Here is a 43346-nt window from a genome sequence, read left to right as displayed (position 1 = left end):
TGTTAACTTCTTCGTCCATCACTTACTTATGAATTTTACCGATGATTTTACAAGGAAATAAATTTATGAGAGATATTTATTAAAGCGAAAAACTCAGCTATTCGAATTATACGCAAAGGTGAATCTGTAAGGGAAAGGTTCTTAACCCTCCTATTCTTCTTCCGATAGGTGGTGAAGACGCTGTGCCAAGGTTCAAGACCACTGCGGAGGTATTGAAGATCATCGGTATAAAGGATCAGATACGGAACTTTGGGATTATCGCTCACGTAGATCACGGAAACTGATCAGAAATTTCTGATCAGCCGTATAAACTACGATGAGCGATAGTCTCTTAGCAGCGTGTGGTATGCTCAGCCCTTCGGTAGCTGGCCAAGCGTTAGCTTTAGACTTTATGGAGTTGGAGCAACAAAGGCAGATGACAATCAAAGCGGCTAATGTTACACTGTACTATGAATATGAAGGAAAACCTTATGTGATGAATATGATCGATACCCCTGGACATATCGACTTTACTGGTAAGGTTACACGAAGTTTGAGGGCTATAGATGGTGCTGTAGTAGTTGTCGATGCCGTTGAGGGTGTAATGACTCAGACCGAGACCGTTACTCGACAGGCCTTGGAAGAAAGGGTTCGACCGGTGTTATTCATTAACAAGATCGATCGATTGGTGAAAGAATTGAGACTTACGCCTGATAAGATGCAAACATGGCTAGCGAATATCATCAATGACTTTAACCGTCTGATCAAGATTTACGCCGAACCGGAATATCGTGATAAATGGTTAGTGAGTATACAGGGAAGTAGCGTAGCCTTTGGCTCTGCGAAGGATAGATGGGGATTCAACTTCGAAATGGCGCAGAAGATCGGTATTCGCTTTAGTGATATATACGATGCGTATTCGAAAGGAAAGGTTGCAGATTTGGTTGAAAGGGCTCCCTTACATGAAGCAGTTCTAAGCATGGTGATCAAACACCTCCCACCACCTCATGTCGCTCAAAAGTACCGTATACCAAAGATTTGGAAGGGTGATTTGAACTCTGAAATAGGGAAGGCTCTACTGGATTGTGATGAAAATAAACCGATAGTGATGATGGTTACAAATGTCGTCGTAGACCCTCAAGCTGGTGTTGTAGCAACGGGCAGGCTCTTCTCAGGTACGGTTAGAGATGGTGATGTAGTTTACCTAATCGGTGCAAAGAGGGAGGAGAGGGTTCAGTCTGTTACTATGTTCATGGGGCCGTATCGAGAAATCGTAGGTGTTCTGACCGCGGGTAATATTCCGGCACTCCTTGGCCTCGAGCATGCGAGGGCTGGTGAGACTGTATCATCTATAAAAGATGTAGTACCCTTCGAATCTATCAAGTACGTTTCTGAACCTGTGGTTACGGAAGCTATAGAGCCAAAGAATCCTAGAGATCTGCCCAAACTTGTAGAAGCGTTAAGAAGAATGAGTATTGAGGATCCCAATCTTGTGGTGAAGATCAACGAAGAGACTGGTGAAACATTGATGTCGGGAATGGGTGTCCTTCATCTAGAAATCGTTACCACTTTACTCAATCAACAGGGCTTAGAAATCATCACTTCCAAACCATTGATCAACTACCGTGAAACTATTCGAAGTAGGGCTGGGCCTGTAATGGCAAAGTCTCCAAATAGACATAATAAAGTATACATGGTTGTAGAGCCTCTAGGAGAGGATATCATCGAGCTCATTAGAACCAATCAGATTCATGAAGCCATGGATAGAAAGGCGATCGCAAAGATCTTAAGAGAGCATGGTTGGGATGCGGAAGAAGCCCGCAACGTAGTAGCCATAGATGAACGAGGAAATATATTGGTAGATGCTACAAAGGGTGTCCAATTCCTTCAAGAATCACTAGATTCGATCAGAGCAGGTTTCATAGACATTATGATCAATGGTCCATTAGCCTACGAATATTGTAGAGGGATCAAAGCAATACTATACCACTTCGTTCCCCATGAAGACCCTGCACATAGAACCTATGCTCAATTGGTACCTGCAACACGAAGGGCCCTATTGGGCGCGTTACTTTCTGCCGAACCGATCCTATTGGAACCCATACTGGGGATCGAAGTTAGATGCCCATCAGAGTTGATAGGCGCTGTTGCTGGTGTAATTTCATCTAAAAGAGGAAAGTTATTAAATATAGAACAGAAGGGTCTACTTGCTATCATTCAGGGTGAGATTCCAGCGTCAGAAACCTTCGACTTGAGCGAAGTGATGAGGGGGGCAACAGCAGGAAAGGCTTTATGGAATACGTACTTTAAGTCATGGTCACCCGTACCCGCATCTTTAATGCCACAACTGATTACAGAGATTAGAAAGAGGAAAGGTTTAAGCCCAGAACCTCCAAGGGCAGAAGAGTTCATCGATAAAGAGTGAGCATAGCGTAAAGCATATCCACATCCTTACTTCACATTAATTTAAATAAAATAAAGCTTTTATCGAAAAATTATCGATATCATATAGGCGATCAGAGTGAATAATCTACAAGCTGAGCTCGAACGAATGGCGAAAGAGCTCGGGGTCGATTTGATCGGTTTTGCCGATTTAACGACCGTGCAGGACTTCATATGTAAACAGGGTGGAGAATACTTAAGGAAGTTTCCAAGGGGTGTATCGATAGGCATTCGATTATTGGATGCGATCGTTGATGAATTATATAGACATGAAGACCGGAGCGTCATCTTCACGTATAAGGCACTCTATAATACGATCAATTCACGCTTAGACCATATCACTCTTTTATTAGCAAAGAAGATTCAAGAGAACGGTTATCACGCCTATCCGATACCAGCTTCACAAAGAATCGACCATAGTAAACTTATCGGAGTGATTTCTCATAAACTTGTGGCGAATCTATCCGGCCTTGGTTGGATAGGGAAGAGTTGCCTTTTGGTCACACCTTGGTATGGCCCAAGGGTTAGGCTCGCAACAATACTTACAGATGCACCATTTAAAACTGGCTCACCGATTAATGGCAGGTGTGGTAATTGTGAAGAATGTGTGAAGATCTGCCCGGTTAAGGCATTTACAGGCGTCCCATTCGATCCATCAGAACCTGTAGAAGTGAGGTTCAACGTACATTTATGTGATGAGTATATGAGAGAAAGGGAGAGAAGATTAGGAGAGAGGTTGTGCGGATTGTGTGTATACATATGTCCATACGGTAGATCGAGTAAGAAGCTAACTTGATATTTAAAAAGCAAATAAGGTCTGATAAAATCATTAAAAATAAATTCAATCGATCACTCTCGATCAGTAGAGTATTATAAACGTGGTCCCTATAACGATGAAAAGAGCACCAATCACAAGCGCGATAGAAACTCTCTCTAACTTCCTAAGGAATAGATGAATGAAGAGTATTACGAATAGTGGTTCGGTATTCACCAATGGTGCAACGATCGTGACATCGCCGACTCTAAGTGCATAAAATGTAGAGACCCAGCCTATACCAAAAAGTACACCCGCTTTCCAAAATCTCTGAAGTGCTTTCCCGTTTACCATTGCAGAACTTCTCATACGTGATGATAAGGTGAATAAAAGAGTATAAACAAGTAAAGAGGCCATGTAAGAAAAGGTAGCACCCGCAATCGGTTCATTGCACATATTTAGGCCCGTCTTTCTTAAAATATATCCGAATCCCAGCACTATGGCAGCCGATAGAGGGAAGAGTGCATCGATTTTATTAAACCTCTTTGAACCTCCATTGTTATGCATAACCTTCTCAAGTATTATTCCACCACAAATTATACAGAATATTCCGAGCCAAATCCCGTAACTGGGCTGTTCATTTAAAAGGATGAATGCGAGTATCGCGCTAAAGAGAGGATGTGTGGCAAAGATCGGTGCATTTATAGCCGCACCGAGCTTTTCGATACCTTTAAAGTAGAAGAGTCTTGTAAGGCCTGGAGTAAATATACCCGAAAGTAGAAAAAGCACGATACCTCCCATATTAATACGATTTAATGGTACCAGTAAAATCATGAGTGGCAAATAGATAATAAAACCGATGAGTGTGACTACTATAGATGCTGAGAAGAAATTGAGCTCTTCTAAGCCTTTCCGGACGAAGATCGTACCATAAGCGAATAGGATCGCACTTAAAATAGCGAACCCGATGGCTTCTATCATAATTTAATTCACACTTATTTCAATACCATCGATCAAGATAACGGTGATGGTTTAACTTTTACAAGTAGGGTCTTTAAAAAGGGGTCTTTTATTTGCCTCTCTGCAGATGTGAAGAACTCCATCAATTTATCCCAATCGTAACCTTCATTAAAATATTCACAGGCTTGTAAAGCCATCTCGAACTTATCCAGCTCCCAAACCAACCTTGACTCTTCCGATTTACAGTTTACCAGATCATTCCATAACTCCAAGTAAGATCTGTGGATGCTGTTCGGAAGATGAGAGAAGATCTTGAATATGGCCTCGCTCTCTCTTCGATCTTTACCTTCCATTTCGTTAGGAACCCTATCCCCTATCAACGCTTCACCTATATCGTGTATTAATGCCATCTTCACCATTTTAAAGGTATCAAGATTTCTCATATCACCTATGATCATCGAGAGAAGTGCTGTAAAGCACACATGATCTGCGACCGATTCTGGATTCTTAACACCAGCTTTAATCAACCAACCTTTTCTTACTTCTTTCTTTAATCTGTAGATTATCTTGAAAAAATCTAATAGATCTTGATCCTGATCCCGATCCATTGCGTATATGGTGATCAAGGTATTTATTTAAATGTTTAATATTCAGGATAGCCGTTTGCACCTATCAATGGAACGAATATACATTCACATACGTGCTTCTCATCGAAGCTACCATCTTCACGCTTCATGAGCTTCAATAGACTCTGCGCCCACAGATCGCCTACTGGTATTAAAAGTATGCCCCCTTTCTTCAGCTGCTTCTTTAACATCTTAGGTACCTTAGGTGATGATGCCGTTACCATAATTCGGTCATAAAGCTCCTCTTCGCAACCCTCTGGATAGCCTAACGAACCATCTGCAAGATAGACTTCGACACGATCATCATACCCAGTTCTTTTAAGATTCATTTTAGCAAATTCTACCAATTCCTTCACTCGATCTACAGTTATCACCTTGCCCGATCCTCTACTACCCTTAGGGTTGACGATTTCGGCCATCAGGGCTGCGTTGTACCCGCTACCCGCACCTATTTCCAATACTCTCATACCTCTACCTAATTCGCACTCTTCCAACATAATCGCTACCATATGAGGGGCAGAGATCGTCTGGCCCGTTGTGCCCAAAGGGAGTGGGGTATCCCAATACGCTTTATCCTTACAATCTGGCCAAACGAACTCCTCCCTTGGAACTGTAAGCATCGCCCTTTTGACTTCATCAGACCTTATGATACCCTCTCTTACTAAATTCTCCACCATCCTCCTCCTTAACTCAGCAAAATCGATATGCTCAACCATCGAACCAACGCTCCAAACTTTCAGACCTCTTCCTCTGAGCCTCTTTCAACTTCTCTAGAGCGTTCATAACTCTAGTTTTGGAGAAGTCTCTTTCATCACAGAGGAAGTGAATCAGACCATCGGTATCTATAGATCTCCACTCTAACTTTGAAGGTTTCACCACACTCGGCTTTAAAAAGATCTGCCTGATCGCCTCATAATCGATCTTACTCAACGCATCTTGTATTTCAGGAATATTCTCCAATCTACCGTAATGTTTGATTAACTTTAGGGCCTTCACAGGCCCGATCCCTTTGAAGCCATCGGGGTTGTAATCTGTGCCCACAAGGATACCGATATCGACCAGCTGCTCTCTTGTTATCCCCAACTCTCTAATCAATCGATCGAGTTCGATCTTCTCAGGCTCGATATCCACATACTCCTTCTTCCCGGGGAGCTTCCTCCTACCACTTATCGTAAGATTTCTTATGAGCTGTGTAGCACCGAAGAGTAGGCTATCGAAGTCTTGGCTCGCCGTAGCCGATGCCAAACCTACTTGAGTAAGGTAAGCAGCGGTAGCCTCACCTTCAGAAGGTGCCTCTATCCAAGGTATGCCCATCAAATCGAGAATACGTTTTGTATCCTCTACCATGTAATCCTTGATGATCGATGTAGCTTGAGCATACTTCTTCGCAGCTTCATAATCTTTCCTCGATAAGGCCTCAAGATACTTTATTACGGCCTGTTGTTTTACAGCCTTCCTTCTCTCGATCTCCATGAACTTTAACGTAGGTGGTTGGCCATCAAGGATGTAGACCGGTTTTATACCTATCATTAAGAAGTTTATATTTCTGTAGAATAGGCCACTTAGGTGGCTCGTCACTCTACCTTCGTGATCTCTTAAATGCTCTCCCACTTCACCCCTTATAATCGCGAGGAATTGGTAGAGGGCATTATAGGCATCTATAGCGATCGCCATCCCCGATAGTTGCTCCAGTGTGACTCTCGTAGCTTTGACTATATCTCTAATATCTACACCCATTCTAAAGCTAAGCCCCTTTATTATTAAGCATAGACCCACTTTTATCTTTGCTTATAAGACTGTATAAAAATGAGGTTGTCAAGATGGATTAGCTTTAGCCCTAAGCTATAAATCTATAAACATAGGGGCTTCATAGGGCTTTTACGATAACATCCTCGATCTGCTCATGTCTCGATCTTAACCATGTGATTGTATCAAAATACCACATCCAGACTCACGAGTTTTTATTCTTATAGCATATAGGACGAAATAGGATGCCATCCTGGCGATTTATTAGCATAATAAAAGGCAGTGTCAGATTTGGTGCCAAATTTAGTGCCAAATGTGCAAGAAAAAAATTATTTTTTCTCTAACCGTTGACACCAAATCTAACACCAATAAGCATGAGATGGTTTTAACCATCGAAGCATGTGATAAGGATCGAGAGTTCGATAGATTTTTGAGGTTCGGCTCTTTACGAATAGATCTTCGAAGCTCATCTTTCTAAATTTTATATGCCTTGGCCCTTGCATTCAATCCAATAGATCGAACCTCCATTCATCTCTCTCTACAGCGATCCTTCTTAAGACGGCTATAGCTTTATCTTCAGGCAAGATTAGCATAACCTTCCCAATATGTTTGCAAAACTCCTTCTTCACAAGCCGATGCTCCCAATCACCACAGTTGTGCAAAATTCTCTTCGATCTTAAATCTATTAAAACCTCATAATCGCGCACCTTCGCTTCTATCACATCATCCTCGATCCTCAATTTAGAAACCTCTCGATCATCGATTTCATATATACGTGCCAATCTGCTATCATTCATGAAGATAAGGAGGAGATCCTTCAATCCGGCCGATTCTATATTTAAGGTGATTGGTAAAGATATCGCTACACGATCAAGGTAATCTAATACACGCTTCTTTAAATCGATCTGCCTATCGGAGAGCTTACCCAGCATCTCCAACATCTGGAGGCAGTTGGCTACAGCGTAACCGTGAAAGTGGTTATTAAAATAACCGTAGACTTCCTTCACCCGATCGATCAAACCTTTAACCTTCGGGACCCAAGGGCCCAGCTCCTCCACTTTGTAACGATAGTTGTACCAAGGCCTCTTCCCTCTACCATGCCATCTTATAAAAGCGAATTCGGCCGTAACGATCGGGTCAGAGGGGAGGTGAGGACCATCTAAGATAACATTCGCAACACCGTACTCCTCAAGCAACCTCCACGTCTCATCGACCCACCAGGACCGATGGCGAAATTCACAGGCGAATTTGAACTCAGATGGGAGTATGCGTAAGAAGGCTTCTAACTTCTCAGAATTCTTTTCAAACTTGGGTGGAAGTTGAATCAAGATGGGGCCGAGCTTTCCAGCCATATGTAAAGGCTTCATCAGATCCAAAAACTGGTATAGGTCCGATTCTACATTCTCATCAAGATTCAACATCTTCTTATGGGTAATTAACTTTGGTAACTTTACAGAGAAGATAAAGCCTTGCTTCGTAGCCCTTGACCAACCATAGACCAGACCCTTCGATGGATAGGAATAAAAGGTAGAGTCTATTTCAACGGTGTCGAAGAATTGTGAGTAATAAGATAGCCTTACATCTTCTTCGGAAGGGTAGAAGACACCTATCCAATCCTTATACGACCATCCCGATGTGCCAAGATAGATCTTCGTCAATTCTGAAGGTGATATTGCCAATGTAGCTAATAATCATTGAGGTTCGAAAGAGGTGGGCTTGGGCTGTATCTCCAGATTCTCGTAATGTGCCTAGTGGTGCGGGGGGTGGGATTTGAACCCACGAACGCCTCAGCGAGCAGATCTTGAGTCTAGGCTACTTCTGCCCCCTCTTGTCGCCCAGCTCAAGCTTTGACCTGGCTCGGGTTGGGGATGGTATTTAACCATTAACCCCCGCATTCGACCCCCGCACCATTTAGCTTTTACAAGCTAAAGATATCTCATATTCGTATCCTTAAATCTTTTTACCTATCTGTGTGAATAGTGAATATAAATTGGTTGCATCGCTCTTCATAGAAAGGATGAACCAGATGATCAACTATTAGGCTCATCAACTATGAGTTTATAAATTCAGGTGTAGTAAAGGATAGGGAAATCATGGGTATCGATTCTAAGGTCTTTGATATTATCGTAATCGGTGGAGGGCCGGCTGGTTATTCAGCGGCTGTAAGGGCGGGAAGGTTGGGTGGGAGTGTGGCGTTGGTCGAAAGGAGGGCGCTCGGTGGGGTGTGTTTGAATGAAGGCTGCATACCGACGAAGTTTCTCTTGAATGTAGTCGATATTCTTTCATTAAAACAGAGGGCTGCAAGAATGGGAATAGAGATAAGTGGTGTGAAGCTCGATCTTCAAGAGGTCATGAAGAGTAAAGAGCTGATCATAAAGAGATTGAGGAGGGGTATAGAGTTGATGATGGAGGCGAATAGGGTTAGAGTATTCAAGGGCACGGGTACGTTGATCGATAGAGAAGAAGTAATGGTATCACAAGATAATGGCGAAAGGTGTGTATTGAAGGCAAAGAATGTAATCGTCGCTACGGGCTCTCGCCCTTTTAAGCCTCCGATACCCGGAATCGATGGTAAGAATGTGATCACCAATGAAGAAGCATTGGCTTTACAGAGAGTTCCTAGTAAGGTAGTGATAATCGGTGGAGGGTCCATGGGTGTAGAATTTGCAACTATCTTGAGAAGCTTCGGCGCCCAAGTATCGATCGTTGAGATGCTCCCTCGCATACTTCCACTCGAAGACTCTGAAATCTCTATGGAGCTTCATAGGAATCTAACGAGGTTAGGAGTATCTATCTATACGAATGCGAAGGTTGTTGAGATTAAGGATGAAGGTGAGGAGAAGGTTGTCAGATATACCTCTAACAATACTGTAGGTGAAGTTAAAGGGGATCTTGTTTTACTCGCTTCTGGGAGAAGGCCGAATGTGGAGGGTTTGGGTTTAGAGAAGTTGGGCGTAATCTTCTCAAAGGATGGTATAGTGGTGAATGAGCATATGGAGACGAATGTAAGAGGGATATACGCTGCTGGAGATGTGGTTGGCAAATACCTTCTCGCATACACCGCCTTTGAAGAAGGTATAGTCGCTGCCGAAAATGCGATGGGTAATGATGTCTCTATAGATTATACAGCTATTCCACGATGCACCTTTAGTAGACCGGAGGTCGGGGCTGTCGGCCTTACCGAGGATGAGGCAAGGAGAAAAGGCTATGATATAGCTATAGGGAAGTTTCCATTTCGGGCATGTGGTAGGGCCGTGGTTGAAGGCGAAATGGAGGGATTTGTGAAGATCATCACAGATAGGAAGGATGGCCGAATTTTAGGTGTACATATCATCGGCCACGGTGCGACCGAGCTGATCCATGAAGCTGTACTGGCCTTAAAGATGAACGCTACCGTTGCGCAACTTTCATCGACCTACCATGCCCATCCCACATTCTCTGAAGCCATAAAGGAAGCGGCCTTAGATACCTATGGCAGAGCGATTCATAAAGTGTAGTGATACGATGATGAAGATGATATTAATTCATTAGAAGTGTACGATAGAAGTGGTGCGTAACCTATGATCTAAGAGATGAGTATATGGGTTATAATAGAATTTATTAGAGAGATGGGTTAAAATATATCCGTTAACGCTTAAATCTTAGCACGTATAAATGAAAGAGAAATTTCTTGTCTATGTGACGATCGAGGGTAAGCCCATGGCAAGGGACCCAGAAGGCGAGACCATACATCGAGTACTCTTAACAAAAGGTCATTATAGTATGGTAAAGTCGGTCCGTGTAGCTAAATTACTGAAGATGGTTGTGGAGGCTGAAAGTGAAGCGGAAGCGGAGAGGATCGTTACCGAACTCTGTGACAATCTTAGATTATATAATCCGGCTGCGCACAGATGCTCAGTAAAGGTCAGTGGTAGAGTCAAATGAAGGTAGCGGTGATACGCTTTCCGGGTAGTAACTGTGATCTCGATACGATCGAAGTACTATCGAGTATGCCAAAGGTCGAGCCACATCTGGTGTGGCATGAAGATCACGATATTCGTACCTACGATGCGATCATTCTACCCGGTGGCTTCAGTTATGGGGATTATCTAAGGGCAGGTATTATAGCTGCCCATAGCCCGATCATGAATCATGTGAAATATTTGGCTGAGAGAGGTGTACCCATACTCGGTATCTGTAATGGATTTCAAATCCTGGTAGAAGCAAATCTACTTCCCGGTGCGCTCTTAAGGAATAGCTCTTTAAAATTCATATGTAAATGGGTGAAAATAAAGGTGGAAACGAATAGAACACCATTCACATGCAAGCTAAGTAAAGGAGAGATTCTTCGAATACCCATCGCACATAATGAGGGTAGATACTTTATACCACGAAAAGGCTTTAAAGAGTTACACAGATACGATCAGATCGTCTTCCGTTACGTCGATGAATCGGGTAAAGTGAGTGAGGAAGCGAATCCGAATGGTTCGATCGCTAATATCGCTGGTATCTGCAACCGTGAAGGCAATGTCGTGGGTATGATGCCCCATCCCGAGAGGGCTTCTCAAACTATCCTTAGCCCTTACCGCACTGAAGATGGTAGGAAGATATTCGAATCCTTGATCGATTACGTGATGAGGTGATAGCGATATTTTGACGATTGTGGAAAATCTTCAATTGAATTTAACGGATGAAGAAATAAAGCTAGTGAGAAGGATGTTGGGCAGAGAGCCCAATTCGTTGGAGTGGGCCATGATCGATACAGAGTGGTCTGAACATACAAGTTATAAGTCATCGAGGAAGGTTTTGAAACTCCTACCTACAAAGGGTAAGCATGTGGTGATAGGGCCCGGTTACGATTCGGGTGTTGTAGATGTAGGTGGTGGTTACATCGTTACACTTCACATCGAAAGCCATAACCATCCTTCTGCCATCGATCCCTACGGCGGTGCTGCAACGGGTATAGGTGGTGTCTTAAGGGATATTTTGTGTATGGGTACTCGCCCGATCGCTCTGATCGATCCATTAAGGTTCGGAATGATCGATCGAAGTGAGCATTCACGATGGCTATTCATAAATGTAGTAAAAGGTATTGCGGATTACGGTAACTGCGTCGGTGTTCCGACGGTAGCTGGTGAAGTGGAGTTCGATGAATCCTTTGAAAGAAATTGTCTTGTGGATGTAGCCTGTATAGGTGTGGGCTTAAGGAAGCATCTAATCTTAGCCGAGGCCCGCCATCCCAATGACCTCTTAATCCTCGCTGGAGGTAGCACTGGTCGTGATGGTATACATGGTGTAACATTCGCATCGAAGGTTTTGAGCGAGAGGTCTGAGGAAGAGAGGTCAGCAGTTCAAGTACCAGATCCATTCATGAAGAAATTGATCATAGATGCGACGTTAGAGGTTGTCGAGAGTGGTTATGTGAGTGGTTTAAAGGATCTAGGTGGCGGAGGTCTGACATGCGCTCTGTCTGAAGTCGCAGCGAAGGGTGGTTGTGGTGTTGAAGTATATCTGGATAAAGTTCATCTACGTGAACCTGATATGGATCCTGTAGAGATAATGCTATCTGAATCTCAAGAGAGAATGTTATTTATTGTGAAGGAAGAGGGTGTAGAGAAGGTGTGTAAAATCTTTGAAAAGTATGGTGTGCCATACTCGATCATCGGCAAAGTAACGAGTGATAAGTATTTAACTGTGAAGATGAAGGGGAAGGTCCTGGCCCGCCTTCCCGCTGAAATGGTAGCAAGGGCACCCCTTATGCCTCGAAAGAGTATGAAGCCTGAATATATTGAATTATGCAAAGGTATCGAGCCTCCACAGGAGCCAAAAGATCTGGATGAAATCTTCTTAAAACTTCTTTCATCACCAAATATCTGTAGCAGGGAGTGGATCTATCGCCAGTACGATCATGAAGTCGGTATCAGAACGGTCATCAAACCTGGACAGGCGGATGCTGCAGTCCTTAAATTGCCGAATGGGAAGTTTTTGGCTGTAACGAGTGATGGCAATAGTAAACATTGCTATCTCGATCCCTACCATGGTGCGGCCGGATGTATGGCCGAATCTTGCAGAAATATCATTGCGGTAGGAGGTAAGCCTATAGCTATGGTCGATCATTGCCAATTCGGCGACCCGGGTAAGGCTGACGTGTATTGGACCTTCGTCGAATCTGTACGTGGTATGGCGGATTACTGTAAAGCCCTTCACATACCGTGTGTTGGAGGGAAGGTGAGTTTCTACAATGAGGATATGGTGACACGCTCCGCGATCAAACCTTCACCAGTCGTAATGGTTATTGGATTGATCGACGATGCAAAACATATTATAGATATGGGCTTAAAGATGGTTGATGATGTGATAGTGATGCTGGGCTTGACCAAGCCAGAAATGGGCGGCTCCGAATATTATGAGTATATCCATAATTTGGTGGGTGGTGAAGTCCCGAAGGTCGACTTTCGACTTGAGAAGAGGCTCCATCGATTGATGGGTAGAATCATCAGGAGAGGGTTGGCCAAAGCTATTCATGATTGTTCAAAAGGAGGGTTTGCTATAGCGTTAGCGGAGATGTGCTTTCCGAACGGTTTGGGTGTCGAAGTAGACTGTTCAAAAGTACCTGCGCTTAATTGTAGACTCGATGAATTACTATTCTCTGAGACCCATGGTAGATTTTTGATAGAAGTGGATAGTAGAGATGTAGGAGAAGTTATACAGTTAGCTTCAAATATGAATATAGAGTGCGGTGTGATAGGCAGGGTTAATGGGAGCAGGTTAAGGTTAAAGATGAACGATCGTGAAGTCCTTGACTTTTCGGTCAAAGAATTGAAAAATATCTGGTCTCAGGCGCTCCCTAGGTATCTGGGTGAGGTTGATTGAGAGAGAAATGTGGAGTGATCGGCATATATTCATCTTCTGGAAGTAATGTCACACCTTTGATTCTCTCCAGTTTAGAGGCATTACAACACCGCGGACAGGAATCGTGGGGCATCGCGATTGAAGGCCATAAGCCTTATCGAAGATTGGGTTTGATACCCGAGAAACTTACAACCAAGAGGAGGATCGTTGGTAAGGCTGGAATCGGGCATGTGCGATACTCCACTGTAGGGAGTACAACATTAGAGAATGCCCAACCTATTCAAATCGGTAATAAATTCTCCATCGCTCAAAATGGTACTATCGTGAATTTTGAAATCCTTCAAAATATGCTAAAATCGAGCTACGATGTTCACAGTCACGATAGTGACACAAAGTTGATCGGTTTAAGACTTCATCAACTTCTAAAAGAAAATGAATGGTTGGAGTCCTTCGTTCAAATGGGGAAGGATCTGTTAGGTTCATACTGCTTAGCCATTTTGAATAATCGTAGTGAAGTGTATGGGATTAGAGATCCAAGAGGTTTCAGACCTCTATGCATCGGTTGGCATGAACCTTCATCTTCATATATAATATCTTCAGAGAGTTGTGCATTGATAGCCGTCGGTGCGGAGTTTATTCGTGATGTGGAGCCGGGTGAGGTTGTAAAGTTGAGTAAAGACGGTCTTCAATCATTTAGGTTTGCGGAGCACGTAAGGCACTACCACTGTGCTTTTGAATATACGTACTTCGCCCATCCATCTTCATGTATCGATGGTGCTTATGTATATAGAGCGCGGAAGAATATCGGTCGTATCTTAGCGAAGAAGTATGGTGGTTGGGGCGATATAGTAATCCCCGTACCCGATTCTGCCCGACCGGCAGCTCTAGGCTACTCAGAAGTGAGTGGTATACCATTCGAAGAGGGGTTGATGAAGGATCGTTATAGAAAGAGAGGTATGATGAGAAGCTTCATCGAACCTACCCAAACGAGTAGAGAGGAAATCGTAAAGAAGATCATCCCTATTACCCATGTTGTGGAAGGTAAGGATATCGTTATGGTAGATGACAGTATCGTACGTGGTACAAGCTCTAAGATAATCATCAAACTGTTAAAGCGGGCGGGTGCGCGTAGAGTAAGGATGGTTGTGACATTCCCTCCGATTCGTTACCCTTGCTACATGGGAATAGACTTCCCAACCCAAGATGAATTGCTAGCCTACAAGTTATGTGGTGAAGAGAGTGACATCGATAGAATAAATGAAATTGTTGGTGCAGGGATCGGTGTCGATCAGTTAGGGTACAATGATATAGATGGTTTGGTAGAGGGGATCGGTCTGCCTAAAGATGAATTATGTCTGGCCTGTGTTACTGGTGATTATAGCTGTATAGGTGGGAGGCCAAAGTTCCGGAGTAGAGAGGAGTTGAAGAAGTAAGATGGTAGTCAATATCGGAATTTTGGTTTCCGGTAGAGGTTCGAATATGGAGGCGATTTTAAAGGCTGTAAAGGAAGGGAGGATTAAGAATTGTGAGGTAAAGGTTGTGATCAGCAGTAGGAAGGATGCCAGAGCTCTTGAAATTGCAAAGGCTTATGGTGTGAAAGCTTTAGCTATAGAAGAAGTCGGTTTTAAAGATAGGGTAGAGTATGACCGTGAAATCATTAAGCATCTTATTGAGCACGGTGTAACTCCTGAAAATGGCCTAGTACTCTTAGCAGGTTATATGAAGATACTGAGCCAAGAATTCGTCAATAAATTCAGATGGAGGATCATGAATATTCATCCCTCTCTACTCCCTTCATTCCCTGGCCTACATGCGCAGAAGCAAGCTCTAGAGTATGGGGTTAAGGTATCTGGCTGTACGGTGCACTTTGTGGATGAAAATCTGGATGCAGGCCCGATAATTCTACAGGCGTCTGTACCAGTAAAGGAGGACGATACTGTAGAGAGCTTATCGAATAGAATCTTGGAGTTGGAACATAGATTATACCCTGAAGCGGTGAGGTTGTTCGTCGAAGGTAAGTTAAGGATTGAAGGTAGAAGGGTGAGGATTCTGGAATGACCGGAATAATTATGGATGGTAAAGCACTGGCTGAGGAGGTCAAGGCGAGGGTAAGAATTGAAGTTAACAGATCGATCAAAGATGGTATTAGGCCGACACTCGCAACTATACTCGTAGGTGATGATCCTGCCTCAATATCTTACGTTAAAGCGAAGCATAAAAGTTGTGAAGATGTGGGAATTCGTTCTCAAAATTACCACCTTCCTAAGGAGAGTAGTGAGGATGATATCTTAAGGCTTATAGAGAGTTTGAATAAAGCGAAGGATATCCATGGCATATTGGTTCAATTGCCTTTACCTTCACATATCGATCCATACAAAGTCATTGAGAAGATAGATCCAGTAAAGGATGTTGATGGTCTGCACCCTGAGAATTTAGGGAAGCTATTCCATAAGAAGGGTGATTTAATACCTTGTACACCCAAAGGTATAATGGCCCTGCTCAAGAAGTATAATATAGAAGTAAGAGGGAAGAATGCGGTCATCGTAAATAGGAGTAATCTGGTCGGTAAGCCTCTCTACCATCTTCTTGTAAATGATGATGCTACAGTTACCATATGCCATACGAAGACACGGAATATTGTGGAGCATATGAGAAATGCAGATATTTTGGTAACCGCTGTAGGTCGTAGACCCGAATTCGTAGTTACTAGTGATATGGTAAAAGAGGGTGCGATAGTGATAGATGTGGGTATGAATCGTATCGAAGGTAAATTGTGTGGTGATGTAGATTTTAACTCCGTCATTGAGAAGGTTTCGTACATCACCCCAGTCCCCGGAGGAGTAGGGCCTATGACCGTTGCTATGCTTCTCGAAAATACTTTGATCGCCATGAATTTACAGACCAGAAAGGGGTTTTAAACAAATTCTCGTTGATTTGAATACGAGTTAAAAGACTTCACAGATCAAGATCGTGCTCGATGGAAAGGAATGCACATTTATAGAGATATTTATAAGCATATTCCAATCTTTGGAAGTTTGATGCCAGGTATTATAGGGTTTTACCCATTCGGTGAAGGTAGAGAAAATTGGAATGCATGCCGTTTCCTCTACTACGGTTTAAATGCATTACAACACCGTGGACAAGAGTCTACGGGGTTATCATCCCTCGGTAAAGATAGGTTATTGAGTACGATCAACGATGATGTGATGGTCGAAGATTTCTTCAAAGAGAAGGCTGGATCTCTGAAGGAAGGTCATATAGCTATCGGCCAAACATCACCGATCAAAGGTGATGGTGTAATCTATGTAAAAGAACCTGTCGAGCTCGTCTGTGTAGGTGATGGGAAGCCGGACCTTCATCCGGATAAAGTTACCGCCTTTAAAATATTCTCCGAGAAACTTTCACAGATGATCTATAAGTGTGGAGATACGTTGGAGGCTACAAAGAGCATCATAAGAGAGGTCCATGGTGGCTATTCATTCATAGTCCTTACAAAGAATGAAGAAATGATCTGTGGTAGAGATATTCATGGAGTAAAGCCCTTAGAGATCGGTGCCATAGGTTTCGATATAGGCATAGTCGCTTCCGAGACCGCTGCCCTCGATGTGATGGGTGCTGAGCATACCGGTAGTGTGAATCCCGGTGAAGTCGTCATCTTCGACCCTCTGAGTATAAGGAGAGAGCGATGTGGTGAGCCGAATAGAAAGTACTGTAGCTTCGAGTATATCTACCTTGCCCGTCTAGACTCTTACTTGAACGGAATCTCCGTCTCTAAAGTAAGAGAGAATATTGGAAGGGCCTTGGCGAGAGAAAGGCCAATTCAAGCTAATGTAGTAATAGGCATACCAGAAACCGCGTTGGCCTTTGCGATGGCGTATTCAGAAGAAGCAAGGATACCCACGAGGATAGGGTTTGTTAGGACTGGTAGGTATACTCGAAGTGCCATCAGACCCACACAATTGGAAAGGCTTACCGGTGTTCAATTGAAGTTGAACCCTGTTCGATACTCCGTAGATAATAAAGATGTAATATTGATCGATGATAGTGTTGTAAGAGGAAATACACTAAAAAGTACTGTGTTAGATTTGAAGAGGAAGGGTGCAAAAAGGGTACATGTGAAGATTGGGAGCCCTGCTCTCGTAGCACCGTGCCCTTACGGTACAGAAGTCCCGCCCCGTGATGAACTGATCGGCGGGAATTTGAGCGAAGAAGAGATTTCTTATGTAATAGGTGCCGATAGCTTTTCTTTTCTTCCTATCTCTAAACTGGTGGAGTGTATCGGTTTAAAGGAGAGCGAGTTATGTATGAAGTGTTTTGGCGTAGATTGGGAGGTTAAGTAGATTGAAGGTAATGGGTGTGGGTAATGGTGCAAGGGAGCATATAATAGCGAAGAAGCTCGCTGAGAGTAAATATAGACCTAAAGTCTATTGGGTGGGTGAACTTCAAAACCCCGGCATATTAAGGATATGTAAGCAGAGTGGTGGTGAATATGCACTTTGTAAAACTACCGATCCTGAAAAAGTAGTCACACATGCGTTAAGATGGGGTGTCGATTTTGTATTCGTGGGTCCAGAAGAGCCGAATTTTCACGGTGTACCAGATATATGTGAAAAGAATGGTATACCATGTATAGGTGCGAGTAGCAAACTCGCTAAGATAGAGATGTCGAAGGCTGAGTTAAGAAGGTTACAATGGAAGTATGATTTAAAGGGTAAACTGTTGTTTAAGACTTTTCGAACGGCTGAAGAGGCTTCACGGTACTTGGAAAAGTACTCCGAGACCCTAACTTGGTTACAGAATGTCGCTTTAAAACCCGCCCGACAGGCTGGTGGTAGAGGTGTAAAGGTCGTGGATGATAGGCACATTTATCTGCATGATGAGAAGGAGAGGTTTAAGAAGCAACATGCGAGTTGGTTAGAGAGTTACATGAAGTCCTTCTCGGGAATCGAAGATAAAATTCTGGTTGAAGAGAAGGTTTGGGGGCCTGAATATACATTACAGTGCTTCACCGATGGTAAGGTTGTGAAGGGTATGCCCTTGGTACAAGATAACAAAAATGCACATGAATTTGATATAGGTACGGAGACTGGTGGTATGGGCTCGATCAGCGGGCCTGGCATGACACTCCCATTTATTACCAAAGATGAATATGAAGAATCATTAAAGATTGTAGATTCGATCGTAAAGGCTATTCAAGATGAAGTCGGTGAGTGTTACCATGGTGTTGTAGCTGGGCAGATGATGATCACCGAAGTAGAAGGTCCTACGATCATCGAAATGTACTCAAGGTTTGGGGATCCGGAGGCCCTAAATGTACTATCTACTTTGAAGACCGATCTGATAGACATCTGTTATGGCATCATCGATGGTAGGTTAAGCAGCATAAATATCGAATTTGAGGATTCTGTAACTGTCGTGAAGGCTGTAGCACCTAAGGGTTATCCGGATTTTCGAGATCTGGCGAAGAACCATCCTGTAATCGTGGATGAAGAGAAGATCGTTAATGAGGGTTGTGAGTTTTACTGGGGATCGGCAGATCTGAAGGATGATGGCAGTATAGTTACGGGTGGTTCTAGGGTATGTGAGATATTATGCAAATCAGACCGATTTGAGGAGGCTAGTGAACGTATCGAAAGGTGCATTGCTTACATTAGGCTCGGTGATGGCTGGGGTCTATTTCACAGGAGCGATATCGGTTCTTTAGAATTGTTAGCAAGGAGGATGGATGTGGCAGACCGTGTAAGAAGGCTTTACCGTTATAGGTTGGAGAAAGGTATATTAGGTAGACGGTTCGATTGGTTACCTGGTCTCGGCATGGTAGACCCTGTAGCTACTTTGAAGAAGAGCTTGATGGGTGAATCGGTATGAAGGTAGCTGTAATTTCGGGTAGCAAATCGGATCAAAATATCGTAGATGAGGTGGTGCAGACTTTAAAGGAGTTCAGTGTAGAATATGAGACGAAGATTCTCTCTGCTCATAGAAATCATGATGAGCTAGAGAATTATGTAAAGAATTCTGATGCCGATGTATTCATCGGTATAGCCGGACTCTCCGCCGCTCTCCCCGGATTCATCGCCTCCCTCACTACAAAGCCCGTGATCGGTGTCCCCGTTTCGGCAAAGTTGGGTGGATTAGACTCTTTACTATCTATAGTTCAGATGCCTCCACGTGTACCAGTCGCTTGTGTAGGTATAGATAATGGTAGGAATGCAGCCCTTTTGGCCATTCAAATACTCGCAGTACATGACAAAAAACTTCAAGAAGAGCTGATCCTTTATAGGAGGAGGGTGTGAGGATGGAGTTCAAAGGTAGATTGATCCGTAAAGGAAAAGTGAAAGACATATATGAGTATAGTGAAGATGAGCTTCTATTCTTCTTCACCGATAGGGTCTCCGCATTCGATGTAATACTACCATCTATGATACCGAGAAAAGGTGAAGTACTATGCAAGTTCGCCGAGTACTGGTTCAAGACTCTTGGTGTGAAGAATCACATGGTGAAGGTGATAGGCAAGAATATGATGGTTGTAAAGAAGTTGAATATGATCCCGATCGAATGTATAGTGAGGGGGTATCTGTATGGTAGCCTCTACGAGCGGGTGAAGGAGGGCTTAGCATCCGTACCTATCGAGCCAGTCTTGGCTGCCAAACTCCCTCAACCAATATTCGATCCCACCACAAAGTATGAAGAAAAGGATGTTCCTATAACGAAGGATGAGATACTGAGGAGGGGATGGTTGAATGAAGATGAATATGAGGAAGTGGTCGAGAAGAGTATGATGATCTATTCAAAGATCGCTGAAAAGGCCGATAAGGCTGGGTTCATCGTGGCCGATTTAAAGTTGGAGTTCGGTAAGAAGGATGGGGAGATACTCTTAGCAGATTCGATAGGCCCAGATGAGTTCAGACTTTGGCCGAAGGATAAATATGAAGTCGGTAGGGCTCAAGAGAGTTACGATAAGCAACCGATCCGAGACTGGTTGATAAAGATCGGTTATAAGGCAAAGTTGGATGAGGCTGTAAAGAATAAGAAGCCGCTACCAGAACCGCCCCAACTCCCCGAATCTTTGATTCAAGAGACCATAGGGCGATATATCATCGCCTATGAACGTATCACAGGTTTAAAGTTCGATTAAATGATGCTATGCCTAGCTTCACCTATGCCGATGTAGGTATAGATCTCACGAAGATCAAGGGTATTCATACATTACTGGCAAGCGAACTCCGTAAGACGTTCAGATCGAGAGAGGGGAAATTCGGGAGTGTCATCTCTGAGATAGGCCATTACGCGGGTTTGGTCGATATTGGAGGTGGGAAGGCTTTAGCCCTTCACGTAGATGGTGTCGGAACGAAGGTCTTAATCGCCCAGATGATGAATAAGTTTGATACGGTAGGTATCGATTGTGTAGCGATGTGTGTGAACGATCTGATCTGCGTGGGTGCAGAACCATTCGCACTGATCGATTATATCGCCTTAGAAAGGGCGGATGATCGGTTGGTTTACGAGTTGACCTTGGGTCTGGTAAAGGGTGCTGAGGAGGCTTCTGTAGCTATCGTAGGTGGTGAGACTGCAGTCATGCCCGATGTAATCAAAGGTGTGAATGGTAGAGGCTTCGATCTTGCCGCCATGTGCTGTGGGATTCTAGAGAAGGATAGGGTCGTTACGGGTAAGGAGTTGAGGGAGGGTGATGTGGTCTTGGGTGTAAAGAGTTCTGGTATACACTCCAACGGTTTATCACTTGCACGTAAAGTATTATTGGGAAGGTATAGAGTTGAGGATTATCTTGATGAATTGGGTAGGTCTCTGGGTGAAGAGTTACTGGAGCCTACTTACATCTACGTGAAGCCAACTCTGAAGGCTTTAAAGGAGTGTGAGATACACGGTATGGCACACATAACTGGCGGTGCCTTTTCGAAACTCCAGAGGTTGGTGAGGGGTTCAGGGTTGGGCTTTAATCTCGATAATATGCCAAAACCCCCAACAATCTTTTCTCTCATTCAAAGAGAAGGGAAAATTACTGAGCGGGAGATGTTCAGAACATTCAATATGGGTATTGGTTTCTGCATCTGTGCACCGTCAAAAGATGTGGATTCGATCTCAAACATCTACGAGCGGGAAGGATTCTCTGTAGAGAGGATCGGTAAAGTCGATAGAGTAGATGGGGTATTCGTCAAGGGTATAAGGGTTGATGACTAGAAGCGGGGCCCTTCATACCTTTCCTTCAGCCTATCCCTATACTGCATCACTATCGGCTCTATAATATCCTTCACGAACCTTTCACACCTTTCTACAGCATCACCAACATGCGCGGTAGGATCGAGTAGATCATCGATCTCCTTTTCAGAAAGCTTTGAAGAAATGACTTCATCACCCTTTAACAATTCGGCCAATGGGTTTTTATTGCCCTTCATCACCTCCTCCCATGCCCTAAAGGCGTGACTCCGAATCCTCTCATGCATCTTCTGCCTATCCTCCCCCCTTTCGACGAGCTTCATCAGGATAGCCTCTGTACCAGCGAATGGACCATACCTCTCTAAATTCTTCCTTATCATAAATGGGTAGACTCGAAGATCGGACAGAATCCTATTGTAGATGAGAAGGCATTCATCTAGAGCTAAGAAGGCTTCTGGGATGATTATCCTTCTATTCGCAGAATCGTCCAAGGTCCTCTCAAGGAGGCTATTTGCTGCATTCGTAAAGGCGACTATCGGGAGTGTACTGATGTACCTTGCTAGAGAGCACATACGCTCCGCCCTAACAGGATTCCTCTTGAATGGCATCGCTGTAGACCCCACTTGAGCCTCTCTGATCGGTTCCGATAATTCACCAAAGTTCGGGGATTGTAATAATCTTAAATCAAAGGCGAATTTGTGTACACTCTGCGCGATACATGCCAATGTCGATAGAACAAGGTAATCGAGCTTTCTTGGATAGGTTTGAGTGGTTATGAATGTCGCTTCCAAGCCCAATCTACTCATCACGTACTCCTCCATATCCATCGGCCTACCGATACCCTCTAACAACCTCTTAAAGCTCGCCGAAGTACCTACAGCACCTTTGATACCCTTGCCTTTTACAAAATCTTTGAGTAAAAATTCTACCAATCGAATATCGAATACAATATCTTGGGCATAATTTGCCAACCTATAGCCCAAGGTTGTGGGCTCCGCCGGTTGTAGGTGAGTCCAACCCATACAGACTAAATCCTTATACTCCATGATCTTCTTCGAGTAAGAATCGAGGCAGTTCACCAACCTCGTCAGAATGATATTTAACGCATCCTTGATCCTCAGAACATCGGCATTATCCTCAATATCCATAGATGTGGCACCAAGGTGAATCTTCCCTCCACCTTTTGGACATTGCTCTGCGTAAGCTTTAATTTCAGCCATTACATCGTGCCCGATCTCCTTCTCAATTTCATGAGCCCTTTTTAGATCTATGTACCTTTCATCAGCTTTACTCTTTAGATCCTCCAATTCTTCGCTCGAAACCAACCCATAGCGTGATTGGGCCTCGGCCAACAATACCCATATCTTCCTCCATAAAGCCCTATACCTCAATTCAGAGAAGAGCTTCCTCATCTCTTCACTCCCATATCTCCATGTAAAGACCGAGAGGAAGTCATCATAACCGAATTCCTTATCGCTCATACTAGAACAGATTTAAGAAAATACATAGACTTAAATCTTCATATCGATTTTCTGATGATTTTTAGAAGTTCCCAGTATCAGCAATTAAGCAATTGTGGAGGTTTCTTAGAGAGATTGAGTGAAAAAGTTCGATTTAAGACGATTTAAGATATTAATGAGTGATTATAAGAGAAGAATTGAGATACTTTGATTGAAATATAAAGAGAATAAGCTCCTATTAGTAATTTTGGTAAGAAAGAGATGAAAAAGTTAAAGGTCCTAAGGTCTTCACACATTCGTTTAAGGATTGAAATAGACCCATCGGTTGGAAAGCTGAGCTTCTCTCACTTTCTAAAAGTCTCAATCTTCATAATCTTCATAATCTTCATTCATTAATTTTCTTCATGATTTCGATAACATCGGTAACGATTGGTAAATTGAGTAAGAGTACCGAAAGATTTAATCACTCATGTTATCAAGAAGAATTTGAAGGTATATGCAAGATGGAATCAGACCTCACGCAGCATTGGTCAGTGTATGGGATAAAAGTGGTTTGATACCATTCGCTCAAACTTTACATAAAAATGGTGTGAGAATTTTGGCAACATCAGGCACATATAAAACTCTACAAGAGGCAAATGTACCTTGTGAAAAGCTTGAGGAGCGGTTAAGATACCCAGAGATGCTAGATGGTAGAGTAAAGACTCTCCAAGTAGAGGTATTCTCCGCTATACTTGCAAAGAGAGAAGAAGATCATTTACAACAACTTAAAGCTTACAATATAAAGCCTATCGATATGGTAGTCTGTAACTTTTACCCATTTGAAAGAATAGCATCATCATCGAATGTTAATATTGAGACACTTATCGAGAATATCGATATCGGTGGACCATCTTTGGTGAGAGCGGCTGCAAAGAATTATCGATATGTGATAGTAGTGCCAGATCCAAAGTATTATAATCAAGTAGCTGAAGAGTTGGAGAAGTATGGCTTTATCTCTTTATCAACTAGGCAGAGACTTGCGTATTCAGCTTTTAGCATAGTCGCTGCTTATGATATAGCGATATATAGAGAGCTTAAGAAATATCTTAACCCGAATGAGTTATTCCCCGAGAAATTCTTTATATCGGCAACGAAGTTTGAGGATGCAAAGTATGGTGAAAATCCCCATCAAAGAGCAGCGATTTACAAATTAGATGGTTATACGAGCATGGCCGAATGGGAGCAATTATTCGGTGAGCAGAGATCTTTTAATAATTATTTAGATATAGGAAAGGCTTATGAGATTTTAAAGGGCTTTGAGCATACACCGACGGCAGCTACTGTAAAGCATGGGAATATCAGTGGTTTTGCATTCGCACCAACATTGGCAGAGGCTTATACATTAGCACATGAGTGCGATCCGGAGGCCGATTATGGTTGTGCAACGGTAGTGAATAGAAAGGTAGATGTTGCATCAGCCAAACTTATAGGGAAGAATCCTGGTGTTGAGGATAAATCTGTTTACACAGAGATACTCATAGCTCCTGATTATGACCCTGAAGCATTAGAGATATTAAAGGCGAAACAGAAGAAGAAGATTAGAATCATCAAATATCATGAACCTAGCAATTATCCGTATGATGTTCGAGTGTTGGAAGGTGTATTGTTGGTACAAGAGCCAGCAGATTATAATAAGAAGCTCGATCGATCGAAACTTACCTATCCGACTAAAGTAAAGCCTGATTCAGAAACATTAGAGAAGCTTTTAGCAGCTTGGGAATTGGTAAGAAAAGTACCATCGAATGGAATAGTTATCGCCGATGGTAAAGTTGAGAATGGTAAGCTCACGTACTTTTGGACATATGGTGTGGCCTCATTCAGAAAGAGGAATGGTGCGGTAAAGATCGCTCTGGATAATGCTGGTAAACGGGCTAAAGGAGCGGTCGCAGCATCGGATGGTTTCTTCCCATTTCGCGATAGTATCGATCTACTCGGAGAAGCGGGTATTAAAGCGGTAATTCAACCTGGTGGTTCAATAAACGATGAAAAGATAATCGAAGCTGCGAATGAGTATAACATAGCTATGGTATTCACACATGAAAGGGCTTTTAAACATTGATCGTTGAAGTGGCTTAACGATTAGCTAAATTCGTGCCAACGTAAAAACCCCTCCGATTATACCAAGGATCATACCTATAAGGAAACCCCCTCCTACAACTATACTCAGAATAGAGAATGTTAATGTGAGTAAACCACCTAAGATGACCCTTCCCCTATAAGTCAAGTAAGAAGCCAAGAGGATAATCATACCACATACCAACCCTAAGATGGCCAATAGTGAAATGAACGTTAAGGGCGGATTGAACGGTATCTCACACACTCCATACCGTATTATACTGCAAGTTAAGATGAATGTGTGAATAAAACCTGTAAAGATCGTAAAGAGAATAGCATTTATGAGGATAAATATGCCCGATATTAATGAAAGTACAAAACCAGCGATCGGTCTCTTAATTGTAGATGAATCCATTCCGCACACTATAGCGATCTACATATATTTTAATTTACTGAAGGTAGGGTGTAATCGCTATATCGCTATAGTTAAAAAGACCATGATCCAAAGGGAATTAAGATGAGTGCCGATTGTGACGTATTGGTAATGGGTGGCGGGCTTACAGGCCTTATAACGGCCAAGGAAGTGGCAAAGAGGGGCTTTAAAGTAAAAGTCTTGGAAGAGGATGTAGAAATAGGCCTTCCTGAGAAGTGTGCCGGTTTAGTGAGTATGAAAGCGTTATCACAGCTCGGAATCCTTCCAAAAGCGAGGATCGTTCAAAATAGGATCGAGCGGGCCATTTTACATGCTCCAAGTGGTTTAAGTTTAGAGATAGATGCACGAAAGCAAAGAATCGTTGTCTTGGATCGTAGTGAATTGGATAAAGAGCTCGCGTACAGAGCTGTGAGCTTTGGTGCAGAAATTTTACTAAAGACGAGGGTCTCACACTTTAATGAATTGGAGAATTTGATACAAGTAAAGGCGAATGGTGAAAATTATACGGGTCGGCTTTTGGTAGATGCAAGAGGTCATCCTCCTAATCCTAAAGATAAAGGTCTATTGAACGCAGCCCGATTCGAGGTTTATAGCCGATCGTTTCAAAGGGATACCGTCGAAATATTCTTCGATCAGAGGTTATCGCCTGGATTCTTTACGTGGATTGTACCTTACGATGACCACCTGGCGAAGGTTGGGACCGCTGGTATAGGGATTGATCCATTCAAATCGATAGAATCATTCTTAAAGAATAGAAAATGTGCAATCTTAGGAAAGGTCGGATCGACCCTCATCGTATCTGGCCCATCGAACCATTTTGTATTTAACAGAGTTGTGAGAGTCGGTGATGCAGCGGGCCAGACCAAACCGACTACGGCTGGAGGAATTTACACGGGTGGAATGGGCGGAATCCTCGCCGGTCGTGCTTTGATAGAGGCCCTCGATAAGGATGATACTACTCGTTTAAAGATGTATGAGCAGGAATGGTTTAAGATGTTTGGAAGAGAATTTAAGGTGATGTTACTAATGAGAAGGATCTTTGAGAGCCTTTCCAACGATCAGATAGATCAGATCTTTAAGATTTTGGATCAATCGATCATAAATGAGATCGTTTTAAAGAGCGAATTCGATTATCACTCATCGACTTTAGTACGGGCTTTAGGTATGGAGAGGGTTTTAAAGATCCTGAGTACAATCGGTATGAGAGGGTTGAAGGATATAATTTCATTATTAAAGAGTTGTATTGGTGAAGCATAGGATCAAATAGTTAGATACCATAAACCATGAAGAAGACTTATCTTATACAGTATACAGCCTAAGATCAAATAACTCCAAAAAGTATATATTGTGATGGAAGAAAGAGATGTGTTGATCAGTATTGTCTAAAGATCGATTACAACTACCGATATGTACTTCTTGTAACCGACCTACTATGCCGAAGGAGCGCGTGGTAAAGTTCTATTGCCCAGACTGTGGCAAAGTCTTGATCTGGCGTTGTGAAAAGTGCCGCTTATTCGCTAGACCATATAAGTGCATGAATTGTGGTTTTGAAGGGCCATAATGGGGGTTTGTATTTGAGGTCCCTTATTGTAAGAATGAAGGTATTCCCCGTGGATGTAGGAATAGATTTAAATGAAATGGCAGAGTCCATTCGCAACCACCTTCCTAAAGGTATGGAGATCGTATCTAAACGTGAGGAACCTATAGCGTTTGGTCTATCGGCTTTGATCATCGATGTGAAAGTGGAGGAGAGGGATGGAGTTATGGATGCGCTAGAAGAAGCGATCAAATCCTCCAAGTACGTTAGTGAAGTACAGACCGTGAGTGTTAGTAGGTACTATTAACCTCATATAAAGATCTCCATCAAAATAAATCTTTAATTGGAGTTCATATAAAGTAAGTCTTAAGTCTTAAGATATAACATAAATGGACGGTAGGCGACCCGAATGGCCAAAACTAGTGTCACAGCGGTGCAGTTAAAGGTGGCTGAAGCCAAGCAGAGGGACGTAGGAAAAGCAAGGGCACGAATGGATCCCGATACTCTTACTATATTAGGAGTAAATGTGGGTGATGCTGTGCAACTTATCGGAAAAAGGTTCACAGTCGTAACTGCATGGCCCTTTGATCCTGAAGATCGTTCTTACGGAATCATCAGGATCGATGGTCAGACAAGAAAAAATGCCGGCGTCTCTTTGAACGAATACGTTACCGTTAAACGGGCAAGTATAAAGATGGCAAGGAGTGTTACCTTTGCACCTGTCGATAACAAGTTAAGTGTAGATGAAGACTTTTTAGAATTTGTGAAGAATAGGTTGAAGGGATACTGTGTCACCGAAGGTGATGAGCTATCCATACCTATTTTAGGTAACCCTATCGTGTTACAGGTAGTGAAGGTTAATCCGAAACCTTCTGCGAAGATCGGACATTCTACACGAATAAGTATTCTAAATGAGCCTGTTACCGAAGCTGCAATAAGGCCCAGAGTGACGTACGAAGAGATCGGTGGATTAAAAGAAGAAGTTAGAAGGTTGAGGGAGATCGTTGAACTACCACTTCGCCATCCAGAGATCTTTCAGAGGCTCGGTATAGATCCTCCCAACGGCGTTTTACTCTACGGTCCACCGGGTTGTGGAAAGACATTGATCGCAAAAGCCCTTGCTAACGAATCTGAAGCCCATTTCATTTCGATCAGTGGACCTGAGATTATGAGTAAGTACTATGGAGAGAGTGAGGCGAAACTTAGAAAGATCTTCCAAGAGGCGAAAGAGAATGCACCGAGCATCATCTTCATAGATGAAATCGATGCCATAGCTCCAAAGAGAGAGGAGGTGCTCGGCGATGTAGAGAAGAGGGTTGTAGCCCAACTCTTGGCTTTGATGGATGGGCTTTCAGAAAGAAGTGGTGTGATCGTCATTGGAGCGACGAATAGGCCTGAAAGTATAGACCCTGCCCTTCGAAGGCCCGGTAGATTCGATCGAGAGGTTGAGATCGGTGTACCAAACATGGAAGATAGGTTAGAAATTTTACAGATCCATACAAGAGGGATGCCTCTGGCAGACGATGTTAATTTGAAAGAATTGGCTAAAGAGTTACATGGTTATACGGGTGCTGATCTAAAGGCATTATGTCGTGAAGCTGCTCTAAAAGCTTTAGAGAGGTACTTGCCCGAATTCGATCTTAAGAGTGAAAGAATACCACCAGAAATTTTGGAAAAGATCGTTGTGACCCAAAGAGACTTTCGTGAAGCTTGTAAAGAGATCGTTCCGACAGCTATGAGAGAGGTCTATGTAGAAATTCCAAAGGTGAAGTGGAGTGATATTGGTGGATTGGATTCTGTGAAGCAGATTCTGGAAGAGAATATAATCTGGTCGATAAAGGATCCTGAAAGATTTCGAAGGATGGGCGTTAAACCTCCAAGGGGGATTCTTCTGTATGGCCCTCCGGGTTGTGGAAAGACCCTTCTAGCACGAGCTATAGCGATGGAGAGTGGTGCTAACTTTATCACCGTTAAAGGGCCAGAGGTTATGTCGAAATGGGTAGGAGAATCGGAGAAGGTGGTTAGAGAGATCTTTCGAAAGGCTCGAGCATCAGCCCCTTGCATCATCTTTTTGGACGAAATCGACTCTTTAGCAAGGATCAGGGGAGGTACGTTAGAAGACTCTAATGTAGAAGATAGAGTACTCAGCCAGTTGTTAACGGAGATCGATAGCATATATATAAGCGGGGTCTTTGTGATAGGTGCTACCAATAGACCGGATCTGATCGATCCTTCACTCTTAAGGCCAGGGAGGCTCGACCTTTTGGTCTATGTCCCTCCACCAGATATGAAAGGTAGACTCGAGATTCTTAAAGTTCTTACCCGTGAAATGCCATTATCTCATGATGTTTCATTGGAGGAAATAGCTTCATCAACGAAAGGGTACTCTGGGGCCGATTTGGAATCCTTGTGTAGAGAGGCGGCTATAATCGCTATGAAGAAAGGTAGCGATAAAGTACGTAAAGAAGACTTTGAAAGGGCGCTCGAAAAGATCAATCCTTCGATCAGCCCAGAGGTAGAAAGATGGTATGCTTCACTATGTGAGAGGATGAAGACGATTCACAAAGCTCAGCCATTCTTCGGATAAAAAGGTAATGGAATTGGTGTTAAAGTACCCTTTAAAAGTATTGGTGTATGAGACTTTAAAACAACGAAAAGTCATTACTGATCAAGATTTATTGAATGAAATCAATAAGAATGGTGGCAATATCCAGATGAGAGAGCTGAACAAGGCGCTTTTGCATTTAGAAATAATCGGTTTGATCAATGTAAAGTGGGTTGGAAAGGATAAGCGAAGGATCGAAATCGTCGAAAAAACCCAATCATAAATCTTCAAAGATTTAATATAAATTCTCATAGAGATTCCGAAGATAGCAACTCAAGCAAAAAGAACCGATCGTTCGCTACGATTTTCTATTCATTTATCTCACTTGATCGTTTCCATCCAGCATCGAATTTTAAAATTTTTCTAATAAAAATCTGGCACCAAAGAGGAAAGTTTTAAAGTTTTATGTTGTATGTTGTTGGTATTTTAATTGAATCATCAAATCGATCATCTCTTACTTCATGTTTAGCCAACATGACCATACTTATCCTCGATCGGTAAATTTAACTATTAGAAGAAAAAAATATAATGAAAGGAGAGTTTTAAATGAGTTCCAGTTCCGAAGAGTATGTATTATGTGAAAAGTGCGGTAGAGTTATAGATGATTGTAGGTGTGTCTGTCCATACTGCGGTGAAACTATCAATTGTGAATGTTGTATAGGCATGGATAAAGCGACTGGTGGTTAAAAGTAATGAAGGTAGACTTCAATTGGATGGCTGGAGGGCCGCAGGGAAGTGGTGTAGACACCGCTGCGAATATCTTCGGTAGAGCGTGTAGCTATGGAGGTTTTTACGTCTATGGGAAACGTGAATACCATTCGAATATCAAAGGTCTACATAGTTACTTTCATTTAAGGGTATCGAGTGATGAAGTTTTTGCCAATGTTAATGATGTAGATCTGCTCGCAGCCTTCGATGCGGAGACCGTCGTTCGTCACATAGGGGAAGTGACCCTAGGCGGTGGGATCATCGTCGATAGGGATCAGTTAGATGTACAGATCTTGAATATACCGACTTTGCCGATAGAATTCAGATCGGCCTTCAAAAGGCATCTGGAGGAGAAGGGGCTGGGCGACCGTTTAGAGGATCTGCTCGAAGATGCCGAGAAGCGTGGTATTCAGACCTTCCGAGTACCGTACATGGATCTGCTTCAGCAGATCGCGAATCAATTTGGTATAGGTGAGTTGAGCAAGGTTGTGCGATTTATAAATACCTTAACGATAGGTATTTCGTTTGGTCTAATCGATTACGATGTAGCACTCGTTGAAAAGGCCATAAGGATGACCTTTCAGGAGAAGTCTAAAGTCGTTGAAATGAACATCTTTGCTATGAAGCTCGCTTACGAGTATGCGAAGAAGAATTTTTCCGATTTCAAGTATAAACTTAAAAGCTCATCATCGATTGATAATAAGATCTTTCTATCAGGAAATCAGGCGGTAGCGATAGGTAAAGTTTTGGGAGGGTGCCGATTCCAGACATACTATCCTATAACACCCGCCGCAGATGAGAGCGAATACATAGAAGCACATGAAATTTTAAGGACAAAATCTCAAGATATCAAAGCAGGGGTTATCGTTTTACAGACTGAAGATGAGATTTCAGCGATAAATATGGCCTCCGGTGCAGCCTTGACCGGTACAAGAGCATCTACATCCACCTCTGGGCCGGGCTTTTCGCTCATGGTCGAAGGCCTAGCCTGGGCTGGAATGAATGAAGTTCCCGTTGTTATTACATACTATCAGCGAGGTGCCCCTTCGACCGGTCTGCCTACAAGGCATGGGCAGGATGATCTGAGGTTTGCCATTCATGCGGGCCATGGAGAATTCCCGAGAATAGTGCTCGCTTCTGGCGATATTAGAGAATGTTTTTACGATGCGGTGAATGCATTCAACTACGCTGAGAGGTTTCAGCTACCTGTAATCCACCTGATCGATAAAGCACTCGCCAACAGTTATCAAACCTTCCCAATATTCGAGACTAAAGGGATTAAGATCCAACGGGGCGATATTTTGAATGAAGACGATCTTAAGAATGTCGAATATAAAAGATTCTCCTTTACTGAAAGAGGTGTTTCTCCAAGGGTCTTTCTAGGTTTAAAAGGTGGCATTCATTGGTATACAGGTGATGAACATAATGAATTCGGTCATATAAGTGAAGAATCGGATAATAGGACCAGAATGGTAGAGAAGAGGATGAAAAAGCTTGAGACCATCGATCGAGAGGTGCCGATAAGTGAAAGGATCAATTTCTTCGGAGATGAAGATGCCAAGAATATCATCGTCAGTTGGGGTTCTCCCAAAGGTGCCATTCTTGAATCTTTAAAGAGGTTGGTCGATGAAGGTTTTAGCCTTGCATTTCTACAGATTCGTATGGTGCACCCGCTCCCTAGCGAATATGTGAAGAGAACTATTGAGAGGGCTGAAAGGGTTATAGATGTTGAGATGAATTATTCAGGACAGCTTGGAGGGATTATAAGTGAAAAGACGGGGATTCCCATGAACTTTCAAATCTTAAAGTATAATGGTAGACCTATGACTGTGACTGAAGTTTACGATGCACTGAAGCGTGTGCTCCTAAATAGAGCGCCCAAGAGGCAGGTGTTAAATTATGGTGCTTAAGTGGACAGATTTTAAAACGGACGTCTTTGTGGATTGGTGCCCAGGGTGTGGAAACTTCGGTATATTAGCAGCTTTACAGATGGCACTGGCCGAGCTCGGGCTCGAACCACATCGCGTCGTATTGGTATCTGGAATAGGCTGTTCTGGAAAGCTGCCACACTTCGTTAAGGCTTACGGTGTCCATACACTTCATGGTAGGGCTCTAACCTTCGCCCAAGGTATCAAGATCGCAAACCCTGATTTGGAAGTAATAGTCATAGGAGGGGATGGTGATGGTCTCGGAATAGGGATGGGCCACCTTATCAATGCTGGAAGGAGAAATGTAGATATCACATATTTGATACATGATAATGGAGTCTATGGGCTTACAAAAGGTCAGGCTTCACCAACACTACAACGGGGCTTAAAGGTCAAGGCCATCCCAAAGCCGAACCTCAATGAAGCTACAAACTACGTAATGTTAGCGATAGCGGCAGGCTATACTTTCGTTGCAAGATCCTACGCCTTCGATACAAAACACCTTAAAGAGGTTATAAAACGTGCGATAGAGCATAAGGGGTTGGCTCTGGTGAGCGTATTACAACCGTGCCCCACCTACAACGATATAAACACGAAGGAATGGTACGCTGGAGAGGATCGTAGAGACCCTAAGACTGGAAAGCCGATACCGAGGCTCTATAGATTGGAGGATATTGGTTACGATCCGGTCGTGCGTGATGCATCGGAGGATTTTATTAAGAAGGTTAATGCGATGGAGAAGGCGAAGGAGTGGGGCGATCGAATACCTATTGGAATATTCTATAAAAATGAGTTCATCCCAACGTTTCAGGAGCGCATAGCGAGCAGAATACCATTCTATCCTACTTATCCACCAGCGAAACAAAGAATCCACGATGAAGAAGGTACTCCAATAACGAGTATCGAAGATTTCATCGAAGAGTTAAGAGTAACATAAGAATCAAAATTTAATCTGGAGAAAATTGATATCGTAAATCGTAACTGTATTGTAAAATTAGGGATGAATAATCTTGAGGTTATGGAGCATACACCCGGAATATTTGGATATTCGAGGCTTGATCGCTGTATGGAGAGAAGGACTACTGGCCAAAGCAGTCTTAGAGGGAAGGACTAGAGGTTATGTGAACCATCCACAATTGGTGAGGTTCAAAGGTTTTAGAGAGCCATTAAAGGCGATCAACACGTACCTTCATTTCATCTCGATAGAAGGGATAAGAAGGGGCTTCAGATTCGATTTAAAGAAGATCGATAAATACCTCGTAGATACTAACTTAAAGATACCCGTTACGGAAGGTCAGTTATATTATGAGTATAATCTACTTATAAACAAACTCTTATGCAGAGATCCTATAAGGGGGAAGGTACTCTTGAGCAATAAAAACCTAAAACCACACCCAATATTTTATGTGATCCACGGCGATGTCGAAAGGTGGGAGAGGATAAAGGAGATTAAGTATTTTATTTCCAAAGATACGTTGACGATTTAATGAGTAATAAAGTCCTGCGGTCATGTAAAGATGAATTTAAGGAAATTCTCTATACTCGATCAAAAGAGCTGAGCCAGACCTCTTCAACCTTATCTTTTGTAGTGGTTTTTCGGTTACTCCATTTAGCGGTTTGCCACTTTCAATATCAAACTCAGCATAGTGAAATCCACACTTTAATATTCTACCATCGAGTCTTCCGAAGAATAGTGGATAGCCCATGTGTGGACATCGATTATCTATAGCGTAAAAATTGCCATCTATATTTATCAGTAGGACTTCAAGCTGATTTACTTTTACCAACTTCATCCCATTTTTAGGTACTTCTTCTGCTTGTGCTACCTTTATGTATCTATTCAATGATGTTCACTTCTCTCTTCTTATAAAAATGATTCGAATCTACAAAAGCTTCAACAGGTATCGATCCCAACTACATGACTTCATGACTTCTAAAAATAAAGGAAGGTGAATGTTTTTATTCTTACTATACCATAACACTACTCTATATGTCTGAACTTTTGTGTGTATGGACCCTCTCCCGGCCTTCTACGTCTAAAGTGTCCAGACGGCCTTCCTTCGAGGATTTCTTGGAACCACGCTTCATGCTCCACTTCTTCATGTAGAATCGCTAGCGAAAGATCATAGGTTCGATGGTCTTTACCATAGGTCATATTGCAGATTTCTGTATAGACTCTGATGGCACATCTTTCCGCTTCTAATAATACTTTAAGTATCGCCTTCAAATCGCTCGGATCCTTCGGCAAGTAGGCTGCTGTGCAAGCAGCATCGTCATGAAGTTCCCTTAAATCTCTATAAAGCTCTCCACCGAGCTCGTAAATTCTTGGTACGATGGTTTCAAAATGGAGTCTATCCTCAAGCCTTGCATCCTCTACAACCTCCTTTATCGATTCCCCCTCTAAACCAGTACAATGCATTCTGAGTAGAGTGTAGTAATAGTAAGTTGTAAATTCGGCAGCCGCGGCCTTCTTTAATTTATCTATCAATAAGTTGACATCGACGCCCGCTTTTTCGACCATTTCTCTACCAACATTGGTAGAATATCCTTTACTCACCACATATTCACCTCTTATAGATGAGAAGAACGAAAATTATTTAAGTATTATTATTACCTAATAAGAACATGCTCCTCCATCAAAGATCGCTGGAACTGTTGATACAGGCATTTCGAAAAAAGAGGTATAAAGCAACCCCTCAAAGGATAGCCATATGCAAACACGCTCTCCAAAACTCAACCCATCCGACGGCCAAAGCCATTTACCAAAAAGTAAAGGAGGAATTCCCAACGATAAGCCTCGCAACGGTTTACAAAACTCTCAAAATCCTTAAAGAGCTCTCTTTGATTCAAGAGTTACCATTTTCAGACGGTCAGAAAAGATTCGATCCGAATATTATGCCCCATATAAACTTAGTCTGCATAGTATGTGGTAACATCAGCGATCTAGATCATCCGGTGGTGCAGTCCATTATAAAGAGAGTGAATGAGGCAAGGGGATTTAGGGTGACTGGGCAGAGGCTCGATATTTATGGGGTATGTGAAAAATGCAATAGGTTAAGTTAAGATACACTTGTTTTGTTTTGCTTTATTCTTATCCAATTAATGCTTACGTAATGATTATATGGCGTTATGGTTGATCACGATCATAACGATCGTAATGATCGAAGCATGTAAAGTTACATAATCTACTTTCCCTTATCTCTTTAAATCATAAAAAAATAAAGGGAAATTCGGAAATATCTACTCTATAGGGACTTTTACACCCTTCATCGGTTTGGCGAGTGGTGCGATTATTGTTAACAACCCATTCTTAAAGGAGGCCTTCGCCTGATTCGGTTTGACTTCATGGGCAAAGATCCAGCATCCAAAGTATTCTACATCATCTCGTGGCGCCTTTACACAAATACTTCTTTCACTCACTTCAAGATCGATGTTCTCTTTTGTAACCCCTGGTAACTCTATTTCAACAAGATATTTTTCCTCATCGTGATAAAAGCACGCATCGGGTAAGATAGATGTTTTTGGTTCCTTTTCTTTCTTGGCCAATTAAATCACGATCATATCTTGGAATGGTAAATTTAAAAGTTTTTCGAAACGGTCGATATGAAATTTACTGAGAAATAAATGACAAAAATTTGCTTTTATATTCTTGAAGTTCATTTTTAATAACAAAATTTTACATCAAGACCTATCGATAAGGCACTAGATCGTTATGTAAGTATGAGTTAAACATTAAAAGTGCGGGGTGCGGGATTTGAACCCGCGACCACCAGCTTGGGGGGCTCACCCATCACCGTCTGGTATCCTAACCACTAGACCAACCCCGCACATTTTTATACCATCGGTTAATTAACAATCCCTCTATAAAGGCTTTAATCACATGGACGAAATGGTAAAGGTATCTTTATATTATAATTGCACCTCTAAAAACTTGTTACTACGTTGACCATTCGTTACACACCGATCGCTTCAGAATCCATCGGAGTCCGTTCACTATCGCTATTCGTAGAAACATCCGATCTTCGCATACTGATCGATGCAGGTGTATCGTTGGGACCGAGATTCGGGCTGCTTCCACATCCATTGGAGTATCGAGCATTAAGAAGAGCACGTGAACTTTTAAGAAGTTACGCTGAAAGGGCCGATGTAATTACGATATCGCACTACCATTTCGATCACTATACAGCAGCATGGCCCAACGTTGAAGTTAAGTGGAGTTGGAGTTCTCTCGATGAAGCGAAGATGATCTATAAGGATAAAATCGTACTTGCAAAGGATTATAGAAGCTCGATCAATCCGAGTCAAAGAAAGAGAGGTTATATCTTTCATAGACTCATTAGAGATTTCGTAAAGGATGTAAAATTTGTAGATTCGACCAGCATCACTCTAGGAGAGACCATCATCGATTTCAGCCAACCATTCCCACACGGTGAAGAGGGTACATCACTCGGATACGTATTACTTCTTACCATACGACATGGTGAAGATCACCTTCTCTATTGCTCCGATGTACAAGGACCTATCTCAGAATCCGCTTTGAAGTATATTTTAAAGGTAAGGCCCAAGGTTTTGGTAATTAGTGGCCCACCCCTCTATCTAGAGGATTACAAGGTCGATTCTGAAGCGATCAAAGTGGGTTTAAAGAATCTTTCGATAATCGCTAAACGCATTCCTTATACACTCGTCGATCATCATATTTTGAGGAGTGAAGAAGGGTTGAAAGAGATCGCTAAGCTCGATAGAAATAGGGTGAAGACCTTCGCTGAACATTTAGGTTTAAAAAATAATTTATTGGAGGCAAATCGTGCTAAACTTTATGAAGAAAATCCACCAGATAGGGAGTTTCAGAGGTGGCTTAGACTTCCTCCGTCTCAGCAAAAGGTTCAGCTCCCTCCGATTTAACCTCTTTGCCCTTTTTTGGAGCGTTTATTAACTTCTCTATGTAATCCTTCGTAATCACACCAGCGGTGATGAGATTTACAAGGGAATTGGCGGAAGCCTCCCCTGTAACCTTACCGATCTTCCCCCTCGTCTGCCTCCATTTCAAGCGTGTGTTCCCACTCTTAGATACATAGATTATACCCAGAACGTCCCTTGCATTGATGAAGGTAATTTCACGTATCTTCTTCAAGGTGACCTTATCTCCAGCCTCTACGTAGATCGATCCGACTTCACCATCCTTTTCAGGAAAGACCTCAGGGTCTCTCAAGTAACTTTCAGGGATAAAGGATAGGCAAGTGCTATTGATGAGGAACTTACGAAAGCTCTCCAACGTCGCTGTCGTATCTATATAAACCAACTAAACCGACCTTCTATTCTATAATGATATATGGGTTTTATTTATACGCTATTTGTCGATGTTGTCAGTTGAAAAAATTTTTATCTAATTAGATCTTATATAATCTAAAGCGAGCGGTGAAGAGTCTAGCCCTTGTGAATCACATGAGCTGGATCTTGAGTTCTGAGCTCGCTCTTTAACTCGAAGTCCCATACTAATGAGTGAAAAGAAGATCATGAGTTACCATGCACATATATCGTACTATGCTGAAAAGAGTGTAGATAAGTGTGTTAATTGTGATATCTGTAAAGAAATCGTTGCATGCCCATGCTTCGATGTAGGAAATATAGATAAATGTGTTGGATGCGGAGCCTGTTATTTAGCATGTCCACATATGGCTATAGAATTAAGGTCTAGAATGGAAGAAGTCAAAGAGGTTCGTATTAAGGTGGATGGAGAAGTTATTTACGTGCCAGAGAAGATTACAGTGAAAAGAGCGCTGGAGATTGCAGGTTTTAAATTCTCTAAATTTCCTAAATTTCCGAATGATAATATTTTTAATCCATGTGGAGTGGGAGGGTGTTATGCCTGTGCTGTTGAGATTAACGGTGTTGTAAGGCCGAGTTGTGTTACGAAAGTTATGGAAGGTATGGAGATTAAGACGAGGATTTCGGAGAGTCAGGAGCTTAAAAGGCTCCTCCATGGTTGGATGGGACATCCCGTTGGTGGTGTAGGAACACCTTGGTGGCTTAAGGGCAAGGGGTACGTTGAAGTAGCGGTCTTCGCATGTGGATGCAATCTTCGATGCCCTCAATGCCAAAACTGGACGACGACGTACAATGGTAGAGTATTGGCATATACACCAAAAAGGGCGGCTGAGGTGATGACGTATATTAGAAGGCGTTACGGTGTAGATAGAATGGCGATATCTGGAGGCGAATGTACACTTAACAGGCGTTGGTTAATTCAATATATCAAAGAGTTAAAGAGGCTCAACCCAGATCGTGAAGCGAGGTTTCATATCGATACGAATACTACGATCTTAACGAGTGATTACATAGATGAACTTGTAGAGGTTGGAGTTACCGATATAGGTCCAGATCTGAAGGGTTTAAGTGTGGAAACATTCATGAAGATCACTGGGATAGTAGATAGAGAGCTCGCTGAAAAGTACCATAAGACATCATGGCAAGCCCTCAAATATCTGGTCGATAGGTATAAAGGTACCGTCTTTATAGGAGTTGGTATCCCTTATAATAAAGATCTGATAACTTACGAAGAGATTGCTAAGATAGGTGATGAGATTTGCCGTATAGATTCTGAACTTCAAGTCTGTGTCTTAGACTATAGGCCTGAGTTTAGGAAACGATCTATGTCGAGGCCCAGCTTTAACGAAATGATCAAGGTTTGGAAGATGTTAAAGGCTACAGGGCTTAAAACGGTCATATGCCAGACCATATATGGGCATATTGGGCCTAACGATCCAAAACTATTGATTTGAATAATTTGAATAATCTGAAAACTAATGACTAAATAACAAATTCAAAATTCATAATTCTTTCATTACCCATCTTTTACCATCTTTGTAAGCTATCATCGGCTTCGCACCGTACCTCTTCGCCAAACTTTTTAACTCACAACACTCTTTCTCTGAAATAGTGTTTAATCGTTTTGAGACTTGAATAAAATATACTACACCTTCCTTGATGGCGATCAGATCGATGGGCTTCACTTCCGATCGAGGTAAGCCTCCAGCAGACCCTTGGCATCGAATGCAGAACCAACCTTCTCGAATCAACTTATACCTTAAAGAATGTTCTCGAGCACGCCCCAATCTGTACCCTGAAGCCTTCTTCGACATCTTTTTACCCTATGATCATATATTTTGCTACTTTCTGATCCTCACATACTCGTACGCATCGAGCGCCGTATCAAAGGCATAGTGTATCTTTTGAAAGTTCTTTCTAAACTCTATTACATCCTTTTTAACCCGTTCGGGCGGTTCTTTATCTATTATCACCCTCTTTATAAATTCGGCGATCTCCTCCATATCGCTCTCCTTCATACCCAATCGTGTAACCTCTTGGCTGCCCAACCTTAAACCTCCAGGATTTGTATAATGCCTACCAGCTTGTATATCACCCGGCAATAGTTGGCGATTTACGATGATATTCGCCCTCTCCAGCTCCTTCTCTAAAACCCCTCCACCACCATAATCTACAATATTTAATGCGACCTGATGAGATTCTGTAAACCCTTTCTTCTCTCCAAGGACTTTAAAGCCTCTTTCATGTAAAGCCTGGGCCAAGGCCTTTGCATTTCTTATGACCTGTTCAGCATATTCTTTACCGAACTTCAACATCTCTGCAAATGCTACAGCCTTAGCAGCTACACTATGTAGATGGTGATTGCTCGTATTGGCTGGGAATACGGCCTTCTTGATCTGCTCACTATACTTCTCAAAGGATACTATGGCTCCACCTTGTGGGCCAAAGATAGTTTTGTGAGTGCTTAAGGTGAGCGCATCGGCACCTTCTCGTAAAGGATCCTGAAACTTCCCTCCTGCGATCAGGCCTGAAACGTGTGCCGAGTCGTAACATATAAACATGTTGTAGCTATGGAAGAAATCTGCCAATTCTTTGACGGGATGTGGGAAGAGGAAGAGGCTCCCCCCGAACATCGCCATCTTAGGAGGGTCATGCTCCTCTTTTGCCATCCTCTCGACGATCTTCTTCGTTTGGTCTACATCGATGTTCATCTCATCTCTATTAAAAGCAAAGTACTCTACACGTAAACCATGTACCGCACCCGCAGTACCGTAAAAATCCTTTTTACCCATCGATATATGCCCACCATTCGGTATAGATAGAGCCAACATACGATCGTTCGGTTGTGTGAATGCGGTGTATATTGAAAGGTTCGCACATACACCAGAAACGGGCCTTACATCCGCAAACTCCGCTCTGAAGAGCTTCTTTGCCAACTCTATACATAAAAGCTCTACCTGATCTATGTAGATACATCCAGCGTAGACCCTTTCACCAGGCCAGCCCTCTGCGTATCTATCTCCGAAGTCGCTCATCAGCGCCTCTCTAACCGCTGCAGAAGGCACATTTTCACTCGCGATCAATGGTATACACGATTTGAACCAATTGTGATGGGCTTCTAACAATTGAAATATCCTATTGTAATAATCTTCTGGCGAGTCTCCAACGTGCAATCATCATCGCCACTCTAAAATTCTTTAAACTACTATTTAAGCTAAAGTTGGAACTTCTCCTTAATCCGAATTCGCTTATTTTTGCTATTATTAATAGGGATTAATTCGTTATAAGCAAGATAAGCAAGGTTTTATCGGCAAACTAAGTAGTTATGCCCAACTCTAAAAGCTTCTCAGCCTTCGGTATGCCTTGGTCATCCCAACCTCTATACTGATAGTACTGCTTTAACATCCGCTCCAATGGGGGAAGGTTATCTGCAGCACCACCCTCTCCCCTCTTCAATGTGAGGATGCGTAAAGGCAACGTATCATCCTTCTTACTGATACCACAACGTACATTATACATCCTCTTCAGATTGAATATTCGCTCACCAGTCTTCATAAACTCCTCTACACTCATATCCCAGCCGGTCACGAACCTTATCCATTGAATTATATGGGTGATCTTTATCCCTCCGAAGAATAAGAATTTACATAACTTCAATGAATCCATCATCGACATAACATTTTGAAGTTTTGCTACGAACTCTCCTTTACCGTCGATACCAAACCTATCTTGAATTTCAGGATAGCCAATTTCGGGCATGGTCGCGTTTCTTTCAAAGATATGTGAAAAGGCCTGTAAATGGCAGGCACCTCTATTTGAAGTTGCGTAACCTACAGCGACACTATTGTACGCCCGAGGATCATGGAATGATAGCTCCAAACCCTTCACATGTAATACAGCATCAGATATACCACTTATCTTTTCACCGACCCTCTTCACACCTTCACCCAGAAGCCAGCCGAACCCTTCCCTTTTACCGATCTTCTCAACCATCTTTACCATAGCATCCGCGTTACCCCACGTTAATTCTATACCATCCGTATCTTTCTTGCTAATCGCACCCCTTTCATAAGCCTCCATCGCGAGTGCTATCACCGCACCCGTAGATATTGTATCCAATCCGTATCTATTACATAGTTCGTTACCCTTCGCGATAGCCTCTAAATTATCTATTAAACACATCGCACCTAAACCAGCGACAGTCTCATATTCAGGCCCAGCACCATCAACGGGAGCGTAAGGCCCCTTATCTATCTTCACTCTCCTTCCACAACCTATTATGCACGCTGCACAGTAAAAGCGGCCTGTCAATATAGTCTCCGCCATTCTCTGTCCACAGATCTTCTGTGCACCCTCTTCCCACTTTCCCTTTACCCAATTCTTGATAGGTAAATCGCCCACCTTCTCAATAGCCATTGTAGCACCAGAGGTACCGAAGTTATGTAAAGATTTGGTATTTTGAATGATCATCGGACTTAACTCCTTAATCGATTTCATCAACCCTTCTTCATCGGCAACACTCACTTCACCACTTCCTCTTACTACAATAGCCTTCAGATTCTTCGAGCCCATCACAGCACCCAACCCGCATCTAGCCGCTGCCCTCGCATCCTTCCCATCGTGCATAATTGCAGCGATCCTCGCCAATCTTTCACCAGCAGGCCCTATCGATGCGACTACCGCTTTACCATCTGTCTCTTTCTTTAATACCTCATCTAAATCGTAGGTATCCATACCCCATAGATGCTCAGCGTTGCGAAGGGTGATACTTCCATCACATATCCAGATGTAAGTAGGTTTTTCAGCCTTACCTTGAATTATTAAGCCATCGTAACCGGCCTTCTTTAATTCCGCACCCCAGAAGCCACCAACATCGGCCTCACCATAAATCCCAGTCAATGGAGATTTCGAGACCACCTGATGCCTACCTGAAAGAGGTACCTTCGTCCCCGTTAATGGTCCTGTCATAAATATCAATCGATTTTCAGGGCTAAAAGGATCGGTACCTGCTCCTGTTTCATCGTAAAGGATCTTCGCGCCTAAACCACTCCCTCCAATGTACATTCTTAGAATCGAATCTGGTATTCGTTCCTCACGTATGATCGATTTTGATAGATCGATACGTGCAATCTTTCCTACATATCCATTACCCATCTCTAATCATCCTCCTGAAATTGGGGGGAGTATATTTACAATGGAACCATCATGAATATAATCATTTAGTTTGGCTATATTAGAATCTACCACTATTAATACCTGACTACTCAAAGCTTCATCACTCTCCATCGGTATATCTAACTTACCACTTTTTTTAATTAATTTAATTAAATCGGAGACTTTGATCTTATCACCTTCGATCTCCAACTCTTCCTCTTTCTTACCCATCAATTTATCGAAGGGTGCGTAATATTTTACGAATAGCCTCCCCATACAACCTCCCCATACAATACGTATATATCAATTCATCCTTTTAACTATTCACTTAACAACTTTAATCAATATATAATGGTTAGAATTTAGCTATTACAGAATGAAGAAACTCGTTACGATGGATGGAGAAGGGAGGTTTCGAGCGAAAGATATTACGATATATGATGATCCTCGACATTTAAAGCCATTACTCAATCCGATCGGTTGGAAGATCTTATCGCTAATCGCTAAGAGGTCGATGTATCCAGCTGAAATAGCAAAGACCCTCGGTATCTATGAACAGACGATCTACTACCATATTAGAAGGCTTGAA

Annotated in this window: 44 protein-coding genes and 2 tRNA genes; 29 read left to right on the top strand and 17 right to left on the bottom strand. The window is 42.6% G+C overall.

Annotated elements, in window-relative coordinates:
* Window positions 1-316: 316 nt before the first annotated feature.
* Together NZ896_00740 and NZ896_00735 are read left to right on the top strand one after the other, a co-directional pair.
* A complete protein-coding gene (locus NZ896_00740; protein ID MCS7115981.1) occupies window positions 317-2404 on the top strand; it encodes an elongation factor EF-2 in 2088 nt (695 codons plus the stop codon).
* 96 nt (window positions 2405-2500) lie between these two features.
* Entirely contained in the window at window positions 2501-3217 is a 717-nt protein-coding gene (locus NZ896_00735; protein ID MCS7115980.1) for a 4Fe-4S dicluster domain-containing protein, read from the top strand.
* 63 nt (window positions 3218-3280) lie between these two features.
* Here the strand turns inward: NZ896_00735 and NZ896_00730 are convergent, their stop codons facing one another.
* The 6 genes from NZ896_00730 to NZ896_00705 all read right to left on the bottom strand — a co-directional run bounded on the left by NZ896_00730 (window position 3281) and on the right by NZ896_00705 (window position 8400).
* A complete protein-coding gene (locus tag NZ896_00730) occupies window positions 3281-4156 on the bottom strand; it encodes a DMT family transporter (GenBank protein MCS7115979.1) in 876 nt (291 codons plus the stop codon).
* Between the two features lie 32 nt (window positions 4157-4188).
* Entirely contained in the window at window positions 4189-4743 is a 555-nt protein-coding gene (locus NZ896_00725; GenBank protein MCS7115978.1) for an HD domain-containing protein, read from the bottom strand.
* Window positions 4744-4778: 35 nt separating this feature from the next.
* Window positions 4779-5477, bottom strand: a complete 699-nt coding sequence (locus NZ896_00720) for a protein-L-isoaspartate(D-aspartate) O-methyltransferase (GenBank protein MCS7115977.1) — start codon at window positions 5475-5477, stop codon at window positions 4779-4781.
* Window positions 5470-6498 (bottom strand): flap endonuclease-1, encoded by a 1029-nt coding sequence (fen, locus tag NZ896_00715; GenBank protein ID MCS7115976.1) that lies wholly within the window; start codon window positions 6496-6498, stop codon window positions 5470-5472. The genes NZ896_00720 and fen overlap by 8 nt, the downstream gene beginning before the upstream one ends.
* A 512-nt stretch (window positions 6499-7010) precedes the next feature.
* The gene (locus NZ896_00710) at window positions 7011-8186 is read right to left on the bottom strand and encodes a DUF72 domain-containing protein (GenBank protein MCS7115975.1); all 1176 of its coding nucleotides are present in this window, start codon (window positions 8184-8186) and stop codon (window positions 7011-7013) included.
* Between the two features lie 73 nt (window positions 8187-8259).
* A tRNA-OTHER gene (locus NZ896_00705) sits at window positions 8260-8400 on the bottom strand.
* A 200-nt stretch (window positions 8401-8600) separates the two neighbouring features.
* On the opposite strand from NZ896_00705, the gene lpdA reads away from it, so the two are divergent.
* The 12 genes from lpdA to purM all read left to right on the top strand — a co-directional run bounded on the left by lpdA (window position 8601) and on the right by purM (window position 21534).
* Entirely contained in the window at window positions 8601-10004 is a 1404-nt protein-coding gene (gene lpdA, locus NZ896_00700) for a dihydrolipoyl dehydrogenase (GenBank protein ID MCS7115974.1), read from the top strand.
* Window positions 10005-10161: 157 nt separating this feature from the next.
* The gene (gene purS / locus NZ896_00695; GenBank protein ID MCS7115973.1) at window positions 10162-10431 is read left to right on the top strand and encodes a phosphoribosylformylglycinamidine synthase subunit PurS; all 270 of its coding nucleotides are present in this window, start codon (window positions 10162-10164) and stop codon (window positions 10429-10431) included.
* Window positions 10428-11129, top strand: a complete 702-nt coding sequence (gene purQ / locus NZ896_00690; protein MCS7115972.1) for a phosphoribosylformylglycinamidine synthase I — start codon at window positions 10428-10430, stop codon at window positions 11127-11129. The genes purS and purQ overlap by 4 nt, the downstream gene beginning before the upstream one ends.
* A 19-nt stretch (window positions 11130-11148) precedes the next feature.
* Entirely contained in the window at window positions 11149-13359 is a 2211-nt protein-coding gene (gene purL, locus NZ896_00685; GenBank protein ID MCS7115971.1) for a phosphoribosylformylglycinamidine synthase subunit PurL, read from the top strand.
* Window positions 13356-14771, top strand: coding sequence for an amidophosphoribosyltransferase (purF, locus tag NZ896_00680; GenBank protein ID MCS7115970.1), 1416 nt, complete (start codon window positions 13356-13358; stop codon window positions 14769-14771). Before purL ends, purF begins: the two co-directional genes overlap by 4 nt.
* Window position 14772: 1 nt before the next feature.
* The gene (purN, locus tag NZ896_00675; protein MCS7115969.1) at window positions 14773-15396 is read left to right on the top strand and encodes a phosphoribosylglycinamide formyltransferase; all 624 of its coding nucleotides are present in this window, start codon (window positions 14773-14775) and stop codon (window positions 15394-15396) included.
* Complete coding sequence (folD, locus tag NZ896_00670) at window positions 15393-16256, top strand: bifunctional methylenetetrahydrofolate dehydrogenase/methenyltetrahydrofolate cyclohydrolase FolD (GenBank protein ID MCS7115968.1); 864 nt, start codon at window positions 15393-15395, stop codon at window positions 16254-16256. The genes purN and folD overlap by 4 nt, the downstream gene beginning before the upstream one ends.
* A 69-nt stretch (window positions 16257-16325) precedes the next feature.
* Window positions 16326-17678 (top strand): amidophosphoribosyltransferase, encoded by a 1353-nt coding sequence (locus tag NZ896_00665; protein ID MCS7115967.1) that lies wholly within the window; start codon window positions 16326-16328, stop codon window positions 17676-17678.
* Between the two features lie 10 nt (window positions 17679-17688).
* Window positions 17689-19206, top strand: coding sequence for a phosphoribosylamine--glycine ligase (purD, locus tag NZ896_00660; GenBank protein ID MCS7115966.1), 1518 nt, complete (start codon window positions 17689-17691; stop codon window positions 19204-19206).
* The gene (gene purE / locus NZ896_00655) at window positions 19203-19631 is read left to right on the top strand and encodes a 5-(carboxyamino)imidazole ribonucleotide mutase (GenBank protein MCS7115965.1); all 429 of its coding nucleotides are present in this window, start codon (window positions 19203-19205) and stop codon (window positions 19629-19631) included. The genes purD and purE overlap by 4 nt, the downstream gene beginning before the upstream one ends.
* 2 nt (window positions 19632-19633) lie before the next feature.
* Window positions 19634-20473: a phosphoribosylaminoimidazolesuccinocarboxamide synthase gene (purC, locus tag NZ896_00650; protein ID MCS7115964.1), complete on the top strand. Its 840-nt coding sequence runs from the start codon at window positions 19634-19636 to the stop codon at window positions 20471-20473.
* An 8-nt stretch (window positions 20474-20481) separates the two neighbouring features.
* On the top strand, window positions 20482-21534 hold the full coding sequence (gene purM, locus NZ896_00645) for a phosphoribosylformylglycinamidine cyclo-ligase (GenBank protein ID MCS7115963.1): 1053 nt from the start codon (window positions 20482-20484) through the stop codon (window positions 21532-21534).
* Here the strand turns inward: purM and purB are convergent.
* On the bottom strand, window positions 21531-22991 hold the full coding sequence (gene purB, locus NZ896_00640) for an adenylosuccinate lyase (GenBank protein MCS7115962.1): 1461 nt from the start codon (window positions 22989-22991) through the stop codon (window positions 21531-21533). The two genes, purM and purB, sit on opposite strands and share 4 nt — an antisense overlap.
* Before the next feature lie 240 nt (window positions 22992-23231).
* On the opposite strand from purB, the gene NZ896_00635 reads away from it, so the two are divergent.
* Window positions 23232-23366: a hypothetical protein gene (locus NZ896_00635; GenBank protein MCS7115961.1), complete on the top strand. Its 135-nt coding sequence runs from the start codon at window positions 23232-23234 to the stop codon at window positions 23364-23366.
* A 100-nt stretch (window positions 23367-23466) separates the two neighbouring features.
* Entirely contained in the window at window positions 23467-25071 is a 1605-nt protein-coding gene (purH, locus tag NZ896_00630) for a bifunctional phosphoribosylaminoimidazolecarboxamide formyltransferase/IMP cyclohydrolase (protein ID MCS7115960.1), read from the top strand.
* 24 nt (window positions 25072-25095) lie between these two features.
* Here purH and NZ896_00625 read toward each other — a convergent pair whose 3' ends face one another.
* Window positions 25096-25482 (bottom strand): hypothetical protein, encoded by a 387-nt coding sequence (locus NZ896_00625; GenBank protein ID MCS7115959.1) that lies wholly within the window; start codon window positions 25480-25482, stop codon window positions 25096-25098.
* Window positions 25483-25584: 102 nt separating this feature from the next.
* Between NZ896_00625 and NZ896_00620 the strand changes: the two genes are divergently transcribed.
* The 9 genes from NZ896_00620 (at window position 25585) to NZ896_00580 (ending at window position 33765) form a co-directional block, all read left to right on the top strand.
* Complete coding sequence (locus NZ896_00620; GenBank protein MCS7115958.1) at window positions 25585-26757, top strand: NAD(P)/FAD-dependent oxidoreductase; 1173 nt, start codon at window positions 25585-25587, stop codon at window positions 26755-26757.
* Window positions 26758-26878: 121 nt separating this feature from the next.
* Window positions 26879-27061, top strand: coding sequence for a zinc finger domain-containing protein (locus tag NZ896_00615; protein ID MCS7115957.1), 183 nt, complete (start codon window positions 26879-26881; stop codon window positions 27059-27061).
* A gap of 13 nt (window positions 27062-27074) precedes the next feature.
* A complete protein-coding gene (locus NZ896_00610) occupies window positions 27075-27344 on the top strand; it encodes an elongation factor 1-beta (protein MCS7115956.1) in 270 nt (89 codons plus the stop codon).
* 102 nt (window positions 27345-27446) lie between these two features.
* A complete protein-coding gene (locus NZ896_00605; protein MCS7115955.1) occupies window positions 27447-29624 on the top strand; it encodes a CDC48 family AAA ATPase in 2178 nt (725 codons plus the stop codon).
* A 13-nt stretch (window positions 29625-29637) separates the two neighbouring features.
* Window positions 29638-29865: a hypothetical protein gene (locus NZ896_00600; protein MCS7115954.1), complete on the top strand. Its 228-nt coding sequence runs from the start codon at window positions 29638-29640 to the stop codon at window positions 29863-29865.
* Window positions 29866-30188: 323 nt separating this feature from the next.
* A complete protein-coding gene (locus NZ896_00595; protein ID MCS7115953.1) occupies window positions 30189-30329 on the top strand; it encodes a hypothetical protein in 141 nt (46 codons plus the stop codon).
* Between the two features lie 5 nt (window positions 30330-30334).
* Window positions 30335-32260 (top strand): 2-oxoacid:acceptor oxidoreductase subunit alpha, encoded by a 1926-nt coding sequence (locus tag NZ896_00590; GenBank protein ID MCS7115952.1) that lies wholly within the window; start codon window positions 30335-30337, stop codon window positions 32258-32260.
* Entirely contained in the window at window positions 32250-33215 is a 966-nt protein-coding gene (locus NZ896_00585) for a thiamine pyrophosphate-dependent enzyme (GenBank protein ID MCS7115951.1), read from the top strand. Before NZ896_00590 ends, NZ896_00585 begins: the two co-directional genes overlap by 11 nt.
* Before the next feature lie 73 nt (window positions 33216-33288).
* Entirely contained in the window at window positions 33289-33765 is a 477-nt protein-coding gene (locus tag NZ896_00580) for a pyrimidine dimer DNA glycosylase/endonuclease V (GenBank protein ID MCS7115950.1), read from the top strand.
* A gap of 36 nt (window positions 33766-33801) precedes the next feature.
* On the opposite strand, the gene NZ896_00575 is transcribed toward NZ896_00580, so the two are convergent.
* The gene (locus tag NZ896_00575) at window positions 33802-34122 is read right to left on the bottom strand and encodes a Rieske (2Fe-2S) protein (protein ID MCS7115949.1); all 321 of its coding nucleotides are present in this window, start codon (window positions 34120-34122) and stop codon (window positions 33802-33804) included.
* Window positions 34123-34259: 137 nt separating this feature from the next.
* Window positions 34260-34835: a DNA protection during starvation protein gene (gene dps / locus NZ896_00570; protein MCS7115948.1), complete on the bottom strand. Its 576-nt coding sequence runs from the start codon at window positions 34833-34835 to the stop codon at window positions 34260-34262.
* Between the two features lie 98 nt (window positions 34836-34933).
* Here dps and NZ896_00565 point away from each other — a divergent pair, with 98 nt between their 5' ends.
* The gene (locus tag NZ896_00565; protein MCS7115947.1) at window positions 34934-35341 is read left to right on the top strand and encodes a transcriptional repressor; all 408 of its coding nucleotides are present in this window, start codon (window positions 34934-34936) and stop codon (window positions 35339-35341) included.
* A gap of 177 nt (window positions 35342-35518) precedes the next feature.
* On the opposite strand, the gene NZ896_00560 is transcribed toward NZ896_00565, so the two are convergent.
* Together NZ896_00560 and NZ896_00555 are read right to left on the bottom strand one after the other, a co-directional pair.
* The gene (locus NZ896_00560) at window positions 35519-35824 is read right to left on the bottom strand and encodes an Hsp20/alpha crystallin family protein (protein ID MCS7115946.1); all 306 of its coding nucleotides are present in this window, start codon (window positions 35822-35824) and stop codon (window positions 35519-35521) included.
* A gap of 193 nt (window positions 35825-36017) precedes the next feature.
* A tRNA-OTHER gene (locus NZ896_00555) sits at window positions 36018-36105 on the bottom strand.
* Window positions 36106-36220: 115 nt separating this feature from the next.
* Here NZ896_00555 and NZ896_00550 point away from each other — a divergent pair.
* Window positions 36221-37180, top strand: a complete 960-nt coding sequence (locus tag NZ896_00550; GenBank protein ID MCS7115945.1) for a hypothetical protein — start codon at window positions 36221-36223, stop codon at window positions 37178-37180.
* Here the strand turns inward: NZ896_00550 and NZ896_00545 are convergent.
* Window positions 37134-37577: a hypothetical protein gene (locus NZ896_00545; protein MCS7115944.1), complete on the bottom strand. Its 444-nt coding sequence runs from the start codon at window positions 37575-37577 to the stop codon at window positions 37134-37136. The two genes, NZ896_00550 and NZ896_00545, sit on opposite strands and share 47 nt — an antisense overlap.
* Window positions 37578-37773: 196 nt before the next feature.
* Here NZ896_00545 and NZ896_00540 point away from each other — a divergent pair, with 196 nt between their 5' ends.
* A complete protein-coding gene (locus NZ896_00540) occupies window positions 37774-39057 on the top strand; it encodes a radical SAM protein (protein MCS7115943.1) in 1284 nt (427 codons plus the stop codon).
* 48 nt (window positions 39058-39105) lie between these two features.
* Here NZ896_00540 and NZ896_00535 read toward each other — a convergent pair whose 3' ends face one another.
* The 4 genes from NZ896_00535 to NZ896_00520 all read right to left on the bottom strand — a co-directional run bounded on the left by NZ896_00535 (window position 39106) and on the right by NZ896_00520 (window position 43033).
* Window positions 39106-39417 carry a hypothetical protein gene (locus tag NZ896_00535; protein ID MCS7115942.1) on the bottom strand — a complete coding sequence of 104 codons (312 nt, stop codon included), beginning with the start codon at window positions 39415-39417 and terminating at the stop codon, window positions 39106-39108.
* A 27-nt stretch (window positions 39418-39444) separates the two neighbouring features.
* On the bottom strand, window positions 39445-40776 hold the full coding sequence (locus NZ896_00530) for a serine hydroxymethyltransferase (protein MCS7115941.1): 1332 nt from the start codon (window positions 40774-40776) through the stop codon (window positions 39445-39447).
* 142 nt (window positions 40777-40918) lie between these two features.
* Window positions 40919-42757, bottom strand: coding sequence for an aldehyde ferredoxin oxidoreductase family protein (locus NZ896_00525; protein ID MCS7115940.1), 1839 nt, complete (start codon window positions 42755-42757; stop codon window positions 40919-40921).
* A 6-nt stretch (window positions 42758-42763) separates the two neighbouring features.
* A complete protein-coding gene (locus NZ896_00520; protein MCS7115939.1) occupies window positions 42764-43033 on the bottom strand; it encodes a MoaD/ThiS family protein in 270 nt (89 codons plus the stop codon).
* Window positions 43034-43133: 100 nt separating this feature from the next.
* Here NZ896_00520 and NZ896_00515 point away from each other — a divergent pair.
* Window positions 43134-43346, top strand: a 213-nt coding sequence (locus NZ896_00515) for a winged helix-turn-helix domain-containing protein (GenBank protein MCS7115938.1), incomplete at its 3' end; no start/stop codon positions are given.

The organism is Nitrososphaerales archaeon (assembly GCA_025058425.1).
In the GTDB taxonomy this organism is placed as follows: domain Archaea; phylum Thermoproteota; class Nitrososphaeria; order Nitrososphaerales; family JANXEG01; genus JANXEG01.
Note: the sequence above shows the minus strand (reverse complement) of the source record. Positions and strands in the feature narration are given on the sequence as shown.

Coding starts and splice junctions, on each gene's coding strand:
- NZ896_00590 (MCS7115952.1), top strand. CDS start 30,335: ATGAAGGTAGACTTCAATTGGATGGCTGGAGGGCCGCAGGGAAGTGGT.
- lpdA (MCS7115974.1), top strand. CDS start 8,601: ATGGGTATCGATTCTAAGGTCTTTGATATTATCGTAATCGGTGGAGGG.
- fen (MCS7115976.1), bottom strand. CDS start 6,498: ATGGGTGTAGATATTAGAGATATAGTCAAAGCTACGAGAGTCACACTG.
- purQ (MCS7115972.1), top strand. CDS start 10,428: ATGAAGGTAGCGGTGATACGCTTTCCGGGTAGTAACTGTGATCTCGAT.
- NZ896_00665 (MCS7115967.1), top strand. CDS start 16,326: ATGCACATTTATAGAGATATTTATAAGCATATTCCAATCTTTGGAAGT.
- purC (MCS7115964.1), top strand. CDS start 19,634: ATGGAGTTCAAAGGTAGATTGATCCGTAAAGGAAAAGTGAAAGACATA.
- purH (MCS7115960.1), top strand. CDS start 23,467: ATGCAAGATGGAATCAGACCTCACGCAGCATTGGTCAGTGTATGGGAT.
- NZ896_00720 (MCS7115977.1), bottom strand. CDS start 5,477: ATGGTTGAGCATATCGATTTTGCTGAGTTAAGGAGGAGGATGGTGGAG.
- purE (MCS7115965.1), top strand. CDS start 19,203: ATGAAGGTAGCTGTAATTTCGGGTAGCAAATCGGATCAAAATATCGTA.
- NZ896_00635 (MCS7115961.1), top strand. CDS start 23,232: ATGAAAAAGTTAAAGGTCCTAAGGTCTTCACACATTCGTTTAAGGATT.
- purD (MCS7115966.1), top strand. CDS start 17,689: ATGGGTGTGGGTAATGGTGCAAGGGAGCATATAATAGCGAAGAAGCTC.
- NZ896_00540 (MCS7115943.1), top strand. CDS start 37,774: ATGAGTGAAAAGAAGATCATGAGTTACCATGCACATATATCGTACTAT.
- NZ896_00605 (MCS7115955.1), top strand. CDS start 27,447: ATGGCCAAAACTAGTGTCACAGCGGTGCAGTTAAAGGTGGCTGAAGCC.
- purB (MCS7115962.1), bottom strand. CDS start 22,991: ATGAGCGATAAGGAATTCGGTTATGATGACTTCCTCTCGGTCTTTACA.
- purM (MCS7115963.1), top strand. CDS start 20,482: ATGCCTAGCTTCACCTATGCCGATGTAGGTATAGATCTCACGAAGATC.
- NZ896_00740 (MCS7115981.1), top strand. CDS start 317: ATGAGCGATAGTCTCTTAGCAGCGTGTGGTATGCTCAGCCCTTCGGTA.
- folD (MCS7115968.1), top strand. CDS start 15,393: ATGACCGGAATAATTATGGATGGTAAAGCACTGGCTGAGGAGGTCAAG.
- NZ896_00585 (MCS7115951.1), top strand. CDS start 32,250: ATGGTGCTTAAGTGGACAGATTTTAAAACGGACGTCTTTGTGGATTGG.
- NZ896_00595 (MCS7115953.1), top strand. CDS start 30,189: ATGAGTTCCAGTTCCGAAGAGTATGTATTATGTGAAAAGTGCGGTAGA.
- NZ896_00535 (MCS7115942.1), bottom strand. CDS start 39,417: ATGTCGAAGAAGGCTTCAGGGTACAGATTGGGGCGTGCTCGAGAACAT.
- NZ896_00725 (MCS7115978.1), bottom strand. CDS start 4,743: ATGGATCGGGATCAGGATCAAGATCTATTAGATTTTTTCAAGATAATC.
- purS (MCS7115973.1), top strand. CDS start 10,162: ATGAAAGAGAAATTTCTTGTCTATGTGACGATCGAGGGTAAGCCCATG.
- NZ896_00525 (MCS7115940.1), bottom strand. CDS start 42,757: ATGGGTAATGGATATGTAGGAAAGATTGCACGTATCGATCTATCAAAA.
- NZ896_00520 (MCS7115939.1), bottom strand. CDS start 43,033: ATGGGGAGGCTATTCGTAAAATATTACGCACCCTTCGATAAATTGATG.
- purN (MCS7115969.1), top strand. CDS start 14,773: ATGGTAGTCAATATCGGAATTTTGGTTTCCGGTAGAGGTTCGAATATG.
- NZ896_00625 (MCS7115959.1), bottom strand. CDS start 25,482: ATGGATTCATCTACAATTAAGAGACCGATCGCTGGTTTTGTACTTTCA.
- NZ896_00620 (MCS7115958.1), top strand. CDS start 25,585: ATGAGTGCCGATTGTGACGTATTGGTAATGGGTGGCGGGCTTACAGGC.
- NZ896_00730 (MCS7115979.1), bottom strand. CDS start 4,156: ATGATAGAAGCCATCGGGTTCGCTATTTTAAGTGCGATCCTATTCGCT.